At 47.1% G+C, this 57,671-nt stretch carries 36 protein-coding genes and 1 other RNA gene (1 of these 37 running past the window's edge); 32 read left to right on the forward strand and 5 right to left on the reverse strand.

Features of this window, described 5'->3' with window-relative positions; all coding sequences use genetic code 11:
* Nucleotides 1-11 precede the first annotated feature (11 nt).
* The 32 genes from C9I99_RS10595 to C9I99_RS10750 all read left to right on the forward strand — a co-directional run bounded on the left by C9I99_RS10595 (nt 12) and on the right by C9I99_RS10750 (nt 49,533).
* Nucleotides 12-141: non-coding RNA, RtT sRNA (locus tag C9I99_RS10595), on the forward strand.
* 642 nt (nt 142-783) lie between these two features.
* Nucleotides 784-996, forward strand: a complete 213-nt coding sequence (cspE, locus tag C9I99_RS10600) for a transcription antiterminator/RNA stability regulator CspE (protein WP_107348857.1) — start codon at nt 784-786, stop codon at nt 994-996.
* A 232-nt stretch (nt 997-1,228) separates the two neighbouring features.
* Complete coding sequence (locus C9I99_RS10605; protein ID WP_107348858.1) at nt 1,229-1,960, forward strand: glutathione peroxidase; 732 nt, start codon at nt 1,229-1,231, stop codon at nt 1,958-1,960.
* A 325-nt stretch (nt 1,961-2,285) separates the two neighbouring features.
* Entirely contained in the window at nt 2,286-2,807 is a 522-nt protein-coding gene (locus C9I99_RS10610) for a YqhA family protein (RefSeq protein WP_107348859.1), read from the forward strand.
* Between the two features lie 89 nt (nt 2,808-2,896).
* Nucleotides 2,897-4,873 carry an excinuclease ABC subunit UvrB gene (uvrB, locus tag C9I99_RS10615; protein ID WP_107348860.1) on the forward strand — a complete coding sequence of 659 codons (1,977 nt, stop codon included), beginning with the start codon at nt 2,897-2,899 and terminating at the stop codon, nt 4,871-4,873.
* A gap of 107 nt (nt 4,874-4,980) precedes the next feature.
* The gene (locus C9I99_RS10620; protein WP_107348861.1) at nt 4,981-5,472 is read left to right on the forward strand and encodes a MazG-related protein; all 492 of its coding nucleotides are present in this window, start codon (nt 4,981-4,983) and stop codon (nt 5,470-5,472) included.
* Between the two features lie 66 nt (nt 5,473-5,538).
* Nucleotides 5,539-6,189: a LysE family translocator gene (locus C9I99_RS10625; protein ID WP_107348862.1), complete on the forward strand. Its 651-nt coding sequence runs from the start codon at nt 5,539-5,541 to the stop codon at nt 6,187-6,189.
* 208 nt (nt 6,190-6,397) lie between these two features.
* The gene (locus C9I99_RS10630) at nt 6,398-7,528 is read left to right on the forward strand and encodes an S-(hydroxymethyl)glutathione dehydrogenase/class III alcohol dehydrogenase (RefSeq protein WP_107348863.1); all 1,131 of its coding nucleotides are present in this window, start codon (nt 6,398-6,400) and stop codon (nt 7,526-7,528) included.
* A gap of 289 nt (nt 7,529-7,817) precedes the next feature.
* Complete coding sequence (locus tag C9I99_RS10635; RefSeq protein WP_107348864.1) at nt 7,818-9,050, forward strand: NAD(P)/FAD-dependent oxidoreductase; 1,233 nt, start codon at nt 7,818-7,820, stop codon at nt 9,048-9,050.
* Nucleotides 9,051-9,163: 113 nt separating this feature from the next.
* Nucleotides 9,164-10,447 carry a dicarboxylate/amino acid:cation symporter gene (locus C9I99_RS10640; protein WP_107348865.1) on the forward strand — a complete coding sequence of 428 codons (1,284 nt, stop codon included), beginning with the start codon at nt 9,164-9,166 and terminating at the stop codon, nt 10,445-10,447.
* Between the two features lie 521 nt (nt 10,448-10,968).
* Nucleotides 10,969-11,937 carry an AAA family ATPase gene (locus tag C9I99_RS10645; protein WP_107348866.1) on the forward strand — a complete coding sequence of 323 codons (969 nt, stop codon included), beginning with the start codon at nt 10,969-10,971 and terminating at the stop codon, nt 11,935-11,937.
* Nucleotides 11,919-12,854 carry a DUF58 domain-containing protein gene (locus C9I99_RS10650; RefSeq protein ID WP_107348867.1) on the forward strand — a complete coding sequence of 312 codons (936 nt, stop codon included), beginning with the start codon at nt 11,919-11,921 and terminating at the stop codon, nt 12,852-12,854. The genes C9I99_RS10645 and C9I99_RS10650 overlap by 19 nt, the downstream gene beginning before the upstream one ends.
* A complete protein-coding gene (locus C9I99_RS10655; protein WP_166645403.1) occupies nt 12,847-13,293 on the forward strand; it encodes a DUF4381 domain-containing protein in 447 nt (148 codons plus the stop codon). The genes C9I99_RS10650 and C9I99_RS10655 overlap by 8 nt, the downstream gene beginning before the upstream one ends.
* Complete coding sequence (locus C9I99_RS10660) at nt 13,290-14,258, forward strand: VWA domain-containing protein (RefSeq protein WP_107348869.1); 969 nt, start codon at nt 13,290-13,292, stop codon at nt 14,256-14,258. The genes C9I99_RS10655 and C9I99_RS10660 overlap by 4 nt, the downstream gene beginning before the upstream one ends.
* Complete coding sequence (locus C9I99_RS10665; protein ID WP_107348870.1) at nt 14,251-16,101, forward strand: VWA domain-containing protein; 1,851 nt, start codon at nt 14,251-14,253, stop codon at nt 16,099-16,101. Before C9I99_RS10660 ends, C9I99_RS10665 begins: the two co-directional genes overlap by 8 nt.
* Before the next feature lie 6 nt (nt 16,102-16,107).
* Nucleotides 16,108-17,349, forward strand: coding sequence for a BatD family protein (locus C9I99_RS10670; protein ID WP_107348871.1), 1,242 nt, complete (start codon nt 16,108-16,110; stop codon nt 17,347-17,349).
* Nucleotides 17,350-18,208: 859 nt separating this feature from the next.
* Entirely contained in the window at nt 18,209-20,596 is a 2,388-nt protein-coding gene (gene bglX, locus C9I99_RS10675; protein WP_107348872.1) for a beta-glucosidase BglX, read from the forward strand.
* A 45-nt stretch (nt 20,597-20,641) separates the two neighbouring features.
* Nucleotides 20,642-22,294, forward strand: coding sequence for a sulfatase family protein (locus tag C9I99_RS10680; RefSeq protein ID WP_107348873.1), 1,653 nt, complete (start codon nt 20,642-20,644; stop codon nt 22,292-22,294).
* A 214-nt stretch (nt 22,295-22,508) separates the two neighbouring features.
* Nucleotides 22,509-25,946: a hypothetical protein gene (locus tag C9I99_RS10685; protein ID WP_107348874.1), complete on the forward strand. Its 3,438-nt coding sequence runs from the start codon at nt 22,509-22,511 to the stop codon at nt 25,944-25,946.
* 497 nt (nt 25,947-26,443) lie between these two features.
* Nucleotides 26,444-27,562, forward strand: coding sequence for an ABC transporter ATP-binding protein (locus tag C9I99_RS10690; RefSeq protein WP_107348875.1), 1,119 nt, complete (start codon nt 26,444-26,446; stop codon nt 27,560-27,562).
* 39 nt (nt 27,563-27,601) lie between these two features.
* A complete protein-coding gene (locus C9I99_RS10695) occupies nt 27,602-30,985 on the forward strand; it encodes a GH36-type glycosyl hydrolase domain-containing protein (RefSeq protein WP_107348876.1) in 3,384 nt (1,127 codons plus the stop codon).
* 211 nt (nt 30,986-31,196) lie between these two features.
* Nucleotides 31,197-32,183, forward strand: a complete 987-nt coding sequence (locus C9I99_RS10700; RefSeq protein ID WP_107348877.1) for a LacI family DNA-binding transcriptional regulator — start codon at nt 31,197-31,199, stop codon at nt 32,181-32,183.
* Between the two features lie 134 nt (nt 32,184-32,317).
* Nucleotides 32,318-33,562 (forward strand): extracellular solute-binding protein, encoded by a 1,245-nt coding sequence (locus C9I99_RS10705; protein ID WP_107348878.1) that lies wholly within the window; start codon nt 32,318-32,320, stop codon nt 33,560-33,562.
* Nucleotides 33,563-33,914: 352 nt separating this feature from the next.
* Nucleotides 33,915-34,517: a carbohydrate ABC transporter permease gene (locus tag C9I99_RS10710; protein ID WP_243734406.1), complete on the forward strand. Its 603-nt coding sequence runs from the start codon at nt 33,915-33,917 to the stop codon at nt 34,515-34,517.
* A 2-nt stretch (nt 34,518-34,519) separates the two neighbouring features.
* The gene (locus C9I99_RS10715; RefSeq protein ID WP_107348880.1) at nt 34,520-35,341 is read left to right on the forward strand and encodes a carbohydrate ABC transporter permease; all 822 of its coding nucleotides are present in this window, start codon (nt 34,520-34,522) and stop codon (nt 35,339-35,341) included.
* The gene (locus C9I99_RS10720; RefSeq protein WP_107348881.1) at nt 35,341-35,820 is read left to right on the forward strand and encodes a hypothetical protein; all 480 of its coding nucleotides are present in this window, start codon (nt 35,341-35,343) and stop codon (nt 35,818-35,820) included. Before C9I99_RS10715 ends, C9I99_RS10720 begins: the two co-directional genes overlap by 1 nt.
* 91 nt (nt 35,821-35,911) lie before the next feature.
* On the forward strand, nt 35,912-38,086 hold the full coding sequence (locus C9I99_RS10725) for a glycoside hydrolase family 3 N-terminal domain-containing protein (RefSeq protein ID WP_107348882.1): 2,175 nt from the start codon (nt 35,912-35,914) through the stop codon (nt 38,084-38,086).
* A gap of 626 nt (nt 38,087-38,712) precedes the next feature.
* Nucleotides 38,713-40,302: a sulfatase family protein gene (locus tag C9I99_RS10730; protein ID WP_107348883.1), complete on the forward strand. Its 1,590-nt coding sequence runs from the start codon at nt 38,713-38,715 to the stop codon at nt 40,300-40,302.
* 107 nt (nt 40,303-40,409) lie between these two features.
* Nucleotides 40,410-42,071, forward strand: a complete 1,662-nt coding sequence (locus tag C9I99_RS10735) for a methyl-accepting chemotaxis protein (protein WP_107348884.1) — start codon at nt 40,410-40,412, stop codon at nt 42,069-42,071.
* A gap of 13 nt (nt 42,072-42,084) precedes the next feature.
* Nucleotides 42,085-44,697, forward strand: coding sequence for a glycoside hydrolase family 3 C-terminal domain-containing protein (locus C9I99_RS10740; protein ID WP_107348885.1), 2,613 nt, complete (start codon nt 42,085-42,087; stop codon nt 44,695-44,697).
* Nucleotides 44,698-44,801: 104 nt separating this feature from the next.
* Nucleotides 44,802-47,441 (forward strand): alpha-L-fucosidase, encoded by a 2,640-nt coding sequence (locus C9I99_RS10745; protein ID WP_166645405.1) that lies wholly within the window; start codon nt 44,802-44,804, stop codon nt 47,439-47,441.
* A gap of 214 nt (nt 47,442-47,655) precedes the next feature.
* On the forward strand, nt 47,656-49,533 hold the full coding sequence (locus C9I99_RS10750; protein WP_166645406.1) for a family 43 glycosylhydrolase: 1,878 nt from the start codon (nt 47,656-47,658) through the stop codon (nt 49,531-49,533).
* 96 nt (nt 49,534-49,629) lie between these two features.
* On the opposite strand, the gene C9I99_RS10755 is transcribed toward C9I99_RS10750, so the two are convergent.
* The 5 genes from C9I99_RS10755 to C9I99_RS10775 form a co-directional block, all read right to left on the reverse strand.
* Nucleotides 49,630-50,523 (reverse strand): aldose epimerase family protein, encoded by an 894-nt coding sequence (locus C9I99_RS10755; RefSeq protein WP_133638222.1) that lies wholly within the window; start codon nt 50,521-50,523, stop codon nt 49,630-49,632.
* A gap of 280 nt (nt 50,524-50,803) precedes the next feature.
* The gene (locus C9I99_RS10760) at nt 50,804-52,210 is read right to left on the reverse strand and encodes a CehA/McbA family metallohydrolase domain-containing protein (protein ID WP_107348889.1); all 1,407 of its coding nucleotides are present in this window, start codon (nt 52,208-52,210) and stop codon (nt 50,804-50,806) included.
* A gap of 55 nt (nt 52,211-52,265) precedes the next feature.
* The gene (locus tag C9I99_RS10765; RefSeq protein WP_166645407.1) at nt 52,266-53,486 is read right to left on the reverse strand and encodes a serine hydrolase domain-containing protein; all 1,221 of its coding nucleotides are present in this window, start codon (nt 53,484-53,486) and stop codon (nt 52,266-52,268) included.
* On the reverse strand, nt 53,476-56,661 hold the full coding sequence (locus tag C9I99_RS10770) for an efflux RND transporter permease subunit (protein ID WP_107348891.1): 3,186 nt from the start codon (nt 56,659-56,661) through the stop codon (nt 53,476-53,478). The genes C9I99_RS10765 and C9I99_RS10770 overlap by 11 nt, the downstream gene beginning before the upstream one ends.
* Nucleotides 56,658-57,671, reverse strand: the 3' portion of a protein-coding gene (locus C9I99_RS10775) for an efflux RND transporter periplasmic adaptor subunit (protein WP_107348892.1). The gene runs 324 nt beyond the window's last position; only the last 1,014 of its 1,338 coding nucleotides appear in the window; its start codon lies beyond the right edge, outside the window; the stop codon is at nt 56,658-56,660. The genes C9I99_RS10770 and C9I99_RS10775 overlap by 4 nt, the downstream gene beginning before the upstream one ends.

The following is a 57,671-nucleotide window of genomic DNA, read 5'->3' on the forward strand; positions in this document are numbered from 1 at the left end:
GCATCTGTAGTCTGGCAAAGAAAGGGATAGGGTGAAGAAGCCTAGACTGGGTTCAGCCGAGCGAAGCGAGACAACGTTGCTAGCCGAAGGCGTTTTAAAGCAACGGCCCGCAGGGCGAAGTAAATCCCTATCTCTCCGCCAAATTAGAAAAAGCCAGCTTAATTGCTGGCTTTTTTGCATCTGTAGTCTGGCAAAGAAAGGGATAGGGTGAAGAAGCCTAGACTGGGTTCAGCCGAGCGAAGCGAGACAACGTTGCTAGCCGAAGGCGTTTTAAAGCAACGGCCCGCAGGGCGAAGTAAATCCACCATACCCAGAGCACTCCGCCAAATTAGAAAAACCCCAGCAGAAAATGTTGGTTTTTTTGCATTGGGTGCACCCGTAAGAATGATGAAGATTCAACGAGTAACGTAAACCCAGCCAGAGGATCTTGCTTCAAGACTGCTGGTTTCATCAGGACGTACATTGGCAAGCAAAGATGTGGCCACCCCCTAACGTACATGCAATACAGAACACGGAAAGGTCGTTTCTGCCAACGCTTTCTCAAGTGGGGTTGAAAATTAAACTGTACAAAAAATGTACAGGTGTTATTATCTCTCTCGCTCTGTTGTTCAGAGAGTTATTAAATGCAACATCAAGTACAAGTTAAACCTTTAGCTACATCTACGTTACCGTTTTGTACCTCAGAGTTTCCCTTATATTTAACGTCACATTAAATAATTCAACAGCTTAGTCTGTCGCATGTTGGCGGCTTATTTATTAACGATTTTTTATAAGGGGCATCATATGTCTAATTCAAGTACTGGTATCGTAAAATGGTTCAACGAAGAGAAAGGTTTTGGCTTTATTACTCAGGATAACGGCGGTGCTGACGTATTCGTTCATTTCCGTGCTATCGCTTCTGAGGGATTCAAAACGCTCGCAGAAGGCCAAAAAGTTTCTTTTGAAACTGAACAGGGTCAAAAGGGCCCTCAAGCAGCGAATGTCGTTGCTTTATAAGTAGAAGACTTTGCTTAAGAAAATGCTGGCTATGGCCGGCATTTTTTATATCTGCGGTTCAATGAAAGGTCGCCAACGGCCTGTTTCTTTCGATAGATTTTATCTATTGAATCAATCAATGTAATCAGCGTGACCTATTTTCTTAAAGTGGCATAATGAACTCATCAACAAGGAGCAATGATGATGAGCCTCCAGTTGCAACAGCGACTTAGAAAAATTTAAGGAATTGATTATGTTCGAATCTAAAGAAGGTCAAGCCGTACCACAGGTCACGTTCCACACTCGCCAAGGCGACCAGTGGGTAGACGTAAAAACGGAACAACTTTTTGCAAACAAAACCGTTATCGTCTTTTCATTGCCGGGCGCATTCACCCCGACTTGTTCTTCTAGCCACCTGCCTCGTTACAACGAGTTAGCTTCAGTATTTGCTGAGCACGGTGTTGATGACATCCTATGTGTTTCTGTTAACGATACCTTTGTAATGAACGCATGGAAAGATAACCAAGAAGCAGAAAACATCACTTTCATCCCAGACGGTAACGGTGAGTTCTCGAAGGGTATGGGTATGCTAGTTGCAAAAAATGACCTTGGTTTTGGTGACCGTTCATGGCGCTATAGCATGCTAGTTAAAGATGGCGTGGTGGTGAAGATGTTTATCGAAAACGATGAGCCAGGCGACCCGTTCAACGTTTCTGATGCTGATACTATGCTGAAGTACATCGCTCCAGAGCAAAAATTACAAGAATCAATCACGGTATTTACTAAGCCTGGTTGCCCGTTCTGTACCAAAGCGAAGCAGAATTTGATCGACAAAGGACTTAACTATGAAGAAGTTGTCCTTGGTAAAGATGCAACAACGGTTAGCCTGCGCGCCATCTCAGGTCGTAGCACGGTACCGCAGGTATTCATCGGCGGTAAGCATATCGGTGGCAGCGAAGAGCTAGAAGCTTTCCTGGCCAAGTAATTGCTGAAGCCGAACTAGCCGCATAGAAAAAAGCCAAGTAGGGTCACCGACTTGGCTTTTTTTATTGGTGCAATAAATTGAATCGATCAGCGGCGCTGGCGATCTCGGGATGCGCGCTCGCGGGAAAGTGCGAGCGCCTAAGTCTCTAACGTTACCAAGATTGGTTGGGCTTTGTGGTGAATTAGGGGGCCAACCTTCTGAGGAGGTAGCCGAATCAAGCTCATACTGAATATTATTACTGGTGTGTAATGATTATTTGCATTTTTCCTGTATTGTTCGCTTTTGAGTAATAAGTAAAATGGCCTCATCAAAAAGAGGGGCCGACATGAAAAAAACGATTTTTAATAACTTCCGCTACATTGGCTGGATCGTGATCCTGTGTTCTATGCTGGGGTCGATGCTACTGATCATGATCGGTGCGTCGAAAGCGTATTCTGCCTTTGATGTTTTCATCTTCAATGCAGCACCTCAAGCTGAGCTAATGCACCTCGACAAAGCGGATATTGCCATTAGCTACCTGATCAAATCCCTAGATACCTTCTTGGTTGCCTTGGTCTTGTTCATTTTCTCTCACGGTGTATTTACCCTGTTTATCTCGGATAAAACAGCCGATGAGCAGAAAAGTACACAGGTATTGAAATGGATCAAAACCCCGAATATTGGCCATTTAAAGAATATTCTTGCTGAAGTCATTATTGTGATTTTGTTTGTGAAGTTCTTAGAGCTGGTGTTGGTTAATTTCAATAACCTGAGCTGGAATATATTAGTTTTACCCGCATCCATTCTTCTATTGAGCCTAGGATTAAAATTCCTTGGTTTGGGGCAGGACGAAGAAGCAGGGCACTGATCCTGCTTGCTTCCATCTTTTATCACCCCGTTATGTGAGCGGGTGAGCAAGTATACTTAACGTGTCGAAATTAGATTAGGGGCTTTATCATGGCGAAGGGATCATTCATTTTGCATTCCAACTATCCACCATCGGGTGATCAGCCTGAAGCAATAGCACGGCTGATCTCTGGCTTGGAGAATGGTGCAACACACCAAACGCTGCAGGGGATCACTGGTTCAGGGAAAACGTTCACCATGGCCAATGTGATTCACCGTGTGCAGCGCCCTACCTTGATACTTGCCCATAACAAAACCTTGGCGGCACAGCTGTATAGCGAAATGAAGCATTTCTTTCCTGAAAATGCCGTGGAGTACTTCGTCTCCTATTACGATTACTACCAGCCAGAGGTCTATATTCCGGCCAGTGATCGTTTTATCCGTAAAGACTCAGCGATCAATGAACACCTTGAAAGATTACGTCTATCGACCACCAAATCCTTGATTGAACGTCGAGATGTTATTGTGGTTGCATCCGTTTCATCGGTATATGGCTTGGGAGATCCCAATGACTATCGCGCTTTGCAAATACCTCTTAGGGTGGGAACACAGATAGGGCTGGACGATTTTATTCGCCGTTTAGAGCGTCTGCAATATAGCCGCTGTGAGCGCACTATTGAACGGGCAACATTCCGAGTTCATGGCGATTGGGTCGATATCTTCCCGGCAGACTCTGAGTACAAAGCGATCCGGGTTGGGTTAGTGAATAGCACAGTAGAGAGCCTGCAGTGGATAGATCCTCTAACCGAAAAACAACTTGGTGAAATTGATCATTATTTTGTATCGCCAAAAACCTTATATGCTACACCGCGAGAAAAGATCCAAACGGCCAGTACAGAAATACTTCGTGAACTGGAAGAGCGGGTTGCCGAGCTTAACGGCGAAAACCGCCTTGTTGAAGCGGCACGCTTGTATGAGCGTATCATGAGTGATGTCGAAATGATGCAGCAGCTAGGCTATTGCTCCGGGATCGAAAACTACTCCTGCTACCTAAATGACCGAGATCCAGCCTTGCCACCGACGACGCTGCTTGATTACTTACCGAAGGATGGCTTGCTATTTATTGATGAGTCCCATGTGATGGTACCGCAAATTTCAGCTATGTATCGGGGGGACCAAAGCCGTAAAGAAACCTTGATTGATTATGGCTTTCGCTTGCCGTCGGCGAAGAACAACCGGCCCTTGAGCTTTAAAGAGTTCGAAAAAATCAAACCTCAAACCATCTTTGTGTCGGCGACGCCCGGTGATTATGAGTTGAATCGTTCAAAGGGGGAGGCGATTGAGCAAATCATTCGTCCTACCGGCCTGCTTGATCCTGAGGTGGAGGTAAGGCCGTCAGTGGATCATATCGATGATCTACTGGGGGAGATCTCGCAGCGGGTAGCAAAGAATGAACGGGTACTCGTCACCACGCTGACGAAGAAAAGTGCTGAGGATCTTAATGACTTTATGGTTGAGAAGGGGATCCGAGTTCGCTATTTACATTCTGATGTGAAAACCGCAGATCGGGTCGATATCATCAATGGGTTGCGTGCAGGGGAGTTTGATGTCTTGATCGGCATTAACTTGTTGCGCGAAGGATTAGATATTCCAGAGGCTTCGCTCGTGGCTATCCTCGATGCGGATCATGCGGGGTTCTTACGCTCGGTACAGGCTCTGATCCAAATAATCGGACGGGCTGCTCGCAACGCTAACGGCAAGGCTATTTTATATGCTGATAAAATGACCCCTGCCATGCAGCAGGCAATCAATGAATCAAGCAGCCGCAGGCAGCGTCAAGTGCTCTTTAATCAAACCCATGGGATCACGCCTAAGTCATCTTTGCGTAAGCAGGCGTCAGAGCAAGCTGCACCACAAGAACAACGGACTCACTCGGTGACATTTTGTGAAAACTTATCTGTCTTGTGCCAGCAGATCACCGCAAAAGAGCAGCACCTGCTTGCGGCCGTAGACGCCTGTGATGAACAGCAGATCAATGAAATCCGAGTTCAACTAGATGAGCTCTATCGACAGTTCATTTATATGTAATATGGCACTAATCAAGATAGCCAGTAGGAAGGCAAATTCTTGCTTTGTCTGTCCTAGCTATAGATACTGAATCCAAGCACATGGAGTTGCCGACAGGAAGGTTTAGGATGAGCGAAAAAGTAAAACATGCACTGGTGTGGTTAAAGGATATACTCGATTCGCAGCAGGTGCAGTTCCAGGTAGTCGGCGGTCTTGCCGCAACCATTCATGGTGGTAGCAGGGAGGTGGCGGATATTGATCTCTATATTAGTAAAGCTGACGCCAATAAAATCCTGCCATTGATGAGTAGTTATATTTCTAAGCCCTTAACCCACTATATTGAAGGCTCATGGGATTTGGAATATTTCCAGTTGATATATAAGGGGCAGAAAATCGAAGTTGGATTGTCTCCCGGCACCAAAATCAAAGCAGCAGGCAAGGGTGAATGGGTTGAACTTAGCACGGATTTTTCTCAGTCAGTTGTTGGTAGCTATTTGGGCGTTGAAGTGCCAACGATCCCAGTTGTCGAGTTGATACGATACAAGCGGGTACTGGGTAGAGAGGTAGATCTCATTGATATCGATGAGCTGAGTGGTCAGTTATCGTCAAAAGTCATCTGAGTAAAATCTAGCTTCTGCTAGCCGGTTAATAACGAACAAATATTACAAGGAAGAGGAGTTGAGGCAGTGTTCGGGATAGAAAATCTGTGGTTGTTTGTGGTTTCTGGGATTGTACTTAACATGATCCCCGGGCCTGATTCTATTTTAATTGCCGGTAGGGCAGCGAGTCAGGGCTTTAGGGCGGGCTCGGCTGCTGCGCTTGGTATCGGCACCGGGATATTTGTCCACATCGTTGCAGCGTCGCTAGGCTTGTCGGCAATTCTATCAACGTCGGCGACTGCTTTTACCATCGTGAAAATTGTCGGCGGCGTATACCTGATTTATATGGCGATTTGCATGTTCAAAGACAGTCAATCGCAGGGGGAGTCGACGTCTAAAGAATCAAAGTCAATTGAATCGAAAAAGAAATCATTAATGAGCATATACACCCAAGGGCTAATCACCAATGTGTTTAACCCGAAGGTAGCGCTATTTTTCCTCTCCTTTATGCCCCAATTTATCTCTGGAGCAAGTGAGAACAAAGCCCTGGCTTTTCTGGTTCTCGGGTTGATTTTCAATTTTACCGGAATGATCTGGTGCCATTTTATCGCTTGGGCGTCGTCATCAATGAGCCGCAAACTGTCGGCAAGTAAACCGGTCCGTAAGTGGTTTAGCCGGCTTGCCGCAAGCCTTTTCGGGTTGTTTGGCGTGAGGTTGCTAGTCTCGACACAGGGCTAGTTTCGACACTGGGCTAGTCTCGAGATAGGGACAAGTAAGGCGGTAAGTGAACTTTTCCGTAGGATATCGATTTATTATTACCTGCGTGTAAAGGTAATTTGCAATTTAACCTGATTATCATCATATCTAAAGTCAATATAATACACCCCATCAGAACGGCAAACACCGTTCGCAACGAATTATGTAAGACTATAGATAGGAAAAAGACATGACTGCACAAACACTTAAATCACGCGCTGCTGTTGCTTGGGGGCCAGGTCAGCCACTATCAATGGAAGAAGTTGATGTGATGCCGCCGCAAAAAGGCGAAGTGCGTATCCGCATGATTGCTACCGGCGTTTGTCATACCGACGCATTCACACTATCCGGTGATGATCCTGAAGGTATCTTCCCTTGTATCCTTGGCCATGAAGGCGGCGGTATTGTCGAATCTATCGGTGAAGGCGTGACCAGTGTTCAGGTCGGTGATCATGTTATCCCCCTTTACACGCCAGAGTGTGGTGAGTGTAAGTACTGTAAGTCGGGTAAAACCAACCTGTGCCAGAAAATTCGTGAAACACAGGGCAAGGGCCTGATGCCTGACGGTACAACCCGCTTTTCTAAAGATGGTCAGCCTATTTTTCATTACATGGGGACGTCGACGTTCTCCGAATACACAGTATTGCCAGAAATCTCATTGGCGAAAGTCAACCCGGAAGCACCTCTCGAAGAGGTTTGTCTGCTTGGCTGTGGTGTTACCACCGGTATGGGCGCGGTAATGAACACCGCTAAAGTGGAAGAAGGCGCAACAGTTGCTGTCTTTGGCCTAGGTGGTATTGGTCTATCAGCGATTATTGGTGCTGCGATGGCCAAAGCGAGCCGTATCATTGCAATCGATATTAACGAAAGCAAGTTTGAGCTGGCTCGTAAACTCGGTGCCACAGATTGTGTGAACCCAATGAACTTCGATAAGCCGATCCAGGATGTCATTGTAGAGATGACTGACGGTGGTGTTGATTACTCATTCGAGTGTATCGGTAACATCAACGTAATGCGTTCGGCACTTGAGTGTTGCCACAAAGGCTGGGGTGAATCTGTTGTGATCGGTGTAGCTGGTGCTGGCCAGGAAATTTCTACCCGTCCGTTCCAATTGGTAACGGGACGTGTATGGCGTGGATCAGCATTCGGTGGTGTGAAAGGTCGCTCTGAGCTTCCTGAGTACGTAGAGCGTTACATGAAGGGTGAATTCAAACTTGATGATTTCATCACCCATACGATGGCGCTTGAAGATGTGAATGAAGCGTTTGAACTCATGCACGAAGGCAAGAGTATTCGTACTGTTCTTCACTTCGACAAGTAACCCCCTTTTCGTATTCGCTCGCTTAAGATTGGTGCCCTCTAACGAGGGTGCCGCTATCTCGTTAAATTTTGTTGTATGTACTGCTTTTCCCGCCCTGCTTTTGCTCGGCGGTTTTTTTATGCCTGCTGTTTATTGTTACTTATAGGTAATAGTAATTTGCCGTTTTGCAGGATTATCATCATTGTTCGTATCAATATAATACACCCCATCAAATCAATACTCGCTGCTAAGACGAGTTATCAGAATTATGTTGTGTCGAAGAACGACACAATCAATGGTGGAGCACACTATGTCTAAAATTGTTGTTGTGGGAGGCGGTGCCGCAGGCCTAGAGCTGGTAACTCGCCTGGGACGAAGCTTTGGTCGCAAAGCTAAGCATGAAATTGTATTGGTCGAGCCGTCATCACACCACTATTGGAAGCCCCGTTTACATGAAATTGCTGCCGGTACATTTGATGCCGAATTGGATGCGGTGAGTTACTTGCAGCACTCTGCATGTAATGATTATCAATATATCCAGGCCTCAATGGCTGGGTTGGACCGAGCAGCCAAAACGCTACAACTACGTGATACGCGTGGGCTAGAGTTTCTCATGCAATATGACTACTTGGTTATCGCGGTAGGGGCTGTTAGCAATGATTTCAAGACTCCGGGTGTCAGCGAACATTGCCTGTTCCTTGACTCTTCAGAGCAGGCTCAGTCGGCGTGGCAGCAAATTAACCCGCTACTGAGTATGGAAGGCAAGCACCGTATCTCGATTGTTGGGGCTGGTGCAACGGGCGTGGAACTTGCTGCTGAACTGGCCAAGGTCAGTGACAAGCTGAAGCGCTACCGCCATGGTGCGGAGTTGGAAATTACATTGATTGAAGCTTCTGAACGTGTGTTGCCAGCAGGTCCTGCATGCATGTCAGAGAAAGTGCAAAAAGCACTCTCAAAGCAAGGCATAACAGTACGTACCAATACCCGCGTGCAACGTGCGGAAGAGGGGAAATTAGTCACTGCAGAGGGTGAGAGTATTACCGCAGACGTACAAGTATGGGCAGCCGGTATTAAATGTGCAGAGTGGTTGACACAACTCGATGGGCTGGAGACTAATCGTTTAAACCAGCTAAAAGTGGGTGCCAACCTGCAATCGACCCTTGATAGCCGTATTTTTGTGCTGGGGGACAGTGCAGAATGCCCGCAACCAGATGGCTCATTTGTTCCGCCTAGAGCCCAGGCAGCCAATCAGGCTGCAGGTCACTTAGCCCAGCAATTCAAGCGATTACTAAAAGGTAAGGCGATGAAGCCATTTATCTTTAATGATGGCGGTATGGTCATTGCTGTCGGTCATGATTATGCGGTGGGCGCGCTAATGAATGACAAAGTGGTACTAAAGGGACGCTTTGTCCGCAACTTGTACGACACCATTTTCCGCCTGCACCAAAGAGTGCTGTTTGGCTGGGGACGGGTAACGGCGCTGGTGGTATTAAAACGCATTAAGTGTGCCCTGAACCCTTACTACAAAGGCAACCTTTCTTAAATTGTCTTGCCCGCAGAGAGGCAGCGTCGCTTCTTTGCAGCATCAGTACACCCAAGCGCTTATGCTGCTTGAGTATACAACATCTTAAAATGATTAAAATCGGAACAACAACGATGTGGACTAAACTTCGTCGCTCATTGCCGTTGCAGCTATTGCTGGCGGCACTGATGGCCTGGCTTTTTGCTTTAACTTTTTCTGAGACGGCCGATATTGCACAACAGGGCTGGTACCAGCTACTGATGCTGGGCAAGACCAGCTATATTGGGCTGCTGAAAATGGTGGTGGGCATAGTTGTTATGCTGTCGCTGTTGGAAGGTATTACCAACATTGGTTCGACGGTCCGGTTGAGGAAATTGGGCACAAGCACACTGCTGTTCTACAGCTTTACTACGTTTATCGCGATTAGCCTAGGTTTGGGTGCCTCGTTGCTGATGCCGGCATGGCAGCCTTTGACCGAGTTTGCTCCTGTTGCAGATGGTGTCAGGCTGATCAGTGAAGAGGCGGCTGATGGCAATGCAATTGCCGCAAAGTTGTTGAATATGGCGCTGATTAACCCAGTTGCCGCGTTAGCTGATGGCAACTTGTTAGCCATAGTGCTTTTCTCATTCTTGTTAGGTGTTGCACTGCTGTCGTCACTGCCAAGCAAGCACCCGCTTTTTGAGGTACTCAGTGGGCTGAGCAAAGGGGTCAACACCATGGTGCGCGGGATTGTCCGTCTGTCACCGGTGGCCGTCTTTGCGATTGTGTTTGAGTTTTCAGTTCGAGGCGGGGAGTCATTGTTTGGCCAGCTTGCCTTGTTCGCCCTGCTAGTTTTTGTTCTTACTGTGGTTCACGGCGCGGTGGTGTTGCCCACGATTGCCAAAGTCGCGACGGGGATCCGCTTTACCACATTGTTTAAAGCAATTTCGGCACCGATGGCGATGGCGTTTGCAACATCATCAAGTACGGCGGCCCTGCCACTGGCGATGCGAAGTGCGGAAGAAGAACTAGGCGTATCGCAGAGTACCAGCAGTATGGTACTGCCGCTAGGTGCGGTAATGAATATGGACGGTACGGCACTGTTTGAAGGTGTTGCCGCTATCTTCCTGGCACAGTTGTTTGGTATAGACCTCACTACGACCGGAATGATCATGATATTTATCATGGCGATGGTGTCATCTGTCGGCGCGCCGGGAATGCCTTCTGGATCCATGTCCGGTATGCAGTTGGTATTGTTGGCTGCTGGTATTCCATTAGAAGCAATAGCGATTTTGTTGATCATCGAGCGCCCACTGGACACATTCCGTACTGCTGTGAACGTGGAGGGTGATTTGATTGCCGCCTTGGTGGTCGATAAATGGCAACACCGTTCGGCCGGTGTTTCCACTCCGACTGTGGCGCAACTTCAATCTACATAACTAGTTTATCGGTGACTTTTGAGGTTGCTATAAGCCCAGAGTACGTCATGTACTCTGGGCTTTTATCTACCGAGCGTTTAATGCAAGGTGGATTTTATGAAGCCGGTTTGATTGGTAATGTAATACCCAACCACAGATCAGGATTATTCCCCCAATCCCAAGGAAAATGGCGGTGAATAGGATCATGATATCGAACAGGCTGTAACCTTCTAGCGGTAGATGTTATTTACCACGATGCGTTAATTCAAAGTGGTGTTTCGATAGTACTGCTAAGAACGTCAAGGCCGTTTTGTAGCGTTTTTAGTAGAAATGTTTAAATTATTATTCTTGGGTTGATCCGCTATAAACATGACAGTAACAATTAACTTCTAACTACTCGCTATTACAGGGTTTACACCGATTGAATAGTGAGATTACATTCACATTATCTGATTTTTCACGCTACACCTCGACAGATAAATTGATACTCTTGCCGAAAGTAGTATAAACGTTTCGATTTTTGATTCCTTTAGAGGTCCCCGATGCCAGTTCATTCGCTAACAGATACTTTCCAGTCTCTAAATCGTTATCTTCAATCACAGGTGATCGGTCAGCCTGACTTGGTTAAACAGCTGCTGATTGCGCTGTTGGCGGATGGCCATATTTTAGTGGAAGGTCCGCCAGGGCTGGCAAAGACGCGTGCGGTAAAAGTGCTTGCTGATTGTATTGAAGGCAGCTTCCAGCGAATGCAGTTTACCCCTGACTTACTACCGGCCGATTTAACCGGTACCGATATCTACCGACCTGAAACCGGCAGCTTTGATTTTCAGGAAGGTCCGATCTTCCATTCGCTAGTGCTGGCTGATGAAATCAACCGTGCTCCGGCAAAAGTGCAGTCCGCGATGCTGGAGGCGATGGCAGAGAAGCAAATAACGGTCGGTAAGCAAACCTATTCATTGCCTGATTTGTTTTTGGTGATGGCAACCCAAAACCCGATTGAGCAGGAAGGGACCTACCCGCTTCCTGAAGCGCAGCTCGACCGTTTCTTGTTACAACTTCAAGTTGAATATCCCGACAGTGACAGTGAGTTGGCGATCCTGCGCCTGAATCGCGGTGAGGCGTTGGGGGTGAAAAGTGAAGATCCGGTACATTTATCACAGCGGGATATTTTCACTGCACGCCAACAAGTGCTTGAACTTTATATGGCTGAAGAAATTGAGCAATATATCATCCGTTTGGTGATGGCAACACGTACTCCAGAACGGTACGACGACCAGTTGGCAAGTTGGCTGCAGATGGGAGTCAGCCCGCGAGCGACGCTGGCGTTGGATCGCTGCGCCCGCGCACATGCGTGGTTAGCTGGGCGTGATTTCGTCACTCCTGATGATGTCATGACCATGGCATACCCGGTGCTGCGCCATCGATTGTTACGTAGCTATGAGGCGCAGGCAGAAGGTATCGATAATGATGTGATCATTAAAAAGCTACTGACATGGGTAACCAGCGCATGATCCTGCCTGCTCATAGTGATGGTATTCATTTGTCGCTGGCAGAGCTGTTGCACTATCAAAAACAGTCAGTGCGCTGGCTTCCTCCTGCTCGCAGTATCTGGTCCTATCTAAGCGGCCACCACGATAGTACGGGAAAAGGGCGAGGGATGGATTTTGCTGAGGTTCGCCCTTATCAAAAAGGGGATGATGTCAGATCAATCGATTGGCGGATAACGGCAAGAACAGGAAAGCCACATACCAAACTCTACACCGAAGAAAGAGAATGTCCGGTAATGGTGGCTGTCGATTTATCGTCTACGATGCAATATGGCACCCAGCTTTTATATAAATCGGTTCAAGCTGCTCATATAGCCAGCTTAATTTGCTGGTTAACCGTCGCGCAAAAAGATCGGGTTGGTGCTGTTGTGATTGGCGGGGAGCAAGTTGTCGATTGTCCCCCCACCGCACGCCAGCAAGGGCCACTGCAAATCGTCAATGCGATAAAGCGTGTCCATGAGCAAACTCTCGAAACGGGTAAAAACCAAAGCCGCGACACATTTTTAACGGCAATGAGTCAGTTACATCGGCTATGCCCGAAAGGGAGTGATCTCATTGTTATCAGCGATTTTAATCAGTTGTCAGACGGTGCTGAACAGCGATTGAAACAACTGGCACAACACAATCATTTAAGGCTTCTGCATGTTTTTGACCCTATTGAGCAGGGTGAAACGGCATATCGAGGCCGCTTTTGGCTAGGCGATCACCGTCGCTCATTGCAGGTGAGTTTCGGGCGTAAATCAACGTTGGCCTCGCTACGTCATGATTTTGAGCGTCACCAGCAACGCCTAACGGCGCTCTCCAATCAACTTCGGTCCCCGGTTTACCACGTATCGGCAGGTAAGCCTTTATTGGATCAGCTTGGAGGTATACGTGGATAGCGGATTAAACTTGGCACCATTAGATATTCCGGCCGAGCCGAGTTGGTGGCCGCTACCGTTATCGGCGTGGCTGATCCTGGGTGCAATGGCCGTGCTTGTTCTGGGCTGGTCGCTCTATCGCTACCTCAAAGGAAGGCTAAGACGAAAAGCGTTAATGCTGCTTGATACGTTGGAGAGCGAGCCAAACCTTCCGGCACTGGACCGCTTGTTAAGGCGCGTAGCCCTAACCTATTACCCACGAGATCAAATCGCAGGGCTAACCGGTGATGCATGGCTCAAATGGTTGGATAGACAAAACGCCACCCCTCTTTTTTTACCGCTTCAATCTCAATGGTCTGCAGGTCTGTACCGGGGCCAGCCTATTGATCCCAGCGATTGGGATGCCTTTATCACAGCAAGCCGATCATGGATTATGCAGTGTCAGCCGGAGGGAAGATGATAGCGTTTGATTATGCCGCTTTATTGCTGCTTTTACCCCTCCCTTGGCTTGTGCGTCGGTTCGTGGCTGAGCAGCAGCCAGCAACCTTGCTCCAGTTAGGCCGTCTTCCCGATGAGCTCAGCAATAGTGTTCATTCCAATAAATTGCCAATGGTGCTGCTTCTTCTGGCTTGGCTATGCATGGTTATCGCCTTGGCGAGGCCGGTTTGGCTTGGCGAACCGATCAGTGTTCCGATGGAGCACCGTGACGTCATGCTTGTCGTTGACCTATCAGGCTCAATGGATATTGAAGATATGAATAGCGGCAATGATGAGCCCATCAGTCGAATGACGGCAATGAAGAGTGTGCTGGTGGACTTTGTCCGTCGCCGTGAGGGAGATCGGCTGGGCTTGGTCTTGTTTGCCGATCATGGCTATCTGCATACGCCACTGACATTGGATATTCGCAACCTGGAGCAACAGATCAATCAATTGGTACTGGGACTGGTGGGGTATATGACGGCCATAGGTGAAGGGGTCGCGATAGCGACCAAGACCTTTATCGACAGTGAAGCGCCTCAGCGAGTTATGATTTTGTTGAGCGATGGCAGCAATACGATAGGGGCGGTAGAACCGATGGCTGCCGCTGAGCTGGCCAAAGAAAGCAACGTCACCATTTACAGTGTTGGCCTCGGCGCTGAATCGATGTTGGTAGAAAACGCCTTTGGCGAGCTGCATGAAACCAATCCCGCTTGGGATTTGGATGAAAAATTACTGACAGAGATTGCCGAACTCACTGGCGGGCAATATTTCAGGGCCCGTAACCGTGAGGAACTCGCCGAGGTGTACTCTTTGATTGATGGCCTAGAGCCGATTTCTGATGCTGAGCAAACGTGGCAGCCACGGTATGACTTATTCCATTACCCATTATTGACCGTACTGGTCTTTATCGCCTTATTGGCTGTTCACCGGAGGCAATATGGTTAGTTTTTTATCGCCGATGTGGTTGCTGGGTTTATTTGTAGTGCCAGCCATCTACTGGGTGGATCGTCGTCGACAGCAACAGGGGTTGATTGCCCCTCATCTACTCAAACAAACAGGCAAATCGCAAAACCGCATCCGCTCATGGCTTATAGTGGCTTGGCTACTCGCCATGTTGGCAATGGCGGGTCCGCATTGGCGTGAACAGGATAGGCCGCATTCTGAACTTGAACGAGCGCGGGTCGTGGTGATGGATATGTCCAAAGCGATGAGCGCCACGGATATCTCGCCCAATCGCTTTCAGCAAGCATTTTACAAAACGACAGACTTGATCAAGTTGCTCGATGAAGGGTACACCGGCCTAGTTGCTTATTCGAATGAAGGGTACACCATCAGCCCCTTAACCCATGACAATAATACCGTTTTGGCCCACATTGAGCATTTGTCCCCAGAAGTCATGCCAACGAAGGGAAAAAATGCCGCCGCCGGTGTGAAGGAGGCGATAAAACTATTGGATCAAGCCCTGTTTGGCTACGGTGATATTTTATTGGTGACATCGGGGATCAGTGAAGCTGAGAGTTTAGCCATTGAGGCCCTGCTAGCTGGTACGCATTATTCCCTTTCGACTTATGGCATCAGTACCCCCCAAGGGGCAACAATATACCGTGGGGACGGAACGCCGTACCTCGGCAATGATGGGCAGCCAGTCGTGTCCCGACTTGTGCCTGAACGGCTCAGGGAGTTGGCTGCTCAAACTGGCGGGATCGCCGTCACCTACCAGCATTCACAAAGTGATATTGAGCAACTGCAGTCTTTTCTACAAAAGCTCCGTACTGTCGGTGAGTTACGCGAGCAATCAGACAGTTTATCGGCACAGTTTATTAATGATGGTTATTGGTTACTGTGGCCATTAGCGGGCATTTTACTGTTGGCATTCCGTCGTGGCGCTGTCTATTCGGTAGGACTGGTGTTGTTACTGCCTGTGTCCCAAGTGGAAGCGGCTGGCTTAAGTCAGCTATGGAAAAATACTGATCGTCATGGTTATGGTTACTACCAGCAACAACGTTACGTTGATGCTGCCTATGCCTTTAGTGATCCGCTATGGCAAGGCGTGGCGTTCTATGAAGCTGGTGACTACCAAAGTGCTGTTGAAGCCTTTTCACAAGTGGCAGACGGCAGTAGCGATTACAATCACGGTAATGCATTGGCAAAATTGGGGCGACTGGAAGATGCCGCCCAAAAGTACCGCGCAGTGGTTGAGCGAGATCCGACCCATCAAGGAGCGCAGCGGAACCTTGGATTGGTTGAAGAAGCCCTTTTGGCCCAAGAAAGCCAAGAGCAACAAGGTGAAGCGGGCGATAATGGAAATACCGATGATCAGGAAAACAGTGAAGGTGATGGCGATCAAGAGCGAGATGAAAATGCTGATGAAGAGCAAGAAGGCGGACAGGATAATCTAGAAACTGATCCCGATACTGAAAATGAATCCGATCAGCAAGGTGCCAGCGAACAGACTGGAGCCAGTCAATCAGAAGACGGCAATGCTGATGAACCCCAGTTTTCCGATGACGGCGGGGGAGAGCCTCATCCACCTCAGCAGCAGTTTGGCGAATCAGGTGAATATGATGCTGATAAATTTACGGCCGGCGACATAGATATCGATTTCGGTACGCCAACGGAAGAAGACATGGAGGCGATTCGCCACCAGTTGAGTGAACTCGGTGAGATCAACCCCGTGCTAAACCGCCTTACTCAGATCCAAGATGATCGTACCTTCCTGCTGAGAAACTTATTGCTGCTGCAGGCAGAGCAGAAACAACCTTCAGAACAAACCGAGATTGAGTGGTAGTGAAATATGATTAGAAGAATAGTGCTCTTGCTATGTAGCTTGGCAATGACACCGGCAGTCATGGCTTCAGATGTGCGAAACCACTCATCGCTGGATGATCTGATAAGCCTCACTGCGGAGCTGAAGCGAGACGTGGTCTACCCCCAAACAGAGGCAGAGTATGTGCTCACGGTAGAATCTCGTGCTGATGTGCATTTCTCCAGGGTGAATCCACCAAGCGGTGATGCGGTGACGGTGAGACGAGCAGGGCAAGATCATGAATATTACTTTGTTGGTGATGATGAATTCAGAATATCAACCTACCGCTTTTTTCTCTCTACCGAGCAAATTGGCCGATTGCCATTGGATGGTGCTTCATTAACGCATGTCGCCGTTAATGACGACGGCACCCGTCGTCGAGTAAGGAATTGGTCGAATCCCGTTATTCTGGAAAGCCGCCCTATTCCCGACAACTACAAGGGACGGTGGTTGCCGTCCAGCAAGGTAACATTAGGGCAGCAGTGGTCAACCGACGCGTCGGTTTTCCAGGTTGGTGATTCAATTACCCGTACTCTTACTTTGTCTATTGATGGTAGCAGTATTGACTCATTTCCTGAGCTGAGCGTTGATTATCCAGACAATGTCAATGTTTATAGCGAGCAGCCGAAATTTGAGGCTTATGGCAGCGGCATGAGTATGACGCTTAGACAGGTTATTGTTCCGCGCTCAGAGGGGTTACTTGAAATACCGGCTATTGCAATACCTTGGTTTGATACTGGCAGTAACCATATGGCCGTGGCATCGATTGACGGGCTGGGGCTGAATATACTGCCGAACCAGACTCAAACGCTGGCACTGCAGGTTACGGATACTGATGAAACAGTTGATGGTGATTATTGGCGCTATGCCACACTGATTGTCAGTGTGTTGTGGCTGGTTACGCTTCAGCGTCTATATAAGGCTCATAAGCAGCTTAATGGGTTAAAGGCTAAGAGCATGTTCACAAAGGCTGATAATAGTCTTCGAGCAGCACTGGAGCAAAGAGATCATCAAGCCGTTGTTAGGGCTTGGGCAAACGCTAAGCCTGATGTGAAGAAAGCATGCAGCCAATTGATGGATGCGTATTTTGCTAGCTTTTATAGCACCATGCCAACGGATGGTGAGCGTGAGCGAATTGCCGTACTTGCACGCCTCAAGGAGCGGAGAGAAAACGTTAAAACAACAAACGATTTCGCACAAATAGAACCGGGAGAAAGGCTCACATCCTAGGCATTTCCGCTGAGCCTAGTACCTTGATGTTACTTGGATATCTTATTATTTATATAATGGAAAACGGCAGCAATTAGCTGCCGTTTTTTATGGTTGGTTAAGTTTGCTTTAAAGATTAACGTAAAAGGGAATTGTGAATGCCTTAGAAAGAATAGCGGGTATGAATATATTGGTCCCGCATTCGGAATGAGATTTTTGTTGAAATAATGTTCTAAAGGATATTTTTTATTGTCGATAATGTTTTAATTTCATCGTTTTATAATGGTTTCAGTTCTATCTTGTTGTTTTATTAATCTTTTATTTTTGTCATATTTCCTCTGTCTCCGATAAGTTTAAATTGAGTTAGATATGTTTAATCGATTTGTATAATACGTATTTATACGTTTAATTAAACTGGTCGTTAGAATTTTGCTCTTAATCTGTTCATTATATTTTTATCATTAAGGCGTCGATTATGGGGGAAATTTGGTCATGTCACTGGCCTAGAAGCATTTTGCAACCAAGATGGATACGATGTTGGCTTGATGACGAAATCACCCCCCTTTACCTCAGTGTCTGCTATCCACTTATTTTCTACCTAACCAAGAACGCAATCTTAAATGGGTATTGGGTCTCATTTTTGGAAATATAAAGTTGTCGAAATGATTCGACTAAATTAGTATCCATTGTATTGTTTAGGCTTGACTGTAGCGCTTTTATGCTTGTTCGTTTTGGTTGTTATGGTTTCAAGTTATTGATTTTTAATTTTTTTGATGTTTGGTTGCTATTCGAAACGATACGGCCTTTTAGCTGGTTGGATGCGATTGTTTTGAAGTAGGACAAAGCGTCCAGATAGGTTTTAAGATTTTTCGGGAATGGTATGAAAACAGTGATTAAGCCGACTTTGCTCGCGCTGAGTATGACAATGGGTGGTTATGTAATGGCAAGTTCAACAATGTTTAGTGACATGATTAATGTTGAGCGCACAGAGCCTGCTTCCTCGGCACATTGGCAAGATGACAAAGAGAAAATGGACGCTTACATTGGTGGCCTGATTAACCAGATGACGTTAAATGAAAAAGTTGGGCAACTTGACTTGCAAAGCGGCTTTCGAAATGTCACAGGTCCCTTTATTAATGAATCCTACGAGCAGCAAATCAAAGATGGACAGGTTGGTGCCATTTTTAATGCCTATGGTGCCGACTTCGGCCGCCAGCTTCAGCGTATCGCTGTTGAAGAAACACGCCTTGGTATCCCGCTGATTGTTGGTCACGATATTATTCATGGCCATAAAACGATTTTTCCTCAATCTATTGGCGAGGCAGCAACATGGGATTTAGATGCAGTCAAACTGAGTGCCCGTGTTGCAGCAAGAGAAGCATCTGCTGATGGCATTATGTGGACGTTTGCTCCGATGGCTGACTTGGTGCGTGATCCTCGTTGGGGGCGTGTGTCTGAAGCTGCGGGTGAAGATCCTTTTTTATCTACAGCAATGGCGGTCGCTCGTGTTGAAGGCTTCCAGGGTGATGACTTAAGCCAAGAAGATACCATTATGGCAACGGCGAAGCATTTTGTCGGATATGGTTTGTCCCAAGGGGGACGAGACTATCACACTACTGACGTCTCAGAGCATGAGCTTTGGACCACGCAGATGCCTCCATTTAAAGCAATGGTCGACGCCGGTGTTGCCACATTCATGACATCATTTAACGATTTGAATGGTATTCCTGCCACCGGTAGCAAGCGCCTGTTGACTGATATTTTACGTGATCAGTGGGGGTTTGAAGGCTTTGTCGTGACCGACTATACCGCTATCAATGAATTGGTTCCGCATGGCTATGCTCGCGACGAGAAGCATGCAGCAGAAATTGCCTTCAACGCCGGGGCTGATATGGATATGGTTGGCCAGCTATATATCAATTACCTTGAAGAGTTGGTTGCAGAAGGAAAAGTATCAGAAGATAAAATTGATACTGCTGTTCGCCAGATCCTTGAAATGAAATGGCGCCTTGGCCTGTTCGAGGACCCATACCGCTACAATGATGAATCGCGTGCCGAGCGTGAAATCTTCAATCAAGAAAACCTAGCAGCGACGCGAGATGTTGCTCGTAAATCATTTGTTCTGCTCAAGAATGACAAACAGACTCTGCCGCTAAAGCAAGACAACATCAACGCTATTGCTTTGATTGGTCCATTGGCTGACAGTAAGTTCGACATGATTGGTAACTGGGCGGCAGCAGGTGATCGCAAGACACAACCTGTAACGGTGCTGGAAGGTTTGAAGGCGCGCTTTGGCAAAGAGGTCAAAATAAATTATGCCCAAGGTGCGAGCTATGCCTATGTGACGGATAAAGGCGATATAGAGGCATTACAAGGAATTGGTGTTCCTCGTATTACCGCAGATGATTCATCGTTGAAGAAAGAAATGAAGCGGGCGATCAGTGCGGCGAAAAAGTCGGATGTGATTGTGATGGTGATGGGCGAAGAACAGCGCATGTCCGGTGAAGCGTCAAGTCGCACTGAATTGACTCTGCCGGGTAATCAGCAGCAGGTGATGGAAGAGCTGAAGAAGCTTGGCAAGCCAATGGTCTTGGTGGTCATGAGTGGTCGTCCAAATGATTTGCGCTGGGCAGATGAAAACGTTGATGCAATTTTACATGCTTGGTATCCAGGAACCATGGGCGGATATGCGATTGCTGATGTTTTATCTGGTGATTATACGCCATCAGGTAAGCTGCCTATGACCTTCCCGCGTTCTGTTGGGCAGGTGCCAATTTACTACAACGAGAAAAATACGGGACGTCCTTACTTTGCTGATAACCCGAATCAGCGCCAAGAGCATTACAAGTCCCGCTATGATGACTCACCCAATACGCCACTTTATGCTTTTGGCCACGGCCTAAGCTACACCCAGTTTGATTATGGGGATATTCAGCTAAGCAGCGAGGAGCTTTCCATTGACGGAGAGTTAACGGTTTCGGTGGATGTGAGCAATAACGGTGATTATGCCGGCGAGGAAGTGGTTCAGCTTTATACCCGCCAGCATGTGGGTTCGATTACTCGCCCTGTCAAAGAGTTGAAAGGTTTTGAAAAAGTGCATTTCGACAAAGGGGAGACGAAAACTATCTCCTTCACGTTAACGCCCGCAGATTTGGCTTTCTATCGCGCAGATATGAGCTGGGGAGTGGAGGCTGGCAAGTTTGATGTCTTTGTCGGTACCGCGTCAGATAACGTCCAAAAAGCAAGTTTTGAACTTATTGAAAAGTAAGACTCTTTAGCCCGTCACTGACGGGCTTTTTCAAAGGAAATCGTTATGAAAAAAGCGCTGTTATCAAGTTTGGTGGCGGGTGTGTTTACCCTGCCGTTAGTGAATTCTGCGGTGGCGGCAGAGCAAGAGACCGGTGCCAGCCCAGAGCGACCGAATATCCTCTTCATCATGTCTGATGACCATGCCGTACAGGCATTGAGCGCCTACGGTCACCCTATTTCAAAGCTTGCCCCAACCCCGAATCTCGATCGAATTGCAGCGAATGGTGCTAAATTCCAACGTTCCTATGTCACGAACTCCCTTTGTGGCCCAAGTCGAGCGGCAATGCTTACTGGCAAATTCGGCCATGAAAACGGCTTTACCTATAATGGCCAGATCTTTGATGGTACCCAGTTTAACTGGCCAAATGCCCTTCAAGATTCAGGCTATGCCACAGCCATGATTGGTAAGTGGCATATTAACCGCATTCCAAATGGGTTTAACTTTGAGCATTGGGAAATTCTTAATGACCAAGGTGAATATTACAACCCTGATTTTATCACCGCTGACGGTGTGAAGATGGAAATGGGCTATACCACCGATTTGATCACTGATAAAACCTTAGCCTGGCTTGATAAAGGACGAGATAAATCGAAACCTTTTGCCCTGCTGATGCACCATAAAGCGCCGCACCGAAACTGGATGCCAGCGCCTCGCCATACTCAGTTGTTTGAAGATGTAGAATTCCCGTTGCCAGATAACTTCTTTGATGGTTACGAAGGGCGGGTGGCTGCAAGCAAGCAGACAATGACGATAGCGAACCACACTCAGGATGGCCATGATATCAAAATGACCGTCGCAGAAGGTGAGGGGGAATGGCGCAAAGATATTTGGCCGCACTTGCTAGCACGATTAACCGATGAGCAGCGTGCCGAATGGGATAACGCTTACCAAGCCCGTAATGATTACATGAATGCCAATGAAGCCAACTGGTCTGAAAAACAGATGGCGGAGTGGAAGTACCAGCGCTACATGCAAGACTACCTAGCAACCATCGTCGCAGTCGATGAGAGTGTTGGTGAGGTACTTGACTACCTCGAGGAAAGTGGCTTGAGTGATAACACTTTGGTTGTTTATACCTCCGATCAAGGTTTCTTCCTTGGTGAGCATGGCTTTTATGACAAGCGCTTTATGTATGAGGAATCTTTCTCTACACCGCTCGTTATGCAGCTGCCTGGCGTGATTAAACCAGGTACGGTTGTCAACGAGTTGGTTCAGAATATCGACTACGCGCCAACATTCATTCAACTCGCGGGTCTTGAAACCCCAGCGGATATACACGGGAAGTCATTACTGCCACTGCTTTCTGGCCAAGGTCATAGCGGTTGGCGCGATGCGCTTTACTATCACTATTATGAATTCCCAGGGTTTCATGATGTTGCCCGCCATTATGGGGTGTCGGATGGACGATTCAAGTTGATCCATTTCTACAATCCGGATGACCAGTGGGAGTTTTATGATTTGGAAGCTGACCCATCAGAAATGGTCAATGCCATTGACGATCCTCGTTACAAGGAAGAAGTAGGGCGTCTTATTCACCGTCTTGCTCAGTTGCAGGATGAATATGGCGTGCCACCACTGAAGGAGTGGCGTGATGAACCCCTTGACCGCCATCCAAATCCATCATTGGAAGAGTTGTTTCCCCATAGTTTTAAGTAGTGCGTTCTAGGCGGCGGCCTAAGGGCTGCCGGCTGGTTAAATATAATATCCCTACGCAGCAAATTACTTTGGCGCAATATTGATGGGGCCTCCTGTTTTTTCAGTGTGTACGTTGAAAGGGCGGGAGGCTTTTTTGGTACCATGCGTTATAACCAATTGCCTCACTATTGGCATGCTGGCGAGGATAGGGCGTGAACAAAGAGGTAATGTGACAATGAAAATAAAGGTCACGAATAATTATAAAAAGCTATTTTCTGTAAGTTTACTTGCTGCATCCATTGCAGGTTGTGGTGGAGGGGGCTCAGGAGGAGGGGATTCGAGCAATGGTAAGCCTGGTACGTTACCGCCAGCTGAAGAATGGCCATCTCCCGATGTATCAATCAATTCTTGGTCCTTTAACGGTGGAAGTAGCCAAAGCGTGGCGACCGCGAAAGTGTCGGGCAGCTATGCGGTTGCTGATCCAGCGGGGCTGAATATCGAGATAAGGGATGTCCATCAGGCGTTAAAACACCGTATTGAAGCGGCTGATATTGTAGACCTGCTGCCTGACATGAACCTCAATCATGATAATGCGCTGTGTGGAATGACGTTAACGCCATCTGGCCGTTTTCTCTACTTTGCGGTCTGTGACAGTGAAGCTGGACAGCGGGATGATGCGATTGTTGCGTACAATACCAATACGGAGTCATTGACCGTTTTTCATCGCTTATCGCTACAGAAAAAAGGTGCAAGCCACTTAGCGCGTGTCGGTATGAACTACTTTTCATCGAAGTTGTTCGTCGGGGGGGATTCAGCGGTCTATCGGATTGATGCCGATCGCAATGCCGCGTTTGAAGTAGATCAGCATGATCGCCAGCTTGCCGTTGATAAGGTTGCAGTGACAGGGGCTGTCCAGGATATAGCCATCGATATGGAAGCGGGCAATGTGTATTTACAAACGGCAAGTAGCGTTTATAAATTGCCCCACCAGAGCCAATCAACACAGCGTATTTTCCAGCAAGACAACCTTACCGGCATTGCGTTTAGCCGTGTTTTCGGCAATGCAGAAGCTGCAGGACTGTATATTAGCCTTGATTATGATGATCGAACGGGCCTTCTTTTCTCGCCGATCGAGCAGGTACGCAGTCGTGGTGAATTATCGCCTTCCCCGTATCTATTATCAGAAACCCAATGGCATGATTTCAGCCTAACAGCAGATGGCCAAATGCTATTTGCCGACGATAGTGCTTATATGTTGCGGGATAATAGCGATGAACGGTTAAGCTTTGACGAATGGACACGAGATGAGCTTATGCAGTATGTCGCTGCCGTCAAAGGGCTAACCGCATCGGACATGTCCGGCAATTTTGCCTCGCCGGAAGGCTTTTTGCACCGAAAACTTGAGCATAGCAATCCCAACACGAGCCCCATTGCGGATAATGTAGGTTGGGCACTTTACTTGCTGATGGTTGCCGATCAAGTTGAGCACGATCCTGAAATCGAGCAATACGTTGAACTCTTGATTAAACGCCATGCAGGCCTGCATGAGGATGGCAAGGGCGGGGTAAAAAGTGTCGATGGTCACTTCGTGCGTAACTACAACAGCGATGGGACAATCAACGCCAGTAATCCGCAGTATCAAGTGTACATCAGTATGAAGTTCTTACCTGCGGCTATCAAAGCGGCTGAAATGTATCCGGATAATGACAATATTGTTCGTTACGCCAAATACCTTCAGCAGGTGTTCCAGCGTTCCGGGGATGTAGTGCGTGCTGAGCAGCGTATCACATGGGACTCAGACGACTTCGGCCCGGTTCGCCTCAATCGCCTCATGTCCAATGAGACCTGGTTGTACGGTGATATTGCAGCAGCCCAAGACCCCATCGCGACACGTAACTATGGCAAGTTTACCTATGAAAGAGAAAACTTCCGCTATGACTACGAGTTGCTAGATCAGCCAGTGATTAAATCATCGCACTCGGCGTTTATCATCATGGGCGGACCACTTATTTTGGACCACCACTTCCATGGTAAGTCGTGGGCGGAACAAAATAATAACTACTATGCGCTGACCCAATCGGAAACCGATGAGCTGGGCTTTACGTATTTTGCCGGATTCTCTGCCGGTCATAGTCCTAATTCGAACGGCAACTACTACAATGACGGTCCGACCGATCACCCTGATGATTTTATTCATTTCCCAGCGGTGAGTGGGTTTGGCCAGTTAGGGAAAACCGATGCCGTTATTGGTGCCTATATGGCTTACCGCGACGGACGTCGCCAGACCATGAGAAGCGCGGGAGACCAAGACTCGCACTTGTTAATGCGGTGGTCTGCCCACATGCCCAATTACAACAAAATGAGCGTGGGTATTGCCGATTTTTGGTATGGCGCAATCGGGCTCGCCGAAACTATTCAACCTGGTGTGGTGCAGAAATTTAGAAATACATTCTATCGTCCTGAAGTCCAGATTGGTTTTAACGAACAAGGCCGGCAGCAGGTGCTTTATTCGACCATGACACCAAGGTTAATAACGGGTATACGGTCCGATGGCACTACTGAAGAGTTTGGCTATCATCGTTCGCCGTTTATCGTGCCAACCGGTGAGGTTTTCGCTGATTTCGACGTGGTTGACCCACAAGGTGACTGGGTAGAGCTAGACGATCTGGTTGGGATCCACAACATTACGGCACCATTGGATGAGCGGAAAGTCATTTTCAAGAATCCTAACTTCGACCAAGAGGTCGATGTTGGCTGGCAAACCCAATCAGGCAATGCGATGCGTGGGGGCAGCATCTATGGTAATGGTGCAACGTTGACGAGCAATACAACCTTAGCTCAAGCGGTCCATTTACCTTATGGAACAGAAGGGAGTGAGTATCGTGTATCGACGTACATTGAGCCACAGGGCCAAGCCGGTAAAGCAAGATTACGTTTAAGTTGGTCAAGCACAGGTAACGCTGCTGACATAGACATTTCTAGCCGAGTTGAAAGCAGCAACGTGTTTGGCAATTGGGCAAACCGCGTTGTAAGTCTTGCTGTCCAACAACCGAAAGGGGCTAATTACCTGCATATTGAATACCTGACCGAAGGCAACGGTCATTTTGTGTTTGGTAATACGGGGCTGCAGTCTTTTGGCGCGAAACAAGCATTCACGAATGGTGATTTTGAGCAAGGCAGTAGCGATTGGTTGTTAAGTAGTCATGTCGCTATAACCGATAATGCCAACGAGGTGATGCAAGGTAGCAAGTCGCTGAAATTCGATTTAAGCGGTGGTGTGACAAGCTGGCAAAGTGCAGAGCGAAGGATAGATATTTCAAATGATCCGGTAGGGACGCGATACCTAGTCCGCTTTGATGTTGGACAGCGTGAACTTGCTGACGCGAAATTTGAAATTAAGTTCGATATCGACGACCCGCAAAGCCCGCCTAACTCAGATTCAAAACCGACATCAGACTGGCGAGATGTTGGGTTTATTGACAACGATACGCCTGAAGAGGTGACTGTCACCGCGCGCAAGCGACCGGGGGAAACGGCGTTGAACCTTGTGTTTCGAATGAAGCAGAACAATAACAGTGCCGAACGAGGGTATGTGATATTGGATAACGTGCGTGTCTACCAGCAAAAGCTGCTTGACGATAACTACTGTAATTATGGTAGGCAATGTTACTAGTGGTGTAGTTACTCACATACAGTTCTATGAGTGAATGGAGCCTAACCGTAAGCGGTTAGGCTTTTTTTGATCTTAATAGATGGTCAGACGTTACTCGAGATTCAGTATTTTTATCGTTTTGAAAGGCATATGGTCCAGTTGTAACTAAATCGTTTCGAAAGCAGTGAAATAAATAGACGTTGATTTCTATGGCCATAAAATCAAAAAGTTAGATGTATATCAAGTTTTTGGGTAATGCTTGGTGTTCAACAGTCTAAATAGTGCTTTTGAATCTATTGTTACTGCGTTTTATCGCGTTGTCCACAAGTGAGTGGTCGGTTATTATATTGTTGTTTTTAAAGGCTTTTGTTTGTTTTTTGGTTAGGTTGGGTCTGAGGCAAATAAAAAAGTGTGACCGGTGTACCTGATTTGCTACCTTTTGTTGACAGTAATTGGGTGTTTACTTAATATCTGTAGAAACGTTTCAACACAAACAATTTTCTACGAAGAGTACGGTTATGGCCCAGGTCAAGCTGCAAAACATAAACAAAATTTACAAGAATGGTTACCACGCTGTTCATGATTTTTGTCTGGACATCAAGGATGGTGAGTTCATGGTGCTGGTTGGTCCTTCGGGCTGTGCCAAATCGACCACACTGCGAATGATTGCCGGGCTTGAAAGCATTTCAAGTGGTGATCTTCACATCGGTGATAAGCATTGTAATGATGTTCTACCGAAAGATCGTGGTATCGCGATGGTTTTCCAGAACTATGCGCTCTACCCTCACATGACAGTGCGTGAGAATCTGGCCTTTGGCCTAGAAACCCGTAAAAAGCCAAAAGATGAAATCGAGCGCCGAGTATCAGAAGCGGCAGAAATCCTTGAGATTTCAGAACTTCTTGATCGCAAACCGGGACAAATGTCTGGTGGCCAATGCCAGCGTGTTGCTCTAGGCCGTGCCATGGTGCGTAAGCCTGAAGTCTTTTTGTTCGATGAGCCGCTTTCAAACCTAGATGCCAAGCTACGTGTGTCTATGCGTATGCGTATTTCTCGCTTGCATGATGAACTAAAACAAAGTGGCCGTCCTGCAACCATGATCTATGTGACACATGATCAGGTTGAAGCATTGACCATGGGTGATCGAATCTGTGTGTTAAATCGTGGTGCGATTATGCAGGTCGACACACCAATGAATCTATACCACAAGCCTGTTAATAAGTTTGTTGCCGAATTTATTGGTTCTCCAACAATGAATATGTTGGAAGGTAAATTAATTAAAACAGATGCCAATAAAATGGCAGTAGATATCAATGGTCATATATTCGAATTGCCAGAAGAGAAGCAAGTAACGGCTGAGCAATATAATAACCATGGTGTTTTCTTAGGGTTACGTCCTGAACATATTTCTATGGAAGCTGGTGAAAATGGTTATGACGCCAATATCACCGAAGTAGAAGAAATGGGTTCAGAGTCTTTTGTTTACCTAGACTTTGAAGGTAAGCAAATGATTTGTAAGCACGTAAACCCTGATGTGTCGCTGTGTAAACAAAGCGTGCACCGTATTTCGTTCAATATGGATAAGTGCCATATTTTTGATAAAAGCACCGAAGAAAATATTTTTATTCCGACAGAATAAGTGACAGTTTTAAAATTAAAGTATAGGTAGTTTAATTTCATGATCCATACAATTTCTGATTCAAACCACTTGGTTTCAAATGGTTTACTTGACCTAGAATTTACAGAGCATAATGTTCTGAAGAATATTAAATCTGGCAATGTAATGTTAAACCTTTTTGAACCAAGTGAATTTGAAGGTGCATTATCAAATGTTTACATCCGAGTTAAGAGTGATGCAGGTATTTCATTTATGCCTCTTATGCACCTTAACCACAATATGCGAACTTTCCGTACTGAAGCAGGTCTAGTTGGTTGGGAAACGACAACAGAAACATTCCGTGCTGTTGTGGTTATTAGCCTGGATGCTAAGTCTGAAAAAGTATTCTTTACCACTCAGGTAGAGAACCTGCATGATGATGCCCTGAAATATGACCTTGTGTTTGGTCAAGATCTGGCCCTAGCAGATGAAGGTGGCGTAAAGAGCAATGAGTGTTATGTCAGCCAATACCTAGACCACCAAGTTTTTAATCTTGAGCAAGCCGGTTACGTGGTATGTTCACGCCAAAACCTACCGCAAAGTACGGGCAATCCATGTTCACAGATTGGCTCGCTGACAGATACCATTGTTGGCTACTCAACTGATGGCTACCAATTCTTCGGTAAAGACTACCGTTTTGAGCCAACACCAATGGTCCTTTCTCAGCCGTCACTGGCGAATGAAAAACTTCAGTTTGAAATGGGCTATGTGGCACTGCAAACCGCCGATATCACACTGGCTCCAGCCCAGCGTGCTGAGTCTGTGTTCTATATTGCATTTGGTAACAACTTGCCGGGCTCGAATGTCACTGAAGCGACAGCGCTGGATGCAATTAAAGACGCTTACCTGTCGCCAGAAACGGCTGAAGTCTCTGAACAGGCGCTGCCTTCATTCTTCCTTAACGGTTACAACGTACTGGTTGGTGATGAGCTAACAGCTGAAGAAATTAAGACATTCTTTGGTGAAGAGCGTCGCTTTGCTGAAGAGCAAGATGGCAAGCTACTGTCATTCTTCTACGGCAAACAAAAAGGTGAAAGCCGCTACGTTACTCTGCCTGAGAAAGAGCGAGTACTGGAGCGTTCAACCGGCCACATGGTGTCTTCAGGTAACTGTCAGGACTTCCAGAACGCGGTAATGAGCTCAACACACGGTATGTATGGTGTATTCAACTCTCACGTTGTTATCGGCAATACATCATTCAACAAATTGCTGGGTGTTGATCGTACTTCTCTGAACTTGTTCAAGCACAGTGGTCAGCGTATTTGGATCAAGGAGGGTGAAGACTTCCGTATTCTATCCATGCCTTCCGCTTACGAGACTGGCTTGAACTTCTCGCGCTGGGTGTACAAATACCAGCAAGGTTACATTGTCGTAAAGAGCTTCAGTGCCCAGGATTCATCGTCTATCCAGCTGGATATTGAAACCGTTAACCTGTCTGATGCGCTTGAAGTTATCGTGACCAACCAAATGGTGATGGGTAACAATGAAAACGATGCCACCGTAGTGGTTGAGCATCAAGATGATTTCATAACGGTATCCGGTGACTTTGAATTGATGAACTCGGTTCACCCTGAGATCAAATATGCAATGCGTGCTGATACTTGTCTGGCTGAAGTGTCGCTGGTTAAAGCGGCAGACAGTGTTCGCTATGTGCTTTTCCAAGGCAAGGTACAGGGTAAGGCAAGCCTGACCGTATTGGGTTCGCTAACCGCTGAAGGGTTGAGCTCGCCGGTTGCGCTGGACTACGAAACTGAAGTCGAAAAATACCTAACATCGCAAAATGCGTTGATCAATAACTTCTACATTGATTTCGAGAACGACAACTACAACGCACAAAAGCTGAACGACACGATGCAGTGGTTTACCCATAATGCATTGGTTCATTACAGTACGCCGCATGGCCTGGAGCAGTACTCTGGTGCCGCTTGGGGTACACGTGATGTGTCACAGGGCCCGTTTGAGTTCTTCATGTCGATGCAGCGTTATGACCGTGTAGTTGACTTGCTGACAACGATTTATAGCCACCAACACATCGAAACAGGTACGTGGCCGCAGTGGTTCATGTTCGACAAGTACGCCAAGATCCAACAGGAAGATTGCCATGGTGATATCGTTGTTTGGCCTTTGAAAGCCATTGCTGACTACATCACCGCAACGGGTGACCTGGATGTTCTGAACATCGAAGTACCATACACCAGCATTGAAGATGGCTTTGCGTTTACCACCGAACAATACACGCTGTTTGCCCATGTTGAGCGTCAGGTTAAGCACATTATTGATAACCTGATCCCTGGTACTTCTCTATCGTGTTACGGCGATGGTGACTGGGATGATACCTTACAGCCTGCAAACCAAGCACTTCGTGAGAACATGGTCAGCGGCTGGACTATCCCGCTTACCCTGCAAGCACTGAAAACCATGAGTACGGCTCTGGAAGGCAAACCTGATTACGCAGTTTTTGTTCATACAATCAATAAACTGGCAATTGAAATGGAAGAAGACTACAACAACCTGTTGATTAAAGACGGGGTGATTGCTGGTTTTATCCACTTGCCGAACAAAGACGTCGATCAGGTTGAATACCTACTTCATCCTTCAGATAAGAAAACGGGTATCAAATACCGCCTACTTCCAGCGTCACGTTCAATCATCTCGGAAACATTCGATAAAGAGATGGCTGACAAGCACATGGCAATCATAGAAGAGAACTTGGTTCACCCTGATGGTGTTCGCCTGATGGAAAAAATGGCGAAGTACCAAGGTGGTAAGCAGAGCTACTTTAAGCGTGCCGAGCTTGCTGCAAACCTAGGCCGTGAAGTAGGCCTACAGTACTGTCACGCACACATTCGCTTTATTGAAGCGCTGTGTAAGATGGGTAAGGCAGACGAAGTTGCACAGAACCTGTACAAGATTGTTCCTGTCGGTATTCAGGGTGCAGTGCCTAACGCAGAAGTTCGCCAGTCTAACGCCTATTTCTCAAGCTCTGACGGTAAGTTCAATGACCGCTACGAAGCGTACCGTGATTTCGACAAGCTGAAAAAAGGCGAAGTCACAGTGAAAGGTGGCTGGCGTATTTACTCAAGTGGCCCTGGTATCTACATCAACCAGGTGATCAGCAATGTGCTGGGTATTCGCTTTGAGAACGACGCGTTGGTACTTGATCCGGTTATTGCTAAGCAGATGGGTAAAGTGACCTTGGACTTCACGCTTTATGGCAAGCCATGTACCTTGGTTATCAACCCTGAGCAGGGTACTTATACGCCGAAACGTGTTGAGCTAAATGGCCACGAGCTTGCGACCACGCTAACAGAGAATACTTACCGTACCGGTGGTGCGCTTATCGAGAAGCAGGTTGTGACGGTTGGGCTACAAGAGACAGCAAACACATTGACTATCTGGCTGTAGTCATTGGGCCTGACACCCCGGATACCGGGGTGTCAACCAAATTGTCTGTTGTATTCTGTGTTATGCGTCAATGTTACTCTCCTTCGATTTGTAGAAACGTTTTACATGATCCGTTATACTTCCAGTTAACTAGTTGCAAATACAAATTATCATTTTAGTAAGCAAGGCTGTGACTGTTTACGGTTTAAGTTAAAGGAATAAGGTTTAGTTAATGAGACCTACAATCAAAGATGTCGCTAGAGAAGCGAAAGTGTCTATTTCTACCGTGTCGTATGCGATTAATAACAGTGATCGCATCAGCGAGAAAACTCGCAATCACGTGTTAGAAGTGGCAAAAAAGCTGAACTATTCAGCAAACAGCAATGCTAAACGTCTAAGACAGAAAAATGTGGGTGCCATCGGTATCTTCTTCAACTCTTGGTTTGGTCCTATCTACAGCGAGCTCGTTCAGGGTATTGAACGCAAAGTTCACGAAATGGGGTATGACTTAATTGCATGTAGCCTGTTTGGTGGTGCTGAATCGACAGCACACCGCTATCTCAAGGACCACATGATTGACGGTGCTATCATCCTAAGCAATGCCTTTGATGATGAGTTCCTAAGAACAGTAGCTTCAAGCGATTTACCTATTGTTGCTCTGGATCGTGAAGTTAAAGCTGAGCACATTTACAATATTTTGATCGATAACTTTGGCGGTGCATTTGGCGCAACGAAGCAGTTGATTTCGAACGGCTGTGAACAAGTACATTACTTTTGTGGCCCGAACGATTCATACGATAACCAGAAACGTTTAGAAGGCTACATTGCCGCTCTAGGCTTCTATAATGTCAAATTTGATAATAACCTGATTATTAAATCTGATTTTACTGAAGAAGATGCGTATTTAAAGATGAAGGAAATTATTGAGCAAGGTGAAGTGCCGAAAGCAATTTTTTCCGCAAATGACGAAATGGCTCTTGGAGTCATCAGAGCAGCCAATGAAAGTGGTATTAAAATTCCACAGCAATTAAAGCTTATTGGTTTTGATAATATCAGAGAATCTGAAAGAGTGACCCCAGCATTGACTACTGTTACCCATCATAAGTATGAAATGGGTGTCAAAGCGGTTGAAGTACTATTTAGTGCGATGAATCGTGAAAAAGAAATAGAGCAAGTAACAATTCTACCGACTCAAATTGTTGATCGAGAAACCGTGTAGTTTTTATATTTGTTTATTCTTTCTTTCAGGTCAAAGAAACATATTTAATAATTTGTTTGCCATGAGTAAATTCATGGCAACAGCCATGTTTTGTGATTTTGGGCGATATTATATAGCCTTATAAGGATAGCGAAATGAAGTACAAGTGGCTTACAGTTCTCTTAGTTGCCATGGCAAGTTCTGTTTGTGCCAAAGAAAGAATAGAATTTATGGTGTCATCGGGTGACCAGATGGCATTTGTTAATGAAGTCATTAAACCTGAATATGAAAAGCGTTATCCTGATGTTGAATTAATTTTAACCAATGACGGTAATTTAGAGACACGCATGGCAGCAGGTGATTATCCTAATGTTTATGCTGGGATCTTTGGTTATATGGTACCAAGATATGCCAAACTAGGTCGCTTGATGTATCTTGATGATTTTGATGGTTTCGATGACATGACAGATCGTATCGAACCGCAATTCATGGAACAACATTTTGGCCGCCAGTATTACATCCCGTGGCACGCAACAACTCAGATGATGATTTATAACAAAGATTTGTTTAGAGAGGCTGGAATAGACCCAGAACTTCCTCCTCAGACTTGGGATGAATTATTGTTTGCCGCTGAGAAAATTAATAACTTACCTGCACGTTCAAATGGTAGCCGCGTACACGGTGTCGCACTATGGAATGATGCGTTGGCAAGTGGAGGCTGGTATTGGAACATGCTTTCGCCGATGTATTACAACTTCAACGATGGTGAGTACCAACTACTGAACCGCTACGGTACGCACCCAGTATTCGATAAAGAAGAAGCAGGCATGGTGCCATTCCTTGAAACCATGAAGCAGCTGCAGCAATTTGCCCCGCTAGCGATGGAGCAGAACTTTTTCTCTCGTACAATCGGTATTTGGCCTCAGTATGGCATAGCATGGCGCGCTAACCTGCAAGATGCTGCAGGTAAGCCAATGGTTATTGGTGAGGATGTCGGCATTGCACCTATCCCGGTCAGAGAAAAGGGTGATACACACTATTCAAACCTTGATGGTCGTGCATTGATGGTGTTCAAAAACACCCGTCATGTTGAACAGCGCAGCTGGCAGTTGATTGAACTGTTGATGGAAGATGATTTTAATCTCGAAGCGAACATGGCCCTGCAGAACTTACCAACACTAACGTCATTGCAGGATCACGAGTATTTTCAGACGCCCGATATCAAGCCGTTTGTTGACCAACTGCAAAATGTTGTGATGAATGAATCAAATGCAGCAGTATCAGAAGTCTCCAGCATTATATTAAATTATTATTCGCAGTCGGTTGTTATGGATAGGCTATCGCCAGAAGAGGCAGTGAAAGCCGCAACGGAAGATGTTAAAAAGATAATGCGCCGTTAACGGTTCCCTTTTATTGCGAATATCGGCTGCAGTGAACTGCAGCCTCCCAAAGATTTTAATTTTAGATGGAATAAAAGCCATGAACATAAAACGTTACTGGGTGCCATACCTGTTTATGTTACCGTGGGTAGCATATTTCATAATATTTATGCTATACCCATTCTTTTTGTCATTACAAAATAGCTTTTTAGATATAAATATTCTTAACCCAGAAAATACTCGGTTCGTTGGCCTTGGTAATTGGATTAGCTCGGCAACAGATTTTAAATTTTGGAAATCAATTTTTAACGTTTTCTTTAACCAAATTATTTTCATTACGCTAAGTTTTATCTGCGCAATGGGTGCAGCTCTGATGCTGAACGAAATTACGTTTTTATCAAGCCTGTTCCGAACGGTATTATTTATTCCTGTTGTGACCTCAATCACAGTGGCAATGATTATCTTTGATTTCATTGCCGGTCCTTCTGGGCCCATCCAATCGTTAATGATGGACTGGAACCTGTTGGATTCGCCAATATTCTGGAAATTTGAAAAATGGCTGCCGATGCCGGTGATTGCGGTGTTCAGTGCCTGGAAGTGGTTTGGTGTTCAGATGATCATTTTCCTTGGTGGTATTGCCAGTATTAACCGTTCGCTACTTGAAGCTGCTGATATCGATGGCGCTGGCTGGTGGCGGAAAATCACTAAGATCATCTTGCCATTAATCAAACCTCAGATTGTGTTTGTTATGACGATCAACGTGATCAACGGTTTGCAGATGTTCACCGAAGTCTTTATGAATTTCGATTTGCAAGGCGGTCCTCATAATTCGGCATTGACCCCTGTACTTCACTTGTACCAGACAGGTTTTGAGCAAATGAAGATGGGTGAAGCTTCAACCATTGGACTTCTGCTAGCGATTGTGATTTTCGTATTGACCATGCTTCAGTTGAAATTGACTAAGGGTAAGGATTAACCATGAATAATTCCAATAAAGGCAAGTTGCTTATTTATGTTGGCTTGGCGGCTGCCAGCTTAATCGTTCTTTATCCGTTTTTCTTTATGATCATCAACTCGTTTAAGTCGGGCTCTGAAATCATGCACTCACCGAACGCCTTGCCAACCTCATGGTCAGCCAAGGGGTATATCGAAGTTTTTGATAGTGTGAATCTATGGCGTATTTTCTTTAATACAATCTTTGTCTCGGTATCAATCATGGTACTAAACTGCTTGTTGTCGGCGATGGTGGCTTTTGCTATCGCTAAAACCAAGATGCCGGGCCGCCAAGTTTGGTTGCGCTTGATCCTGTCTTCAATGATGGTGCCAGCGATTTTGTTCACTATTCCGGTATACATGATGATGTATGACTGGGGGTGGGTGAATACTTATCGGGTTCTGATCATTCCAGGTGCCATCAGTGCGTATAACATCTTCTTGCTGTACCAGTTTATGACTCAGGTCGATGAGGCTTATCTTGAGGCTGCCCGTATTGATGGTGCCAGCGAGATGCGGATTTTCTTCAAAGTGGTGCTGCCAATGATGCGTCCAGCGATGGCAACCGTGGGGATCCTGACCTTTATGGGGGCATGGAACGATTTCATGGGGCCACTACTTTATATCCGTGACGATTCAATGCTGACGCTACAGCTGGCACTGTTTAAATTCCAGCAAGATATTCCAGCCGGTAATTTAGAGCAGGTATGGGCCATGACCACAATGATTGCAGTCCCTGTCGTCTTTGTATTCTTCTTTATGCAGAAGAACTTCATTAAGGCATTCACCGGGGTGGGAGTGAAGTAATGACCGTTTCACAGTTAAAAAAAATCGTACTGCTTCTTTCTGTTGTCTTAATTGCTTATTGGGCTGCTTGGGGTAAGGCTTATTTCCTGTCGAAAAGCTATTTCGATTATGCGGTTGAGCAGGAAGCGGCTGAAAACTATGTTATCGCCTTGAAAGGGATGAATAAGCTGGAGCTTCGCATTGATGAGGAATACCTCGGTGGTTATCAGCAAGTTATTGAGGCCTGGGAGCATGCACTCTTTGGTATTCGTCCTTCGTTCTACGAAGAGGCCTTGATCGCCCCTGCACGTTTGATCCCACTCATTGCAGATGAAGAACTACAGGCGTTCATCGATATTTATGTCCAGCTAGACAGCAAGTACGTGCCTGAAGTGGCCTATATGCAGCTTCAACGCGCAAGGTTAGTCGGCAATGAAGCACTTGCTGCTGAGATGGATGAGTTTCTAAAACAAGCATTCCCTGACTTTGATTTTAAATAATCAATTTTACTCTTTTGCCGCCCAACTCGGGCGGCCTTTTTAAATTATCTCTGTTGAGATGAATTAGCACTCATAGATTTCGGAGTATTGTATGGACCTGCCATATAAGAACAGTACCTTACCTGTTGAAGATAGAGTTGAGGACTTATTGTCACGAATGACCGTGGCAGAAAAAATTGGCCAGTTATGCCAGTCTCCCATGCTGGAATACAATATTCATCGTAAAACGTATCTGGAACATATTAGCCAAGGTCGCTGGGGATCACGTATTCTCGCTGATACTGCTTGGGCGGGTAATGCACCAGGTGAAACGGTTAGTCCAAGCCAATTAAATGAAATTCAGCGTGCTGCCGTTGACGGTAGCAGACTGGGCATTCCGTTAATCATTGCCCGTGATGTGATTTATGGCCAGCAAACTGTGTTGCCGATCCCGCTGGCACAGGCTGCATCGTGGAACCCTAGCCAAATTCAAAAAGCCTACCGTTGTATCGCCAAAGAAGCTTCGTCCCTAGGCATTCATTGGACGTTTGCGCCTATGCTGGACATTGTCCGTGACCCGCGTTGGGGCCGGGTTATTGAAAGCAGTGGTGAGGACCCGTATCTGACCAGCCAGTTTGCCAAAGCGGTCGTAAAAGGCTTCCAAGGCGACTCGCCGGCGGATGAAGACTCTTTGGTTGCCTGCGCCAAGCACTTTGTTGGCTATGGTGCATCAGAAGGCGGCCGTGACTACGACACCACTGAAATTTCTGACAATACACTGCACAATGTCTACCTTCCACCTTTTGCTGCTGCGGTTGAGGCCGGGGTTGAAACGGTGATGTCAGGCTTTAACGACTTGGGTGGTACACCAGTTTCAGGTAGTGAGTCGCTGATCAACGGTTGGCTGAAGTCAGATCAAGGTTTCGATGGCATGGTGATCAGTGATTGGGGCTCGATCTCCGATCTTGCTTATTTCGGCGTGGCTAAAGATGCTGAAGGCGCGGCAGAGCAAGCGCTTAAAGCCGGTGTTGATATGGCGATGACCAATGAAGCGTATGAAGGACACCTGCAAGAACTGCTCGACAAAGGGGCGATTAATATTGCGCTTGTCGATGAGTCTGTTCGCCGTGTGTTAAGAACCAAGTTCAACGCAGGACTGTTTGAGCGTCCTTATGTCGATGAATTCAAACACAAGAGTGTGATGCGTCATCCGGAGCATCTTGCCGAGGCACAAACGGTGGCCGAGCAAAGCATGGTGCTGTTGAAAAACAACCATGATTTGTTGCCGATTGATGCTAAACCGATGACCATCGCGGTGATTGGTCCGCATGCCCATTCCAAACGCCAGCACCTGGGCTCTTGGTGTTTAGACGGTAAGACGGAGGATGTGACCAGCATTTATGAAGGCATTAAAGTATGGACCTCCAAGCTGGATTGCACCATTGAACTGCTGACCGAAGAGGCCGCATTTACCGATGAAATGGTGGAATGCGCCCACCGTGCTGACATCGTGATCCTTTGTACGGGTGAGAGTCACCGCCGTACCGGTGAGGCACGCAATATTGCCGAGCTAACATTACCTGCCGGTCAAGAAGAACTGATCCGCGCGATAGGTGAAGTTGGCAAACCGCTGGTTGTGGTGCAATGTACTGGCCGCCCTGTGCCGTCAGCGGCAACAGAGCAGCATGCCGATGCACTCCTGTATGCATGGCAGTCTGGTACTGAGGCCGGTCACGCCGTGGCAGGGCTATTGTTCGGTGATGTATCACCATCAGGTCGACTGCCGATGTCGGTGCCACGTAGCACGGGCCAGATCCCAATGTACTACGCCCGTAAGCCGCTCGGTAAAATGCGCGACTTCCTTGACTATCAGCCATACAAAGATCAGAAAGATACCCCGCTTTACCCATTCGGTTTTGGCTTGACCTACGGGGAGTTCGAATACTCGAACCTGCGTTTGAGCAAAACAGCGATGACGGTCGGAGAGACGGTAGAAGCCACCGTTACCCTACACAATAAAGGGAGCCGTACCGCGACTGAGGTGGTTCAGTGTTATATCCGCCAGCAGGTGGCATCGACTACACGACCAGTCCGTGAATTGAAAGACTTCAGCCGGGTGACATTGGAACCGGGTGAAACGGTAGACGTGACGTTATCTTTACCGGCGGAAAAATTGCGTTTCTATGGTATTGATAAGGCATTCTCGTTAGAAGGTTCAGCCGTTGATGTTTATGTGGGTGGCGATAGTAATGCAGCCTTGAATGCTTCATTTCAAATAAAGTTATAGCCCCGAAGCATTATTTCAAAGAGCTTGAATGCTCTTTAGCTTAGATTTAAATCCTTATCAGTAACCTGGTAGGGATTTTTTTGTCATTCCCTCTTCACTTTTCGCTGTACTTTGTTAAATGAAGCGAAAAGCTTGTCGTAAAATCAATTTTCACTCTCTTGTATCGTTTCTACAAGTGTGAGGTTCTTAACGGTTTTGTCTTTTTGTTTAAGAGCAAATCAGCTTGTTTTTACGGTGGTTAAATATGCTAGCCTCTCTGTTTTTACGCTTAAGCTATTGGTTAGTATTGGTTTTTTTATGGGTGGTTTTGTTGTTTGTTTTTATAAGTAGTCATTAAAGCTGTCGAAATGTTTCTATAAAGGGGTATGTAAATCAACGTTGATCAATTAAAATAGCTGCAATCACGGCCTTATTCGTTAAATAAGTAGAGAGGCCGAGTTGACTGCCATTTTAGGACAATCAGAAAAGGGCTGTTTGAGGCAGCAAGATTGGTGCAGTGTTACACATGTGACGCCTTATGGGGCAAAAACAACTCTAATTATCCTATGAGTTAGAGGTAATACGGTACTGAAAAATACCTTTAATGTAGTCATTAATTTGGCAATTTGGATATAAGGTTCGTGGTAATGCAAAAAAAGAATACTCATCAGAAACGCCCTAATATCATCTACATTATGTCTGATGACCACGCCATTCGCGCACTCAGTGCCTACAACAGTGATATTGCCCACTTGGCACCGACGCCCAATCTAGACCGCATTGCCCAAAATGGTGCGCGGTTTGACCAATCTTTCGTGACTAACTCCTTGTGTGGCCCCTCTCGGGCAGCGATGCTGACAGGAAAGTTTGGTCATAAAAACGGTTTCAACCACAACGGGCAGTTGTTTGATGGTCATCAGCCGACTTGGCCAAGACTGCTCAAAGCCAATGGCTACAAGACGGCATGTATTGGTAAATGGCACATTAATCTCACACCGGATGGTATCGACTTTGACCATTGGGAGGTATTGAATGATCAGGGTGAGTATTACAACCCGGACTTTATCACAGCGCAGGGGGTTAAGCGTGAGCATGGTTATACCACCGAACTCATAACCCAGAAGTCGCTGCGTTGGTTGGAGCAACAACAGCAAAACGATGAACCATTCGCTTTACTGTTGCACCACAAGGCACCACATCGCAATTGGATGCCGGCCCCGCAACATATGAGAGCGTTTGAGAACACTTCCTTCCCGGTGCCCGACAACTACTTTGATACTTACGAAGGTCGCGCGGCGGCCGCCATGCAGACCATGACGATTTATCGAGATGCCCAAGAAGGTCATGATTTGAAAATGACCAAGGGAGTCGGGGAGACGGAGTGGCGTGAGGATATCTGGCCATTTTTGTTAGCCCGTCTAACGCCCGAGCAGCGTCAGGCGTGGGATGAAGCCTACCAAGCGCGCAATGATTGGTTTAATGCCAACGAAGCCAACATGAGCGAAGAAGACATCGCCATTTGGAAGTACCAGCGTTACCTCCAAGATTACCTTGCGACCATTATTTCGGTTGATGAGTCTGTGGGTGAGGTGCTTGATTACCTCGAAGCGAATGGCCTCGCGGATAATACCATTGTGGTTTATACCTCTGATCAGGGGTTCTATATGGGTGAGCATGGCTGGTTCGACAAGCGGTTTATGTATGAAGAGTCGTTCCGCGCCCCTCTACTTATCCAATACCCGAACCGTATCAAACCGGGAACGGTGGTGGAGCATTTGGTGCAGAACATCGATTATGCCCCGACATTTCTTGAATATGCTGGCGTTGATGTGCCTGCTGACATTCAGGGGGAGTCTATGGTACCGCTGCTGGATGGTGAGTCTCCAGTCGACTGGCGTCAGTCGCTTTACTACCATTTCTATGAATACCCCGCGATGCATGATGTAACTCGGCATTACGGTACCCGTGACCACCGCTATAAGCTGATGCACTTCTATTACGATATTGATGAGTGGGAATTTTACGATATCGATGAAGACCCGACTGAGATGAATAATGCAATCAACGATCCCCGCTATCAGCAGGAGATTGCACGGCTCAAAGCCGAAATCGGTAAACTGGAATCAAAATATGATGTACCGCCTCGAGATGAGTGGGTCAATTTACCGCTGGAATATAAACCTGCCCCAACGTTAGAAGAGCTTTTTCCTGAAAGTTTTCAGGTAGCTTGCCAATGAATGCAGGCCGGTATTTATCCGTTTTTACTTGACGTAATTCAATGACTCGGGCTTAGGCGCTAAGCCCGGGTTTTTAAATACCCTACATAAAAAGAGAATAAACAAGTATGTCATCACTATTCACATGGACGAGAAAAATCACCAATCGGTTGATTGTTACCATTGCTATTGCCTTTTGCTCGATTGCATTTGTGGGATTTGAAGGGTTAAGTGGCTTGAATCATTTATCGACTCAAACCTCGCGATTGGTTGAAGATGATTTGGCTAAGGTCATTACCATCAGTGATATTCAGCAGCGGGTTGAACAAGCAAGGGGTCACTCTTTGCTTGCGATTCAGCATGACCCTGCTTCAATTAGCGTCAGTTACCATGCTCATCCTATTTCACTTCACACGGATTTTATCCACGAAAGCTATGATGATCTTCAGGCGCTGTATTTTGATCTGATGACATTTCACATGGGATCACGCCTGGAGCAGGTTGCCACCCAGGCCCGTTCCTTGACCGATGAGCTTTTCTTCTCAGGTTTTGAGGTGATTGTGGAGTTACTTGAGCAAGGGGAATACCAGCAAGCTAACGTTCTGCTGCTCAACGACGTCAACCCCAAAATTGAACAACTTAAAACGTTGATCAGTACGATGAATGATTTGAGTGCCACAGAGGCACGAGATACCTATTCTGAAGCTGTCAGTAACGGTCAACGATTTGTATTTAGTATGAGTACGGCTCTGGTCGTCAGTACCTTGGCACTGATAGGTATTGCCTTTCTGACAGTACGCCGCATTGTTTTTGCGCTTAAGGGGCTGCAGTCAACAGCAAACAGCATTGCTGAGGGTGACCTAACTTGTCGAGCACAGGTTAAAGGCCAAGATGAGTTCACGGTTATCGCTGATGCTGTCAATAATATTGCAGCGAGATTCCAGCAAACCGTCTCTTTGATTGGTGATTCTGCCAACCAATTAAACCTTGCCTCTCAGCAAAATACTCAGCTGAGCGAGCAGACTGCGTCCAATGCAGCTTCACAGCAGGCGCAAATTCAAAGAATCGCAGCGGCAACTGAAGAGCTGACAGCAACGGTAAGCGATGTTGCCCTCAGTGCTGTTGCTGCAGCCGAAGCTTCCCAAAAATCTGATGAGCTAGCCCAAAGTGGTGTGGGGGTCGTTAACGAGGCTATTGCCCAGTCTGTTGATTTGGCTGATGAAATTGAGCAGGCCAAAGTCGCCATTAATGAACTTGGCAAGTATTCCCAAGATATCGGCAGTGTTTCGGATACGATACGCGACATATCCGATCAAACCAATTTACTGGCGTTGAATGCTGCCATAGAGGCGGCACGGGCAGGCGACTACGGTCGTGGCTTTGCTGTGGTCGCAGACGAAGTTAGAACCCTGGCGCAGCGAACTAAAAGTGCGACTGAAGATATTCAAGAAACAATTGTTCGCCTGCAAACCGGTTGTCAGCACACCATTGAGCGCATGGAGTCAGGTGATCAATATGCCCGCGAAAGTACGGTCAAAACCAAGCAGGCAGGTGAAGCGCTTCAGGCGATCACTGAAACCGTTGCCAGCATAGCGGAAAAAAATATACAGATAGCGTCTGCTGCTGAACAGCAGGCGGTAGTGACTGGAGAGGTAAATACGAATGTCTTTGAAATTAACGCCTTGGCGGATAAGACAGTAGGCCATTCAGCATCAAGTCAACAAGCATCACAATCGATTTCAGAACTTGCAGAATCATTAACAACAGAAGTTAAACGCTTCACTGTTTAGTAAAGAGAACAATATGAAATACAAAACGATAGCACTGAGTGTCGGCCTGATTTTTGCCGCTACCAATGTATATGCAGAGAGTAAGGAATACATTGCTTTTTTTGATCACACTCTCCCATTAGAGGAGCGGTTGGATGATATTAGTAGCCGCCTAACGAATGAAGAAAAAGGTCATATGATCACCTTGTGGAACAAGGGTGTTCCAAGGTATGGGTTGAAGTCATTTATGCCAGGTGAGGCCCTGCACGGTCTTGCATCTCCACGGCAAAATGCAGCAACTGTATTTCCCCAGTCTATTGGCTTGGCTGCGACATGGCAGCCGGAGGCCGTCAAGCAAATGGGAGATGCTGTTTCCGATGAAGCTCGAGCGCAATATCACAATGGACCTGTGATTAAAGATGGCAAGCGTGGCCCATTAACTTTCTGGTCACCTGTTATCAATATTGCTCGCGACCCGCGTTGGGGGCGTACCCAAGAAGCCTATGGTGAGGATCCGTTACTCAATGGTGTGATGGCCAGTGCCTATGTCAAAGGGTTACAGGGCGATCACCCCAAATACCTCAAGACAGCTGCCGGGGCCAAGCACTTTGTGGCCAACAACGAAGAACACAATCGCTTTAACGGTAATGCCGATATTTCAGAAAAACAGTTACGCGAATACTACTTCCCGGCCTATAAACAAGTTGTCCAAGATGCGAATGCGCAAATTGTGATGACCGCGTATAACAAGCTTAATAATGAACCTGCGGTTACCAATACTTGGTTGGTTCGAGATGTATTACGTGGAGAATGGGGTTTTGATGGTTTCGTGCTAGGTGACTATGGCTCAATACTGATGACCACAAAAGGATGGGGCGAGCGCAGCTTCCACGGTCACGACATCTATGACAACTATGTTGATGCGGCTGCCGCAGTTCTCAATGCTGAAACGCTGGATTTTGATAACACCCGTATTTTCCGCAAGGAAGCGCTCACAGCAATCGAACAAGGTAAAACCACGTCAGAGCAACTGGACCGAGCATTTAGAAATACCATGCGTGTCGGTTTACGCTTGGGTATGTTTGATCCAGAAGAACTGTCACCATGGAAAGACATCCCGTTTGAAAAAATGACCACATTTAAGCCGCTAGCACTTGAGCTCGCAGAGAAGAGTATGGTCTTACTGCAAAATGAGCCAGTGAATAGCCAACCGCTATTACCTATCGATAAATCTACCACAAAATCTGTCGCAATCATTGGCCCTAACGCTAACGTTTTGAACTTCGGTACCTACTCTGGTACAGCTAAAAACCCTATCACGCCATTGCAAGGCATTCGAGATTATCTTGGTGATGATGTCGACGTCATGTACGTACCATGGACCCAAAATCAAGGTGAACTTAACCCAATCCCACTAGAAAGTATTACATTACTTGATAACCAAGGGCTAGGTGTTTGGACCGCTGATTATTACACCAACCGAAATGGCAGTGGTAAACCTGTCGCCAATAACACGGTTGGCAATATTGATTTCGACTTTGGTAACAAACCGCCGCACAAAGACCTAAACAACGAGAATTTTGCCGTCAAATATACAACGACAATTGTACCTCCTCAAAGTGGTCTGTATACGTTAGGCGTTGAATCCCAAGGCCATGAAATGGTGTTTGATATTGATGGCTCCACTATATTTAGAGACCACGGTAATAACAGCAAGCCACTTCGAACAACAGTAGAGCTTGAATTGGACTCTCAGAAAACTTACACGTTTACTGTGTTAGCTATGGAAAAACGCGGCAGCTCTGCACGCTCAGTCAAATTTGGCTGGGAACTGCCATCAGAAGGCACTACTTATGAAGGCGCAGAGCTTGAAGCGGCTAAGAAAGCCGATGTTGTTATTGCCGTTATGGGCTTATCGACTGAATATGAACGAGAGTCGATTGACCGCACTTCAGAAGGCCTGCCTTCTGAGCAAATTGATTTGCTAAGAAGCATTGTTAAGGTCAACCCAAAAACTGCCGTGGTACTGCAATCAGGGTCTTCAATTGAAAGTCCGTGGCTAAAAGACAATGTACCGGCCATTTTGCAAAGCTGGTACCCAGGGGAGCAAGGTGGTGCTGCCATCGCGAATACGTTGTTCGGTGACAATAACCCAGGCGGTAAATTGCCATTGACGTTTGTGAAGTCGTGGAGTGATTTACCGGCATTTGGCGACTACGATATCACCAAAGGCCGTACTTACCTGTACTTTGACAAAGAGCCTCTTTGGGCCTTCGGCCATGGCCTGAGCTACACCCAGTTCGCTATGTCAGATCTGAAGTTCGACAGCAATATCGCTAAAGATGGCCAAGTCAATGTCACAGTAACGCTAGAAAACACCGGCAAAGTGGCTGGCGATGAAGTCATTCAAGTCTACGTGACCGATATGTTTGAGCGCAGCGAAAAGCCGATTCAACGTTTGAAGGCGTTTGAGCGCGCGTCATTGGAACCGGGTGAAAAGCGTGATATTACCTTAACCTTCGATACCGCTGACTTGGCCTACTGGGACGAAAAAACCAAAGGCTGGATGCTAGGTGACAAATACGAAATCCGGGTTGGTAATGCGTCGGACAATATTGTAATGACCGACACAATAACGGTTAAGTAATTATTGCTAATTGCCGTTAGGCCAATGAAAGACTCGCCGCTGATAAAAAGCAGCGAGTCTTTTTTTCAATAGATAAATTTGATTAATTACAAATGAAGGTAGAAATGATGCAGGGATTACCATTTCGCTTATCTGTTTTAGCTGGGTGCCTTGCTATTCAGTTAGTACAACCAGCGCCATTACAGGCTGGTGAGGCCCCATTAATTGCCGCTGGACAAGATCTCAATGCGACCCGTGACGCTCGTATGGCTTGGTTCCGTGACGCTAAGTTTGGCATGTTCATTCATTGGGGTGTTTATTCCATGTTTGAAGGCGAGTACAAAGGAGTCGATACGCCCCGGTATGCTGAATGGATTTGGAATAACGCCCGTATACCTGCTCAAGAATATGTCGATTTAGCGAAGCAGTTTAACCCCGTTGCCTATGATCCCGCTGAATGGGTGAAATTGGCGAAGGATGCCGGTATGACTTATATGGTATTGACGGCCAAACACCATGATGGTTTTGCCATGTTTGATACAGCAACCAGTGATTGGGGAATTAAAGATTCAACATGGGGTAAAGATGCGATAACCCCGCTGAAAAAAGCCGCTGATGATGCAGGTTTACGTTTTGGTTTGTATTACTCACAATCTTTAGATTGGGGAAACCATGGTGATGAAGGTGGAGCGCATTGGGATAGTTCTTACTCCCCATACCCATCTCTAGACCGTTCTAAATGGGCAGAACGATTCAATAATTATATGAGTGACGTTGCTTTCCCGCAGCTTGAAGAATTAACGACCAATTATGGCAATCTCGATTTGTTCTGGTGGGATATGCCTAAAAATATATCGGATACTCAGGTTCAGAAGATGGCAGACATGTTATGGGGGAATCAACCGCATATCGTCTCTAATCGTCGACTCGCCAGCCGTAAGAATGCACTTCAATTCGGTGATTTTGATACCCATGAGCAATCCATTCCACCAGTCCCCCAGCTCGATAGCTACTGGGAAAGCTGTATGACGATGAATAATACTTGGGGCTATCGTCGCTCAGACCAAGACTGGAAGAGTACGGCTGAATTGATTCATAACCTGACCGGTGTGGTCAGCAAAGGCGGTAACTACTTGCTGAACATTGGCCCAAAATCCGATGGTAGTTTTCCACAAGCATCTATCGAACGTTTGCGGGATATTAGTGAGTGGATGAAGGTCAACGGCGAGTCGATTCACGGAACAACGGCCACCCCGTTTTTATTCCAACAAGCTTTTCGTGGGGCAACAACACAACGTGTACATGATGATGGTGTAACGTTGTATCTGCATGTTTACGATTGGCCGAAAAATGGTGAGCTACAGGTGCTCGGTGTTGCCAATGAAAAACTGTCAGCGTACCTGTTAGCGGATAACGACAAAACGCCGCTGAAGATCAGCCACAATGATAAAGGGGTAACTCTTGTTGTCCCTGCTCAGGCTCCAGACCAATACAGCTCGACGGTTGTTTTGGAAGTGAAGGGTGAGCTGGAGATAGAAGAAGTCACGGGTGTGATGACGGTTGATGGTATGGTACTTCGTTCATTAGACGCTAAGACCACGGATGTTCATTATAACACCTGGTACAACAGCTTAACAGACTGGTCAGGGGCTGAAAGCGCTGCCAGCTGGCAAGTAGACTTCGCTGAACCTGGACGTTATGCCGTGCAGATGTTCCACGGAAACTTGGATGAATCCCGCATGCAGTTAACTCTGGGTGACAATACGGCCAACCTGATCATACCAGCCACGGGTGATGAGAATATGCGCCGTAAATACCCGAAGCCGACCATTGTTGGAGAAATTGTTGTTACTCAAGCGGGTGAGCAAACCCTGACGTTAACCCCTGCTACTGAAGGCTTTACTCGAGTCAACATGGGAGAATTGACTATTCTTCCGTTGGGAGACGCAATACAAGGACCGGATAGCAACATTGGCTTGCATGCAATGAATGCAGATTATAATGGCAAAGCGGTTGTTTACCGCGGAGCTCGCCAGTTTTTGAATGGTGAAAAAGAGGCGTTATCGTGGGACGTCACCATTACTCGCCAGACAGGGAGTTTTGATGTTGTTTCTACCTATCGCAGTGAACAAGAACAGGCAATCACCCTTTATGTTGGTGATAAAGGGTTCCCACTTACTTTGCCTGCAACGGGAGAGTTCCCTGAGCCTCTAAACCTGCACGTCGGGAAAATTGAGTTGACTGAATCCGGGGTAACGCAAGTACGTTTAGAAACGTCAGCCACCGGTATTTTTGATTTTTATGGCCTTGAGCTTTTTGATGCGGGATTTTATGCTCGCAGCGAAGAGCCATTGGCCACTGAATTCCCAATTGTGCGTAGTCACAATAATTATGTGGACAAAGGACAGCATCCAAAGGCGCACTTTGCAGACAAAGTATTGGATGGTAGCAGCCAAACTCGCTGGCTACCTTCACCGCGTAACCCTAAAAATATGTGGTTCGAAGTTGATTATGGAAAGCCGCAACACATTAAGCACATAAAACCAGTGATAGAAGAACGCTTGGGACAAACAGCATTTTTTAATTCCATTGAACTGATTGTGACTTATCTCGATGAAAATGGAGAGTGGCAGAAACTGACGACATTGCCAGCCCATAAAGCGAATCAAGGGTTTGCTGCTGACAAAACGGCAAGACAATGGCGCTTTGAATTTAGTTCAAATCGACGTGGCACATTCTCCGTAAGCCAGTTGGTTATGAATTAATGAGTGTTTTTATAGTTTGAATCACCTTAGTGTCAGGTTAATAAATCTGGCACTTTGCTATTAACCTGAGTGTTGAAATATTTAATTTTATCCGTCTCCTTATAATTTACTTTATATGTTGTATGACGGTTATCTCTTCGAGTACCAAATACTTGAATATTAATCGTAAATAAAGGGATTTATGAGAAAAATTTTATCTTTAGTGGTTTTGTCCATGTTTAGTACTGGTGTGTTGGCTGATCGTACTTATATTAATCCTATGGATCTCGAATATCAGTATGGTGAAAGGATTCCGGAACGTCGCCAATTCATTAAGGCTGAAGGCTTGGTTACCCGGCAAAGCGCAGATCCGGTTGTCGTTAGCTTTGAAAAAGGTGGCAAGCATCAGGGCTATTTTTTGTTTGCCAGTCAGGGGCGGGGATATTGGATGTCCGAAGATCTCGTGACCTGGCAGCATATTGAGCCGACTGATGAATGGCCAGTCAGCTACTTCACGCCGGGTTCCGGTTCGGATCCTACTACCGAGAAAGATCCGCAGAGCGGGCTGGAATGGAAAGATATGATAGCACCGGCAGCGTTGGCGAAGGATGGTAAGATCTACCTACTGTCATCCAATCGTAAAGGCGGCCTGACAACGCTGTTCGTTTCTGATGACCCGGCATCAGGTAAATGGAAGGAGGCCGATGAGGACCTAGGCTTCCCTGTTGTCGGAGATAAAAACCTCTGGGACCCGGCGCTTTACCACGAGGGTGAGCAGTGGTACGTATACTGGGGCTCCTCAAATTTATATCCATTGTGGGGGGCTAAAATCAATCGAAATAATATAGACGGCTTGTATATCGATCGCTTTGCCAAGCCTCTGCTGGCGATGCATCCAGATGTGCATGGTTGGGAGCGGATGGGCTTTGACCATACTTCCCCTCAAGCCCCCTACGTGGAAGGGCCGGAAATGCTTAAACATGGCGATACCTACTATCTTTCCTACGCGGGCCCCGGTTCAGATGGAAACGTGTATGGCGATGGGGTCTATATCGGCAAGTCCCCCTTGGGGCCGTTCACTTACCAGGAGCACAACCCGGTGACTTATAAGCCTGGAGGCTATGTCCATGGCGCTGGTCATGGCAACACCTTTAAAGATGCCTTTGGTAATATCTGGCGCAGTGGCTCTAATTGGTTTGGGGTTAATTGGGTGTTCGAGCGGCGAAATGTGATTCTACCGTCTGCAATCGACGACGATGGCATTTTATATTCAACGGCCCGTTTTGCTGACTTCCCGCAATTTGCGCCAACGGGTAAGTACAGCGACCCCAACGAGCTGTTCACCGGCTGGATGTTACTGTCCTACAATAAGCCTGCTTGGGCGACGTCCGAATTGCCTCCCGAGAATGGCCGTACTTTTGATGCGAGCTTTGTGACGGATGAAAACCCACGCAACTTCTGGGTTGCGGGTGAGAACAATGATGCCCAGCATGTTGTGGTCGATCTGCAAGGCGATAAAACGGTCAATGCCATTCAAATCAACTATGCCGATTACATGGTGGCTGGTGAAGAGTATCGGGCGCCGTTACCGAGAGATAACAGGACTGCGGAATATAAGCAGCGGATCTATACCCATTACCGTCTTTTGCTGTCCAGAGATAATAAAACCTGGACGGAGATCAGCAATAACCTCGACAAGCAGGAAAATCGGTCAAATATCTACATTGAATTGGATGAGCCGGTCACCGCCCGTTTCGTGCGCTTTGAGAATGTTCATGTTGGGGTGAAACATCTGGCGTTGAACGGATTACGGGTGTTTGGCTCTGCCAATGATGAGTTGCCAGCTATGCCTGAACAAGTAACAGTGATGCGAGATACTGATCGCCGCAATGTATTTGTGGCTTGGCAGGCGGTGGAAGGCGCTGTTGGATATAACGTACGCTTCGGTATTGCTCCGGATAAGCTTTATCATACCTATCAGGTATGGGGTGATGAGTTTGCTGGTCAAAAGGAGATTCGCTCACTGGACATTCATAAAGGCTATTATTTCGCGGTCGAGGCATTTAACGAGACGGGTGTCTCCAAGTTGTCCTCCCCCAAGATGGCCAAATAACCAGATTGTGCCAATGCTGGCTGTCGCTGAATGAGATAATAAAATGCGCTACTGTGACTTCCAGTAGCGCATTTTTTATTGTCTACGGGCGGGTGATCAATAAACTTGGTACTCTGCAATCCAATTAAAACTTTGCCCGACAGGTACATTGACCTCAATGAAGTTTTCCGGAGACAGTGAACGGTCATTCGCCCAAATGACGAGTTTGTTTAATGGCTGGTCTACTTGAACATCAATGCCTCTGTTCAGTTCACGGTGATGGACACGAAACTGGTGATCATCAGGGGTATTGGTAAACCCCGTCAGTGGAACGTACAGTCGCTTATCATCGCGGATTGCGTCAAGTATCTTGAGGCTATCATTTTGTAGTTCTACACGTGACTCACTCTTGTGTTTTTTCGGTGTAAAAGGAAAAAATACCTGATACTGTTCATCAACATCCTGGTCATCAATGACAAAAAAGTGGTGATTAAAGACGTTGGTTTCAATCGGTTTCTCACCCGTGTTTTCCAAGCGATGCGACATGGTAAACCCTTGCTCATTCAAGCTAATCGTTTTCTGATAACGATAGCCATAACCATTGTCTGCCTGTAGCGTGTGTACGAACTCGATACGGTCTTCCAAAGCGTTCACTTGCCATTCACCATGGTCAAGGATCTGGTAGGGGTTGGTAAAGTTAAACCGTTTCTCGTCTTCTGGTTTTTCCAGAACACCGATACCGATACGAACAAAAGTATCGGATTCACCATAGCCTAGATTATCGAATATCTGAGCCGGCCCTTTCACGCTGAAGTGCAGTTCCGGATCATGTACTGGTTCAGGGCGCCAGCGACCGAAGTATTCCACACCTTCAAACTTAAGTGAGTGAATTAAGCCTGACCAATCAAAGCGAACGGAGCGATAAGAACCTTTTTCGGCATCAGGTAGATAGATCGCCATTTCTACCGCATCGTTCGTCAACCGAGCTTCAGGGAAGCTGAAAGCTGACACTCCAGCGCTCACTAAAGATAAACAGCCACATAATAACCCGCAGACTTTCATTTATTTTCCTTCATTTGTTAATGAAAAAAGCGCAAACCTAGCAGAAAGCTGACCAACTTCATGCCCGTCAGCCAGCATCTGCTAGGAAGCACTCAGCCTCACTCCCGCCTCAATGGAATGATTCCGGAGAGATTCGAGGCAATCTAAAGTGAGGTTTGCCCTCGTCATGAAAAGTCAGGGCACTCCAAGTACCGCTTTGTGAGCGCTTTCATGGAAGGTACTCTCAAATCTATTGTTGTTGCCAGAAAATAGGGTTGGAGTAGAACCACAAGTCTTGCCAAGGGTCTTGATTGCCTTGCTGTTTTTTCGGCTCTAAGATGTCGGTATTGGTACCCCGAAGTCGTAAATAACCATTGTTGTGCTCGCGTGGGATATCGATAGTCAAAGCAATGGTGTTGTTTTTCACTTCCCACTGCGACTTATCGATACGTTGGACGACCTTAGTGGTGCTATTCGCGTTGGGTTCTTGTGCAATGGCTGGGGATACGGCGCCTGTAATCACGTCAATACGGTTGAGTTCTGGTGCATCACCATTGGCGTTCTTGCCTTTGTTGAGGTTGACTTCCAGTTTCAGTGACAGTGTTTGTTGCTGCTTATTCACCAGCAGGGTCTCACCAAGTGAAGCATTGGTTTTGCCCTTGCCATTATCTTCGCCATTGCTCAGTCCTACATTGAGGCCGCTGATCAGATCACCAAAGACCATAAAGCTGCGACCGTTGCGGATCCCGTCCATGATATCTGCCGGCTCGTTGCGGGCGTAGACATAGGTCTTGTTGTACTCGCCTGGCCAGAAGTCGCGGCCGCCAACGCCGACATGTTTGTGCGAGTCGGCTGACGAGCTGATCCAAAAGCGCATGCCGTGGCCGAGGATATGATCCCATACCCCGCCGACGATACCGGTCATCTGGTCGGTGCCGTTGAAGCTACCGAATTTATAGTATGCACCACGGGCCCCTCTCGCTCCCTGGTGGCCCGGAGAGCCGACCATACCGACAAAGACGTCAGGATCGGTCTGGTGCCAGGTCATCAGTTTTTCTGGGGTAACCCGGGCCCATTCGGCAATCCCTGTTGCCTGTCGGCTCGGGTGGTTCTTGATGATGATCGGCTTCTCATTCTGGCTGGCCAGAAAATTGATGCCTTTTTGCATGTGCGCGACATTGTTGCGCTGTCGGGTTTTCTTTTGGTACTCCCTGATAGAGTAGTCACGCTGGAACTGGACCAGAACGTCGCGCTCGTCGGCATTGATCGGCATCATCACGGTTGCGTGCTCACCATCTGGCACGTCCAGCTCAATGCCAAAGAACTGGTGGACCTCCGGTACGGATTCGCGGGCTTGTAGCAGCTCGGGATAGGCATGGTCGTGAAGCAGCTTGGAGTGCTCCGGTCCGCCATGGTCGGTATTGACCAGCCAGCTCAAGCCAAACTTCTTGGCGGCTTGGGCGTTGTTGAGGTAAGTGTGGAGGCTGTCGCCCCCTTTGATCGGCGACCATGGCGTAGTGGATTTATCCCACTTCACGCTCCAGTGGGTATGGGCATGGTGCTCGCCCGCCAGCCATTGTCTTTCTTGGGCTGTTGCTTGCGAGGCCATAACGCCGAGCGTCAGGGTTATGGCTAATGTTATTAAACGAGGTTTCATGTTAGGTTCCTTTAATATTAATTGCTCGATAGTTGGGTTTAATGTTTTTTAATAATCAGCCAGTAGAGAAATACTTATCGTCGTCTCTAGACTCTTTCGCTGGTGGGATTGCAGGTAAAATATATTCAGGTACAAATTGCAAAGGTACACGTCGTTGCTGACCGGTATTACTGCTCGTGACAGCGACGATAAGATCCAGTTCAGGATTCACGAAAATGAACTGGCCACGGGCACCCCTTGCCGAAATAGTGTTGATTTCTTTTCCATTTAAGCGGAAGTTTTGGGTCCACCAGAAATAGCCATAGTTGCCGTTTCGAGTCTTGGGTGTGGTCGCGGTATCTAGCCACCCTTTTGTCAGTAACGGCTTACCATTAAACTGTCCTTCGCCTAACACAAGCATGCCGAATTTCAGCATGTCTCGAGAGGTCATATGGAGCCCTGAGCTGGCTTTGGTTAGGCCACAGGCCGATTCTTCCCAGTAGGCATTGTCGATAGCCATTGGGGTAAAAAAGTATTCTTCAGTAAAAGCGGCGAGATCTTTGCCTGTGGTATTGAATAGGACATGGTTGAGGATGTCAGTATCCGCGCCTTGGTATTTAAAGCGCTGCCCCGGTACGACATTGTCGGATAACGTGAGGTATAACGCCGCATGGTTATCGACAGTGATTGATGCTTGGTGAGCGGCATGGTTGTTGGAAATAGAAATACCGGATTGCATACTGAGTAAGTCATGCAAGGTGATAAATTCGCTGCCGGCGGCGAGTTGCTTTCTATCGATATTGGAAAGGTATTTGATTGCGGGGTCGTTGACGCTATCAATATATCCAAGCTCGATGGCTTTACCGATGGCATTGGACAGCATGTTTTTGGTGATAGAAAACATGAAATGCGGTTTATCTATGCCACCATCATGCCAATAATCTTCAGAAACAAGCTTTCCTTTGTGATGAATCAGCAAGCTGTCAATTTGGCCATAATTTCCGGCTGTAATGTCTTGGCGAAGCTGGTTGATTCGCTGGGTATCGATACCCATACCATGCATATCTGCAGTTAACAGTCCGTCATTGCGAGAATCAGGGGTACGATATTGACCGATATTGCCCTGTGGGGCTTTTATAGCCGTAGGCTGAGATATGTCAGTGGCAAGCTGATTCAGGGTGACGACCTCATCACTCAGCCCGTCCTGTGCGTCAGCGAATGCTGTTGATGAGAATAAGGCGAATGAAAATACGACCATGGTGAATGAATCATTACGGCACCATTGTTTAGATTGCATGGCTGGCATTCTCCTTGGGCAGGCTTTCTTGGGGCAAACTATCCGGTTCTCGCGCTTGTTCTGTAATCAGTACCGCTTTTTCCGACTTGGCGGTAAAAGGAAACAGAGCCTTTATGTCTTCCAGTGCATGGTAGAGGCAGGGCAGAAGCACCAAGGTAATGAAGGTGGCGAACAGAATGCCGAAACCAAGTGAAATCGCCATTGGCACCATTAACTGCGCTTGGTTTGAGGTTTCCATAATCATCGGAACCAGCCCGCCAAATGTCGTTAAAGTGGTTAGCATGATTGGGCGAAAGCGCCGTGAACTGCCAGCAAGGATTGATTGGACGAGGGGCCGTCCTCGTTCCCGGTTTCGGTTCACTTCTGTCACCAGAATCAAGCTGTCATTGATCACGACGCCACTGAGTGCCAAGGTACCCAGCAGGCTGACGATGCTAAGGCTGTAATTTAGCAGGCTGTGCCCGATCACGGCACCGATGATCCCAAATGGAATGATGGTCATGATGATCAGCGGTTGGGTATAACTGCGAAAAGGGATCGCCAATAAACAGTAGAGTGCGAGCAACACCAACGCCCCATTGGTTGCGAGACTGCTAAGGCTCTCTTTTTGCTCAGCCTGATCGCCTAGAAAGCCAATACCGAGCCCCGGATACTGTTGCTGAAGCATTGGAAAAACGTCATTGGCCAAGGTTTGTGATAGTGCCATCGCTTCTGATGAAGGGGTGATGTCGGCACCGACGGTGACTCGACGTCGCCCTTCTCGTCGCTGAATGGTTGATGCTGAGTATTCACGTTCAACACTGGCTATCTGGGACAAGGGCAGGTAGCGGTCTCCCACTTTGATCGGCAGGTGCTCAAGGTGATAGACACTCGAGCGCTGCCAGTCGGGAAGTTGTACTTTAACATCGACTTCATCACTGCCGCGTTGTTGGCGCATCGCTCGTACACCGTTAAACGCGTGACGAACTTGACGGATGAGGTCTTGCTCATTTAACCCCATGCTTTTGCCTTCAGGTAACAGGGATAGCTTTATCTGCTGGCTACCAGACATGAAGCTGTTTTCAATATCGACCACACCGTTATAGCCCGCCAAAATCTCACTGAGATCTTCACTTGCCATCTGCAAACGTTCATTGTTGCGATGGGTAAGCTCGACGGTGACGCCGGCAACATCGGCACCTGGCCCGTTGCCTGTTGCCGAGAACCTGACGGCGTTTGCCGTTGGAATATCACCGGCTTCCTGTCGCCAAGCTCGCGATACTTGTCGTGTTGGAATAGCACGGATCTCCGAGGGTTGAAGGAAAATGCGGGAAATAATAATAAATTCACCGTCACGGCTACGAATGTGGGTTGAGACGCCGGTAGCCAGTTCTTCTCCACCGTTTTGTTCAATGACTTGCATTGCGGCCTGTTCAAGCGTGTGCCTTACCTCGGTTGCTTCCTCGTAAGAGGTGCCGACAGGCATAAAGGCACGAGCGAGAGAAAATTCAGCTTCAACACGCGGCATCGTGGTAAACCCTAGATGCCCACCTGAGATGTAGCCGATAGAGACCATCAGCATGACAACCCCGCTGCTTATAACGAAGTAGCGCTGGGCCAGTAATCGCTTAAGGGTCGGGGTATAGAGGCGTGAAATAAACCACTGCAGCCCTTTGTCAACATAGTGCTGTATGACGGTGAAAGGCTTGACCCAGTTGGGTTGTTGGTGGTTATTGATATGCGCCAAATGGGTTGGCAGGATAAACAGTGCCTCGACCCAAGAGATAATAAATACACAAGCAACGACCAAAGGAATAACCTGAAACATCATTCCTAAGGTTCCAGGCAGGAACCAAATAGGGATAAACGCGATGATGTTGGTGAGGATACTGAAGGTCAGCGGGGTGGCGATCTCTTTCGCCCCTTCAATCGCAGCATTGGCAAATGGGACTCCTTGGCTCATTTTTTCATGAATGTTCTCTCCTGCAATAATGGCATCATCGACCACGATCCCGAGGGCAATGATGAATGCAAACATGGAGATCATGTTGATAGAGACATCCATCGCGGGGAGAAAGAGCAGAGATCCAAGGAAGGAGGTCGGTATACCGACAGTCACCCAGAATGCGAGGCGAACATCGAGGAACAGGGCGAGAACGAACAAGACCAGCAGTAGCCCGGAAAACGCATTTTTTAGTAGCAAATGCATTCTCTGCTGGAAGATGATGGCATCGTCACTGACGATATTCAGCGTCATACCCGGTTGTAGTGCGCTTTCGAGTTCTGGCAGACGGTCATAAACGGCTTCAGAAATCGAGACTGGTGTTTGATCGCCAATCCGGTATACCCGGATACTTGCAGATGGTAGGCCATTATAAAATGAACTGTTGTTCTTATTGGCAAAACCGTCTCGAATATCGGCTATATCTTCAAGGTAGACGCGCCCCCCCTGCGGAGTCTGGAGGACAACAATATCGTTGAATTCTTTTGCCCATCCCCGACGCTCATCCAGCTGAAGCAAAATATCCCCCCCGCTGGACTGTATCCGGCCACCTGACTGTGTCACTGCATGGCTACTGATACTTCGTGCGACTTGATCTAAGGTCAGGCCGTAGCGTTCAAGAGTCTGGGTATCAATTTGGATTTGTACTTCATACTTTGAGAAGCCATTGACTTCGACCTGCGTTAATTCAGGTGAACGTAGTAGGATGTTTTGTAGCTCAGTGCTGGTTTCTCGCAGGGCGACAGGATCGGTGTCACCATATAACACCAGCTCCATTGATTCCTGACGGCTTTGGTTGCGGAGCACCCTGGGCTTTTCTGCTCCTGCGGGTAATTGCGCGGTATTAACCGCATTTTCTATCTCCCGCTTTACCCGCTCAACATCGACATTGTTAATGAGCTCAGCGGTAATATTGGTACCCGCTGAATTGGCCCAGGAATGAATTTCTTTTATCCCCTCGATACCGTTGATTGCATTCTCAATCGGTAGGGTGATCCCTTGCTCCATTTCTGCTGGTGTTGAACCGGGGTAATACACCCAGACCCGTATAGAATTATGTTGGGTGTTGGGTTGTACCTCTTTTTTTATCTGCCAACCCATCAAGAGTCCGCCAATGATAAAGAACAGCATTAGCAAGTTTGGCGTGACCCTATTGTGGGTCATCCAGGCAATGGCACCTTTTGATTGGTTCATGACTCTTGCCCCTGCGCTGGTAGTGGGACTTTATCTAAGCTATCAGGTGCGGCGGCTTGGTTGCTATCAGCTGTGATCATCACTTGCTCGGGGGTGCGCAGTTTTAGTGCGATCCCTTCGATAGCACCAATGAGTGGGGTGGTGACGATACGATCTCCCGGTTCTAATCCTCCGGTAATCAACACACTTTTTTGACCTCGGTGGGCAACGTCGATTTTTCGTGCCTCTAGCTTCTCCTCATCATTCATCAGCCAGACATACTGATCTTTTTGCAGGTAGCGGCGTGGTAGTTTTACCGCATCAATAATAGGGGTGGCTTTGAACTCTGCTTGCAAAAAAGCATTGAGTAAAACCGCTGGTTTACCATGGTTCTCGGGTTTCTGGGCGAGAGGATCATCGATCCTTATCAGTACCGATGCGGTTTTGATGCGTTTATCGAGCTCCGGTAGCAAACTGGTGACACAGCCTTGTCGGTAGTTGTCATTGCCCCATTCGTTTGGGTTTCTAATAATGACTTGCGAGCCGTAGCAGGCGGCTTGCTGGCTGTATAGGCGGCGTTCGGCGGATGGAATGGTTAGCCACTGTAGTTGTTGTGCGGGGATACTGGCTTTCAACCAGAACGTATCTGTAGCAACAATATCCATCAGAATGGTATTGTCGCGTACCTGGCTTCCTTCGGCTGCGTCGATATTGATGATCTGGCCGTCAAAGGGAGCCGTGATTTGAGTTCGCTCGTAGTTGATCACCGCTTTTTCTAATGTTGCTTGGCTACGGGCGATATCTGCTTCAATTTGCGCCAGTTGGGGATGGCGCAGTACCAGTGCCAGATCTTCATCAGAGAGAGTTTGGCCTGAAAGCTGGTATTCCATTTCGGCGGCTCGGCGACGGCCTACTTCTACATCATAGAGCGCCAGCTGCCTGTCGAGTGACGCTTCTGCTTCCTTTACGGCTAAGTAATAATCGCGCTTGTCTAAGGTGACCAGCGTTTCCCCTCGTTGGACAAAGCCGCC

Origin of the sequence: Photobacterium lutimaris (assembly GCF_003025555.1) — a bacterium.
GTDB classification, from domain to species: Bacteria; Pseudomonadota; Gammaproteobacteria; order Enterobacterales; family Vibrionaceae; genus Photobacterium; species Photobacterium lutimaris.

What these genes read in the sequence shown, in the direction of transcription:
- cspE (WP_107348857.1), top strand. Translation starts at nt 784, where the DNA reads ATGTCTAATTCAAGTACTGGTATCGTAAAATGGTTCAACGAAGAGAAA.
- C9I99_RS10605 (WP_107348858.1), top strand. Translation starts at nt 1,229, where the DNA reads ATGTTCGAATCTAAAGAAGGTCAAGCCGTACCACAGGTCACGTTCCAC.
- C9I99_RS10610 (WP_107348859.1), top strand. Translation starts at nt 2,286, where the DNA reads ATGAAAAAAACGATTTTTAATAACTTCCGCTACATTGGCTGGATCGTG.
- uvrB (WP_107348860.1), top strand. Translation starts at nt 2,897, where the DNA reads ATGGCGAAGGGATCATTCATTTTGCATTCCAACTATCCACCATCGGGT.
- C9I99_RS10620 (WP_107348861.1), top strand. Translation starts at nt 4,981, where the DNA reads ATGAGCGAAAAAGTAAAACATGCACTGGTGTGGTTAAAGGATATACTC.
- C9I99_RS10630 (WP_107348863.1), top strand. Translation starts at nt 6,398, where the DNA reads ATGACTGCACAAACACTTAAATCACGCGCTGCTGTTGCTTGGGGGCCA.
- C9I99_RS10635 (WP_107348864.1), top strand. Translation starts at nt 7,818, where the DNA reads ATGTCTAAAATTGTTGTTGTGGGAGGCGGTGCCGCAGGCCTAGAGCTG.
- C9I99_RS10640 (WP_107348865.1), top strand. Translation starts at nt 9,164, where the DNA reads ATGTGGACTAAACTTCGTCGCTCATTGCCGTTGCAGCTATTGCTGGCG.
- C9I99_RS10645 (WP_107348866.1), top strand. Translation starts at nt 10,969, where the DNA reads ATGCCAGTTCATTCGCTAACAGATACTTTCCAGTCTCTAAATCGTTAT.
- C9I99_RS10650 (WP_107348867.1), top strand. Translation starts at nt 11,919, where the DNA reads ATGGGTAACCAGCGCATGATCCTGCCTGCTCATAGTGATGGTATTCAT.
- C9I99_RS10660 (WP_107348869.1), top strand. Translation starts at nt 13,290, where the DNA reads ATGATAGCGTTTGATTATGCCGCTTTATTGCTGCTTTTACCCCTCCCT.
- C9I99_RS10665 (WP_107348870.1), top strand. Translation starts at nt 14,251, where the DNA reads ATGGTTAGTTTTTTATCGCCGATGTGGTTGCTGGGTTTATTTGTAGTG.
- C9I99_RS10670 (WP_107348871.1), top strand. Translation starts at nt 16,108, where the DNA reads ATGATTAGAAGAATAGTGCTCTTGCTATGTAGCTTGGCAATGACACCG.
- bglX (WP_107348872.1), top strand. Translation starts at nt 18,209, where the DNA reads ATGAAAACAGTGATTAAGCCGACTTTGCTCGCGCTGAGTATGACAATG.
- C9I99_RS10680 (WP_107348873.1), top strand. Translation starts at nt 20,642, where the DNA reads ATGAAAAAAGCGCTGTTATCAAGTTTGGTGGCGGGTGTGTTTACCCTG.
- C9I99_RS10685 (WP_107348874.1), top strand. Translation starts at nt 22,509, where the DNA reads ATGAAAATAAAGGTCACGAATAATTATAAAAAGCTATTTTCTGTAAGT.
- C9I99_RS10690 (WP_107348875.1), top strand. Translation starts at nt 26,444, where the DNA reads ATGGCCCAGGTCAAGCTGCAAAACATAAACAAAATTTACAAGAATGGT.
- C9I99_RS10695 (WP_107348876.1), top strand. Translation starts at nt 27,602, where the DNA reads ATGATCCATACAATTTCTGATTCAAACCACTTGGTTTCAAATGGTTTA.
- C9I99_RS10700 (WP_107348877.1), top strand. Translation starts at nt 31,197, where the DNA reads ATGAGACCTACAATCAAAGATGTCGCTAGAGAAGCGAAAGTGTCTATT.
- C9I99_RS10705 (WP_107348878.1), top strand. Translation starts at nt 32,318, where the DNA reads ATGAAGTACAAGTGGCTTACAGTTCTCTTAGTTGCCATGGCAAGTTCT.
- C9I99_RS10710 (WP_243734406.1), top strand. Translation starts at nt 33,915, where the DNA reads ATGCTGAACGAAATTACGTTTTTATCAAGCCTGTTCCGAACGGTATTA.
- C9I99_RS10715 (WP_107348880.1), top strand. Translation starts at nt 34,520, where the DNA reads ATGAATAATTCCAATAAAGGCAAGTTGCTTATTTATGTTGGCTTGGCG.
- C9I99_RS10720 (WP_107348881.1), top strand. Translation starts at nt 35,341, where the DNA reads ATGACCGTTTCACAGTTAAAAAAAATCGTACTGCTTCTTTCTGTTGTC.
- C9I99_RS10725 (WP_107348882.1), top strand. Translation starts at nt 35,912, where the DNA reads ATGGACCTGCCATATAAGAACAGTACCTTACCTGTTGAAGATAGAGTT.
- C9I99_RS10730 (WP_107348883.1), top strand. Translation starts at nt 38,713, where the DNA reads ATGCAAAAAAAGAATACTCATCAGAAACGCCCTAATATCATCTACATT.
- C9I99_RS10735 (WP_107348884.1), top strand. Translation starts at nt 40,410, where the DNA reads ATGTCATCACTATTCACATGGACGAGAAAAATCACCAATCGGTTGATT.
- C9I99_RS10740 (WP_107348885.1), top strand. Translation starts at nt 42,085, where the DNA reads ATGAAATACAAAACGATAGCACTGAGTGTCGGCCTGATTTTTGCCGCT.
- C9I99_RS10745 (WP_166645405.1), top strand. Translation starts at nt 44,802, where the DNA reads ATGATGCAGGGATTACCATTTCGCTTATCTGTTTTAGCTGGGTGCCTT.
- C9I99_RS10750 (WP_166645406.1), top strand. Translation starts at nt 47,656, where the DNA reads ATGTTTAGTACTGGTGTGTTGGCTGATCGTACTTATATTAATCCTATG.
- C9I99_RS10760 (WP_107348889.1), bottom strand. Translation starts at nt 52,210, where the DNA reads ATGAAACCTCGTTTAATAACATTAGCCATAACCCTGACGCTCGGCGTT.
- C9I99_RS10765 (WP_166645407.1), bottom strand. Translation starts at nt 53,486, where the DNA reads ATGCAATCTAAACAATGGTGCCGTAATGATTCATTCACCATGGTCGTA.
- C9I99_RS10770 (WP_107348891.1), bottom strand. Translation starts at nt 56,661, where the DNA reads ATGAACCAATCAAAAGGTGCCATTGCCTGGATGACCCACAATAGGGTC.